The sequence below is a fragment of the Pseudomonas segetis genome (genome assembly GCF_900188155.1).
GTDB classification, from domain to species: domain Bacteria; phylum Pseudomonadota; class Gammaproteobacteria; order Pseudomonadales; family Pseudomonadaceae; genus Aquipseudomonas; species Aquipseudomonas segetis.
In genome coordinates this window covers 56777-113149 of record NZ_FZOG01000010.1, presented here as the reverse complement: position 1 = coordinate 113149, position 56373 = coordinate 56777, and the positions used below count along the sequence as shown (strand labels likewise).

The 56373-nt window shown below is 57.2% G+C and carries 54 protein-coding genes and 7 tRNA genes (2 of these 61 only partly in view); 18 read left to right on the top strand and 43 right to left on the bottom strand.

Translation table 11 applies throughout. From position 1 onward, the window contains the following. The 15 genes from CHB79_RS21690 to leuC all read right to left on the bottom strand — a co-directional run. Window positions 1-1054 carry the 5' portion of an O-succinylhomoserine sulfhydrylase gene (locus tag CHB79_RS21690; protein WP_089361415.1) on the bottom strand. Its footprint begins 158 nt before the window's first position, so 1054 of the gene's 1212 nt are visible here — the first part of the coding sequence; it begins with the start codon at window positions 1052-1054; the stop codon falls past the left edge of the window. A 51-nt stretch (window positions 1055-1105) separates the two neighbouring features. After that, complete coding sequence (gene purF, locus CHB79_RS21685; protein ID WP_010483022.1) at window positions 1106-2611, bottom strand: amidophosphoribosyltransferase; 1506 nt, start codon at window positions 2609-2611, stop codon at window positions 1106-1108. A gap of 58 nt (window positions 2612-2669) precedes the next feature. Beyond that, a complete protein-coding gene (locus CHB79_RS21680; protein WP_089361414.1) occupies window positions 2670-3215 on the bottom strand; it encodes a CvpA family protein in 546 nt (181 codons plus the stop codon). Between the two features lie 67 nt (window positions 3216-3282). Next, window positions 3283-3918: an SPOR domain-containing protein gene (locus CHB79_RS21675; protein ID WP_010483019.1), complete on the bottom strand. Its 636-nt coding sequence runs from the start codon at window positions 3916-3918 to the stop codon at window positions 3283-3285. Continuing rightward, window positions 3902-5209 (bottom strand): bifunctional tetrahydrofolate synthase/dihydrofolate synthase, encoded by a 1308-nt coding sequence (gene folC, locus CHB79_RS21670; protein WP_089361413.1) that lies wholly within the window; start codon window positions 5207-5209, stop codon window positions 3902-3904. The genes CHB79_RS21675 and folC overlap by 17 nt, the downstream gene beginning before the upstream one ends. Beyond that, the gene (accD, locus tag CHB79_RS21665; protein WP_089361412.1) at window positions 5206-6105 is read right to left on the bottom strand and encodes an acetyl-CoA carboxylase, carboxyltransferase subunit beta; all 900 of its coding nucleotides are present in this window, start codon (window positions 6103-6105) and stop codon (window positions 5206-5208) included. The genes folC and accD overlap by 4 nt, the downstream gene beginning before the upstream one ends. Before the next feature lie 165 nt (window positions 6106-6270). Next, window positions 6271-6894, bottom strand: a complete 624-nt coding sequence (locus CHB79_RS21660; protein ID WP_089361411.1) for a phosphoribosylanthranilate isomerase — start codon at window positions 6892-6894, stop codon at window positions 6271-6273. Window positions 6895-6986: 92 nt separating this feature from the next. Next, on the bottom strand, window positions 6987-7871 hold the full coding sequence (gene truA / locus CHB79_RS21655; RefSeq protein ID WP_010483012.1) for a tRNA pseudouridine(38-40) synthase TruA: 885 nt from the start codon (window positions 7869-7871) through the stop codon (window positions 6987-6989). 3 nt (window positions 7872-7874) lie between these two features. Further along, a complete protein-coding gene (locus tag CHB79_RS21650) occupies window positions 7875-10712 on the bottom strand; it encodes a motility hub landmark protein FimV (RefSeq protein ID WP_089361410.1) in 2838 nt (945 codons plus the stop codon). Window positions 10713-10866: 154 nt separating this feature from the next. Next, a complete protein-coding gene (locus tag CHB79_RS21645) occupies window positions 10867-11877 on the bottom strand; it encodes an aspartate-semialdehyde dehydrogenase (RefSeq protein WP_010483008.1) in 1011 nt (336 codons plus the stop codon). Window positions 11878-12182: 305 nt separating this feature from the next. Then, window positions 12183-13295, bottom strand: coding sequence for an aspartate-semialdehyde dehydrogenase (gene asd / locus CHB79_RS21640; protein ID WP_010483005.1), 1113 nt, complete (start codon window positions 13293-13295; stop codon window positions 12183-12185). Between the two features lie 52 nt (window positions 13296-13347). After that, the gene (leuB, locus tag CHB79_RS21635; protein ID WP_089361409.1) at window positions 13348-14430 is read right to left on the bottom strand and encodes a 3-isopropylmalate dehydrogenase; all 1083 of its coding nucleotides are present in this window, start codon (window positions 14428-14430) and stop codon (window positions 13348-13350) included. A gap of 54 nt (window positions 14431-14484) precedes the next feature. Continuing rightward, the gene (locus CHB79_RS21630) at window positions 14485-15243 is read right to left on the bottom strand and encodes a class I SAM-dependent methyltransferase (protein WP_089361408.1); all 759 of its coding nucleotides are present in this window, start codon (window positions 15241-15243) and stop codon (window positions 14485-14487) included. Window positions 15244-15289: 46 nt separating this feature from the next. Further along, window positions 15290-15937 carry a 3-isopropylmalate dehydratase small subunit gene (gene leuD, locus CHB79_RS21625; RefSeq protein WP_010482999.1) on the bottom strand — a complete coding sequence of 216 codons (648 nt, stop codon included), beginning with the start codon at window positions 15935-15937 and terminating at the stop codon, window positions 15290-15292. A 10-nt stretch (window positions 15938-15947) separates the two neighbouring features. Beyond that, window positions 15948-17375, bottom strand: coding sequence for a 3-isopropylmalate dehydratase large subunit (gene leuC / locus CHB79_RS21620; protein WP_010482998.1), 1428 nt, complete (start codon window positions 17373-17375; stop codon window positions 15948-15950). A gap of 132 nt (window positions 17376-17507) precedes the next feature. Here leuC and CHB79_RS21615 point away from each other — a divergent pair, with 132 nt between their 5' ends. The 3 genes from CHB79_RS21615 to CHB79_RS21605 all read left to right on the top strand — a co-directional run bounded on the left by CHB79_RS21615 (window position 17508) and on the right by CHB79_RS21605 (window position 23048). Next, entirely contained in the window at window positions 17508-18401 is an 894-nt protein-coding gene (locus CHB79_RS21615) for a LysR family transcriptional regulator (protein WP_089361407.1), read from the top strand. Between the two features lie 81 nt (window positions 18402-18482). Further along, window positions 18483-22154, top strand: coding sequence for a PAS domain S-box protein (locus CHB79_RS21610; protein ID WP_089361406.1), 3672 nt, complete (start codon window positions 18483-18485; stop codon window positions 22152-22154). A gap of 147 nt (window positions 22155-22301) precedes the next feature. Then, the gene (locus tag CHB79_RS21605; RefSeq protein ID WP_010482991.1) at window positions 22302-23048 is read left to right on the top strand and encodes an SDR family oxidoreductase; all 747 of its coding nucleotides are present in this window, start codon (window positions 22302-22304) and stop codon (window positions 23046-23048) included. Between the two features lie 114 nt (window positions 23049-23162). Here CHB79_RS21605 and CHB79_RS21600 read toward each other — a convergent pair whose 3' ends face one another. Next, window positions 23163-24134 carry a tRNA dihydrouridine synthase gene (locus CHB79_RS21600; RefSeq protein ID WP_089361405.1) on the bottom strand — a complete coding sequence of 324 codons (972 nt, stop codon included), beginning with the start codon at window positions 24132-24134 and terminating at the stop codon, window positions 23163-23165. 295 nt (window positions 24135-24429) lie between these two features. On the opposite strand from CHB79_RS21600, the gene CHB79_RS21595 reads away from it, so the two are divergent. Next, window positions 24430-24840 (top strand): hypothetical protein, encoded by a 411-nt coding sequence (locus CHB79_RS21595; protein ID WP_089361404.1) that lies wholly within the window; start codon window positions 24430-24432, stop codon window positions 24838-24840. Here the strand turns inward: CHB79_RS21595 and CHB79_RS21590 are convergent. The 8 genes from CHB79_RS21590 to CHB79_RS21555 form a co-directional block, all read right to left on the bottom strand. Continuing rightward, on the bottom strand, window positions 24837-25286 hold the full coding sequence (locus tag CHB79_RS21590; protein ID WP_010482986.1) for an acyl-CoA thioesterase: 450 nt from the start codon (window positions 25284-25286) through the stop codon (window positions 24837-24839). The two genes, CHB79_RS21595 and CHB79_RS21590, sit on opposite strands and share 4 nt — an antisense overlap. A 198-nt stretch (window positions 25287-25484) precedes the next feature. Continuing rightward, window positions 25485-26024: a TetR/AcrR family transcriptional regulator gene (locus CHB79_RS21585; RefSeq protein ID WP_089361403.1), complete on the bottom strand. Its 540-nt coding sequence runs from the start codon at window positions 26022-26024 to the stop codon at window positions 25485-25487. A gap of 161 nt (window positions 26025-26185) precedes the next feature. Further along, window positions 26186-26261: transfer RNA gene (locus CHB79_RS21580), tRNA-Glu, on the bottom strand. Window positions 26262-26336: 75 nt separating this feature from the next. Next, a tRNA-Ala gene (locus CHB79_RS21575) sits at window positions 26337-26412 on the bottom strand. Between the two features lie 52 nt (window positions 26413-26464). Further along, window positions 26465-26540: transfer RNA gene (locus CHB79_RS21570), tRNA-Glu, on the bottom strand. A 70-nt stretch (window positions 26541-26610) separates the two neighbouring features. After that, window positions 26611-26686, bottom strand: a tRNA-Ala gene (locus CHB79_RS21565). A gap of 144 nt (window positions 26687-26830) precedes the next feature. Continuing rightward, window positions 26831-28312 (bottom strand): glutamate--tRNA ligase, encoded by a 1482-nt coding sequence (gltX, locus tag CHB79_RS21560; RefSeq protein ID WP_089361402.1) that lies wholly within the window; start codon window positions 28310-28312, stop codon window positions 26831-26833. A 78-nt stretch (window positions 28313-28390) separates the two neighbouring features. Continuing rightward, window positions 28391-29311 (bottom strand): LysR family transcriptional regulator, encoded by a 921-nt coding sequence (locus tag CHB79_RS21555; RefSeq protein ID WP_089361401.1) that lies wholly within the window; start codon window positions 29309-29311, stop codon window positions 28391-28393. Window positions 29312-29418: 107 nt separating this feature from the next. On the opposite strand from CHB79_RS21555, the gene CHB79_RS21550 reads away from it, so the two are divergent. The 3 genes from CHB79_RS21550 (at window position 29419) to CHB79_RS21540 (ending at window position 33007) form a co-directional block, all read left to right on the top strand. Beyond that, window positions 29419-30468 (top strand): HlyD family secretion protein, encoded by a 1050-nt coding sequence (locus CHB79_RS21550; RefSeq protein WP_089361400.1) that lies wholly within the window; start codon window positions 29419-29421, stop codon window positions 30466-30468. Continuing rightward, window positions 30458-32014: an MDR family MFS transporter gene (locus tag CHB79_RS21545; RefSeq protein WP_089361399.1), complete on the top strand. Its 1557-nt coding sequence runs from the start codon at window positions 30458-30460 to the stop codon at window positions 32012-32014. Before CHB79_RS21550 ends, CHB79_RS21545 begins: the two co-directional genes overlap by 11 nt. A gap of 93 nt (window positions 32015-32107) precedes the next feature. Further along, window positions 32108-33007, top strand: coding sequence for an EamA family transporter (locus CHB79_RS21540; RefSeq protein ID WP_089361398.1), 900 nt, complete (start codon window positions 32108-32110; stop codon window positions 33005-33007). 118 nt (window positions 33008-33125) lie between these two features. Here the strand turns inward: CHB79_RS21540 and uvrB are convergent, their stop codons facing one another. Beyond that, a complete protein-coding gene (gene uvrB, locus CHB79_RS21535) occupies window positions 33126-35141 on the bottom strand; it encodes an excinuclease ABC subunit UvrB (protein ID WP_010482973.1) in 2016 nt (671 codons plus the stop codon). A 185-nt stretch (window positions 35142-35326) separates the two neighbouring features. Here uvrB and CHB79_RS21530 point away from each other — a divergent pair, with 185 nt between their 5' ends. The 4 genes from CHB79_RS21530 (at window position 35327) to CHB79_RS21515 (ending at window position 36829) form a co-directional block, all read left to right on the top strand. Further along, window positions 35327-36523 (top strand): amino acid aminotransferase, encoded by a 1197-nt coding sequence (locus CHB79_RS21530; RefSeq protein ID WP_089361397.1) that lies wholly within the window; start codon window positions 35327-35329, stop codon window positions 36521-36523. 66 nt (window positions 36524-36589) lie between these two features. Continuing rightward, a tRNA-Asn gene (locus CHB79_RS21525) sits at window positions 36590-36665 on the top strand. A gap of 5 nt (window positions 36666-36670) precedes the next feature. Next, window positions 36671-36747: transfer RNA gene (locus CHB79_RS21520), tRNA-Pro, on the top strand. 6 nt (window positions 36748-36753) lie between these two features. After that, window positions 36754-36829 (top strand) — tRNA-Lys (locus tag CHB79_RS21515). 120 nt (window positions 36830-36949) lie between these two features. Here the strand turns inward: CHB79_RS21515 and CHB79_RS21510 are convergent. After that, a complete protein-coding gene (locus tag CHB79_RS21510; RefSeq protein WP_089361396.1) occupies window positions 36950-37267 on the bottom strand; it encodes a ComEA family DNA-binding protein in 318 nt (105 codons plus the stop codon). A gap of 218 nt (window positions 37268-37485) precedes the next feature. Between CHB79_RS21510 and CHB79_RS21505 the strand changes: the two genes are divergently transcribed. Then, window positions 37486-39048 carry a glycoside hydrolase family 17 protein gene (locus tag CHB79_RS21505; protein WP_089361395.1) on the top strand — a complete coding sequence of 521 codons (1563 nt, stop codon included), beginning with the start codon at window positions 37486-37488 and terminating at the stop codon, window positions 39046-39048. 3 nt (window positions 39049-39051) lie between these two features. On the opposite strand, the gene CHB79_RS21500 is transcribed toward CHB79_RS21505, so the two are convergent. Then, window positions 39052-39441, bottom strand: a complete 390-nt coding sequence (locus CHB79_RS21500) for a hypothetical protein (RefSeq protein WP_089361394.1) — start codon at window positions 39439-39441, stop codon at window positions 39052-39054. A 119-nt stretch (window positions 39442-39560) separates the two neighbouring features. Here CHB79_RS21500 and CHB79_RS21495 point away from each other — a divergent pair, with 119 nt between their 5' ends. The 4 genes from CHB79_RS21495 (at window position 39561) to CHB79_RS21480 (ending at window position 43236) form a co-directional block, all read left to right on the top strand. Next, window positions 39561-40064 (top strand): GNAT family N-acetyltransferase, encoded by a 504-nt coding sequence (locus CHB79_RS21495; RefSeq protein WP_089361393.1) that lies wholly within the window; start codon window positions 39561-39563, stop codon window positions 40062-40064. Window positions 40065-40124: 60 nt separating this feature from the next. Continuing rightward, window positions 40125-41423: a serine/threonine protein kinase gene (locus CHB79_RS21490; protein WP_089361392.1), complete on the top strand. Its 1299-nt coding sequence runs from the start codon at window positions 40125-40127 to the stop codon at window positions 41421-41423. Next, complete coding sequence (locus tag CHB79_RS21485) at window positions 41416-42195, top strand: MlaA family lipoprotein (RefSeq protein ID WP_089361391.1); 780 nt, start codon at window positions 41416-41418, stop codon at window positions 42193-42195. The genes CHB79_RS21490 and CHB79_RS21485 overlap by 8 nt, the downstream gene beginning before the upstream one ends. 186 nt (window positions 42196-42381) lie before the next feature. Then, complete coding sequence (locus CHB79_RS21480) at window positions 42382-43236, top strand: pirin family protein (RefSeq protein ID WP_089361390.1); 855 nt, start codon at window positions 42382-42384, stop codon at window positions 43234-43236. 78 nt (window positions 43237-43314) lie between these two features. Here CHB79_RS21480 and CHB79_RS21475 read toward each other — a convergent pair whose 3' ends face one another. The 10 genes from CHB79_RS21475 to ccmA form a co-directional block, all read right to left on the bottom strand. Next, on the bottom strand, window positions 43315-43638 hold the full coding sequence (locus tag CHB79_RS21475; RefSeq protein ID WP_010482957.1) for a hypothetical protein: 324 nt from the start codon (window positions 43636-43638) through the stop codon (window positions 43315-43317). Beyond that, the gene (gene ccmI, locus CHB79_RS21470) at window positions 43635-44855 is read right to left on the bottom strand and encodes a c-type cytochrome biogenesis protein CcmI (RefSeq protein WP_089361389.1); all 1221 of its coding nucleotides are present in this window, start codon (window positions 44853-44855) and stop codon (window positions 43635-43637) included. The genes CHB79_RS21475 and ccmI overlap by 4 nt, the downstream gene beginning before the upstream one ends. Next, window positions 44855-45352 (bottom strand): cytochrome c-type biogenesis protein, encoded by a 498-nt coding sequence (locus tag CHB79_RS21465; protein WP_010482955.1) that lies wholly within the window; start codon window positions 45350-45352, stop codon window positions 44855-44857. The genes ccmI and CHB79_RS21465 overlap by 1 nt, the downstream gene beginning before the upstream one ends. Beyond that, window positions 45349-45885 (bottom strand): DsbE family thiol:disulfide interchange protein, encoded by a 537-nt coding sequence (locus CHB79_RS21460; protein WP_010482954.1) that lies wholly within the window; start codon window positions 45883-45885, stop codon window positions 45349-45351. The genes CHB79_RS21465 and CHB79_RS21460 overlap by 4 nt, the downstream gene beginning before the upstream one ends. Further along, the gene (locus CHB79_RS21455) at window positions 45882-47855 is read right to left on the bottom strand and encodes a heme lyase CcmF/NrfE family subunit (protein WP_010482952.1); all 1974 of its coding nucleotides are present in this window, start codon (window positions 47853-47855) and stop codon (window positions 45882-45884) included. The genes CHB79_RS21460 and CHB79_RS21455 overlap by 4 nt, the downstream gene beginning before the upstream one ends. 11 nt (window positions 47856-47866) lie before the next feature. Then, window positions 47867-48325: a cytochrome c maturation protein CcmE gene (gene ccmE / locus CHB79_RS21450; protein ID WP_010482950.1), complete on the bottom strand. Its 459-nt coding sequence runs from the start codon at window positions 48323-48325 to the stop codon at window positions 47867-47869. Next, window positions 48322-48498, bottom strand: a complete 177-nt coding sequence (ccmD, locus tag CHB79_RS21445) for a heme exporter protein CcmD (protein ID WP_010482948.1) — start codon at window positions 48496-48498, stop codon at window positions 48322-48324. The genes ccmE and ccmD overlap by 4 nt, the downstream gene beginning before the upstream one ends. Continuing rightward, the gene (locus tag CHB79_RS21440; protein WP_089361418.1) at window positions 48495-49253 is read right to left on the bottom strand and encodes a heme ABC transporter permease; all 759 of its coding nucleotides are present in this window, start codon (window positions 49251-49253) and stop codon (window positions 48495-48497) included. The genes ccmD and CHB79_RS21440 overlap by 4 nt, the downstream gene beginning before the upstream one ends. 72 nt (window positions 49254-49325) lie before the next feature. Next, a complete protein-coding gene (ccmB, locus tag CHB79_RS21435) occupies window positions 49326-49997 on the bottom strand; it encodes a heme exporter protein CcmB (RefSeq protein WP_010482946.1) in 672 nt (223 codons plus the stop codon). Next, window positions 49994-50626, bottom strand: a complete 633-nt coding sequence (ccmA, locus tag CHB79_RS21430) for a cytochrome c biogenesis heme-transporting ATPase CcmA (RefSeq protein WP_010482944.1) — start codon at window positions 50624-50626, stop codon at window positions 49994-49996. The genes ccmB and ccmA overlap by 4 nt, the downstream gene beginning before the upstream one ends. 330 nt (window positions 50627-50956) lie before the next feature. On the opposite strand from ccmA, the gene fliK reads away from it, so the two are divergent. Both fliK and CHB79_RS21420 read left to right on the top strand, forming a co-directional pair. Next, window positions 50957-52498: a flagellar hook-length control protein FliK gene (fliK, locus tag CHB79_RS21425; RefSeq protein ID WP_089361388.1), complete on the top strand. Its 1542-nt coding sequence runs from the start codon at window positions 50957-50959 to the stop codon at window positions 52496-52498. After that, window positions 52495-52803: an EscU/YscU/HrcU family type III secretion system export apparatus switch protein gene (locus CHB79_RS21420; protein WP_010482941.1), complete on the top strand. Its 309-nt coding sequence runs from the start codon at window positions 52495-52497 to the stop codon at window positions 52801-52803. The genes fliK and CHB79_RS21420 overlap by 4 nt, the downstream gene beginning before the upstream one ends. Here CHB79_RS21420 and CHB79_RS21415 read toward each other — a convergent pair. The 6 genes from CHB79_RS21415 to motD all read right to left on the bottom strand — a co-directional run. After that, window positions 52800-53261 (bottom strand): rhodanese-like domain-containing protein, encoded by a 462-nt coding sequence (locus CHB79_RS21415; RefSeq protein ID WP_029529291.1) that lies wholly within the window; start codon window positions 53259-53261, stop codon window positions 52800-52802. The genes CHB79_RS21420 and CHB79_RS21415 overlap by 4 nt on opposite strands. A gap of 194 nt (window positions 53262-53455) precedes the next feature. Then, the gene (locus CHB79_RS21410; protein WP_089361417.1) at window positions 53456-53860 is read right to left on the bottom strand and encodes a DUF2802 domain-containing protein; all 405 of its coding nucleotides are present in this window, start codon (window positions 53858-53860) and stop codon (window positions 53456-53458) included. A 3-nt stretch (window positions 53861-53863) separates the two neighbouring features. Further along, entirely contained in the window at window positions 53864-54343 is a 480-nt protein-coding gene (locus CHB79_RS21405; protein WP_010482934.1) for a chemotaxis protein CheW, read from the bottom strand. A 53-nt stretch (window positions 54344-54396) separates the two neighbouring features. Beyond that, window positions 54397-55239, bottom strand: a complete 843-nt coding sequence (locus CHB79_RS21400; protein ID WP_089361387.1) for a CheW domain-containing protein — start codon at window positions 55237-55239, stop codon at window positions 54397-54399. Window positions 55240-55326: 87 nt separating this feature from the next. After that, window positions 55327-56115 (bottom strand): ParA family protein, encoded by a 789-nt coding sequence (locus CHB79_RS21395; protein WP_010482930.1) that lies wholly within the window; start codon window positions 56113-56115, stop codon window positions 55327-55329. A gap of 54 nt (window positions 56116-56169) precedes the next feature. Next, window positions 56170-56373, bottom strand: partial view of a flagellar motor protein MotD gene (gene motD / locus CHB79_RS21390; protein WP_010482928.1) — the final stretch only. The gene runs 663 nt beyond the window's last position; only the last 204 of its 867 coding nucleotides appear in the window; its start codon lies off the right edge, out of view — the gene reads right to left on this strand; it ends in the stop codon at window positions 56170-56172.

Below are 56373 nucleotides of genomic sequence, written 5' to 3'. Positions count from 1 at the left end.
TTTTGGTATCACCCAGGTTCGTGGTGATCGATATAACCCGGGTGGCATCAATAAAACGCCATGCCGCTTCCTTTCCACCGGCGACTTCAAAGCTGACCACGGCACCGAAGGCACTTTGCTGACGCTTGGCCAGCTCATGTTGCGGATGGCTCGGCAAGCCCGCGTAATAAACACGTTCAACTCCCGGCTGCTGCTCAAGCCACTGGGCCAGTTGCTGAGCACGGGCACAGTGCGCCTGCATGCGCACACTGAGGGTTTCGAGGCCCTTGAGGAAAACCCACGCATTGAACGGGCTCAGGGTTGGCCCGGCCGTGCGCAGGAAGCCGACGATTTCTTTCATCAGCTCGCCACGGCCGGCAACCACACCGCCCATGCTGCGACCCTGGCCATCGATGTACTTGGTGGCGGAATGCATCACTATGTCGGCCCCGAGCTTCAGCGGCTGCTGCAGCGCCGGAGTACAGAAACAGTTGTCAACGGCCAGCAACGCGCCTTTGCTGTGGGCGATTTCAGCCAGTGCGGCGATATCAACCAGCTCAGCCAGGGGGTTGGACGGCGACTCGACGAACAATAATTTGGTATTGGGCTTGAATGCCGCAGACCATGCATCGAGATCAGACAGCGGCACATAGTCGACTTCAACACCGAAGCGCTTGAGGTACTTTTCAAACAAGCTGATGGTCGAACCGAATACGCTGCGTGAGACCAATACATGGTCGCCACCAGAACACAGGCTCATGACTATCGAAAGAATTGCCGACATCCCGGTTGAGGTGGCAACCGCCTGCTCGGCCCCTTCCATCGCCGCGATACGCTCTTCAAAAGCGCGCACGGTAGGGTTGGTATAGCGCGAATAGACATTGCCTGGCACTTCACCAGCAAAGCGCGCCGCTGCGTCGGCAGCGGTACGGAACACATAGCTAGAGGTCAGGTAAAGCGCCTCACTGTGCTCCGCCTCGGGCGAGCGATGCTGACCGGCGCGCACCGCCAGCGTTTCGAGACCAACACCTTCCAGGTCGCTGTCCAGACGTCCGGCATCCCACTCTTGAGACATCTTGTTCCCTCTCGAATAAAGCACTGGGGCCGCATAAGCGACCCCAGGGTATCAGTTGTTGTACAGATCGATAATCGCGCTGACCGCCTGCGATTTGATCTTGGTCGAATCATTGCGCGCTTGCTCGATCTTGTTCAGGTAGAACTCATCGACATCGCCGGTGACGTACTCGCCATTGAATACGGCGCAATCAAATTTCTCGATTTTGATCTTGCCGCCACCGACCGCATCGATCAAGTCCTCAAGATCCTGATAGATCAGCCAATCGGCGCCAATCAGCTCGGCAACCTGTTCAGTACTGCGGTTATGCGCAATAAGCTCATGGGCACTTGGCATGTCGATCCCGTACACGTTCGGATAACGCACCGCCGGCGCAGCGGAACAGAAGTAGACATTCTTCGCTCCCGCTTCACGGGCCATCTGGATGATCTGCTTGCAGGTAGTGCCACGCACGATCGAGTCATCGACCAGCATTACGTTCTTGCCACGGAACTCCAGCTCGATAGCGTTGAGCTTCTGGCGTACCGATTTTTTGCGAGCCGCCTGGCCCGGCATGATAAAGGTACGACCGATATAACGGTTCTTGACAAAGCCTTCGCGAAACTTGACGCCCAGGTGGTTGGCCAGCTCAAGCGCCGCGGTACGGCTGGTGTCCGGGATCGGGATTACGACATCGATATCGTGATCAGGGCGTTCGCGAGCGATTTTCTCGGCCAGCTTCTCACCCATGCGCAGGCGTGCCTTGTACACCGAGACACCATCCATGATCGAGTCGGGACGAGCCAGGTAAACGTGCTCGAAGATGCACGGCGCATATTGCGGGTTCTCAGCGCACTGGCGGGTGAACAGCTTGCCGTCTTCGGTGATGTAAACCGCTTCGCCCGGTGCCAGGTCGCGAATCAGGGTGAAACCGAGCACGTCCAGGGAAACACTTTCCGAGGCGATCATGTACTCAACGCCTTCATCGGTATGGCGCTGGCCAAAGACGATTGGGCGGATGCCATGGGGGTCGCGGAACCCGACGATGCCGTAACCGGTAATCATCGCAACCACTGCATAGCCACCCACACAACGCGAATGAACCTCGCTGACCGCGGCAAATACATCTTCCTCGGTAGGCTGCAACTTGCCACGCTGGGCCAACTCGTGCGCAAACACGTTGAGCAGCACCTCGGAATCTGAATTGGTGTTGACGTGGCGCAGATCGGATTCGTAAATCTCCTTGGCCAGTTGCTCAACATTGGTCAGGTTGCCGTTGTGGGCCAAGGTGATGCCATATGGCGAGTTGACGTAGAACGGCTGCGCTTCGGCCGAGCTGGAGCTGCCAGCCGTTGGGTAGCGTACATGGCCAATGCCCATGTGGCCCACCAGGCGCTGCATGTGGCGTTGTTGAAAGACATCGCGCACCAGACCATTGTCTTTGCGCAGAAACAGGCGACCATCATGACTGGTCACAATACCGGCAGCGTCCTGGCCGCGGTGCTGAAGAACGGTTAAACCGTCATACAGCGCCTGATTGACGTTCGATTTACCGACGATACCGACAATGCCGCACATGTGGCGCAACCCCTACGTTGAGAAACAAACTAAATCGCAATGCACTCATTACAGCCTGTCAAGGCGGTGTGAGAACCTGTTTAAACGGCAGCTCAGCCGGAGCACTGATGCCACTTGCCAGCCACTCACTGGACATTCCCAAGATAAGGTTCTTGGACCAGTCAGCGACCAATAAAAAATGCGGCACCAGCGTTGACTGCTGCCACCACGTATCTTCCTGCACCGGCGCCAGGCTCACCAGCCCGACCAACAGCACAACCAACAAACCGCCCCGCGCAGCGCCAAAGACCATACCCAGGAAACGATCGGTACCAGACAAGCCGGTCACCCGGATCAACTCGCCGAGCAAATAATTGACCAACGCACCGACCATCAATGTAGCAATGAACAGCAATGCACAGGCGGCGATGACTCGAGCCGACGGCGTTTGGATAAATCCTTCGAGGTGGTGCGAAAGTGCGCCGCCAAACATCCAGGCAACGGCGCCCGCAATAATCCAGGTGAGCAACGACAAGGCTTCCTTGACGAAGCCACGGCTCAGACTGATCAAACTTGATACGCCGATAACGGCGATAATGGCCCAATCGACCCAGGTAAATGCCACGATTAAGGCTACCGACAGAAATGGCGCTGTATTTTAACAGAGCAAGGCGCTACGAGTAAGCGGTCGATCAACTGCTTTCTGGTTTAAAACGAACAACAAATCCGTTTAATTTCTGCTTGCGGTTCAACTGATCACGCAGGCGATCCGCTTCGGCGCGCTCGACCAGCGGGCCAACAAAGACCCGATTCATGCCTTCAAAGGTGCGGATATAGGCGTTGTAGCCTTGCGCACGCAGGGTCTTTTGCAGGTTTTCCGCACCGCTGCGGCTGGACAGGCTGGCCAACTGAACCGACCAGCTCACCGGCAGGCTATTGGCATCCAGGCGCTCAGCAGGTTTGGGGGCTGGCTCCACAGGTTGCTCGGCACGGGCAGCGGCATCGGCCTTGGCCTGCTCGCGCACTTCTGGCGGCGGCGTGGCCGGTACCGGGTTGATTTCAGGCTCGTCAGTGATCGCGGTTATGGGTTCAGGGCCTTGATCTTGCTGCTCGGGCGCCTCGTCGATGATTTGCGGCTTGGGTACAGTGACCGGCTGCATTTCGATTTCAGGCATGGCCGGCGCTTGCGGCATGCTCGGCGCATCGACCACCACGCGCTGCATGTCATCCTGACGAGACAGCAACATGGGGATAAAAATAATCGCCAAGGCCAGCAGGACCAAAGCGCCAACAATACGTTGCAGCAAGTTTTTATCCAGCAAAGCCATCCTGACCTACTCCCGTGGCATGGCCCGCCAGCCATTCCAAGGCCTCGGCCACACAATAAAACGACCCGAACAGCAGAATTTCATCCCCTGCCGAGGCTTTAGCGCATTGTGCATCCAATGCAGAACACACATCATCAAATACCGCGACCTGCGCGGCACAATCTGTCAAATACCTGGCCAACTCTGCAGCCGGTCGCGTACGACTTGTCGGTAATGGTGCCACAGCCCAATGGGCAACATGTGGAATTAATGGCATCACCACACCCGCCAAGTCTTTATCTGCCAGTAAAGCAAATACGGCAGAACGCTTGCCAGTGACAGGTTTCATCGCCAAGCGTCGCGCCAGATACTCGGCTGCATGTGGATTATGCCCAACATCCAGCAACAGCGTCAGTGGCTTTCCTTGCCAAATCAACTGACGACGATCGAGGCGCCCGGTTACACGGGTGCGCAGCAAGGCCTGGCGAATTTTTTCTGGTTGCCACGCAAGGCCCGTCAGCGCGTAGGCTTGCAGTGCCAGCGCGGCATTTTCCATGGGTAGATCGAGTAAAGGCAAATCCACAAGTTCCAACGCCCCGCCCTGGGCATCGGTTCCGCGCCAGGTCCAGCCCAGCTCACCAGCAACCAGGTCGTAATCACGAGCACGCAAGTAAAACGGCGCGTCAAGCTCGGCCACAGCGTCCAGCAGTGGTTGCGGCGGGTCAAGATCACCACACAAGGCAGGTTTACCAGCACGGTAGATACCCGCCTTTTCGACGGACACGGACTCACGGCTGTCACCCAGCCATTCGACGTGATCCACACCAATGCTGGTGACCAGGGCGATATCCGGGTCGACCAGGTTAACCGCATCGAGACGCCCGCCCAGCCCGACTTCAAGCACAACGGCATCAAGCCGTTGTTGCTTGAACAGCCAGAACGCAGCCAGCGTACCCATCTCGAAATAGGTCAGGGAAATATCGCCACGCGCCGCCTCTACCGCTGCAAATGCGTCACAAAGCAACTCGTCACTGGCCAGTTCACCGGCAATTTGCACCCGCTCGTTGTAACGCAGCAGATGGGGCGAACTGTAAACCCCGACACTGAGCCCTTGTGCCTCAAGCAGTGAAGCGATAAAGGCGCAAGTAGATCCTTTGCCGTTGGTGCCAGTAACGGTCACGGTCAGCGGGGCCAACTTGTCCAGGTCCAATCGCTGCGCAACCTGACGAGAGCGCTCCAGGCCCATATCGATGGCACTGGGATGCAATTGCTCCAGGTATGCCAGCCAATCAGCCAGAGAGCGTTGACTCATGCAGAAGCCGTCTCGACTACAGAGTTGCTGACGCTAGGTGTTGGCAAGTGCTGCATTTGCGCAAGCAGACGCGCCAGACGTGGGCGCAGCTCACTGCGCGGGATGATCATGTCGATCGCACCGTGCTCGATCAGGAACTCGCTGCGCTGGAAACCTTCAGGCAGTTTCTCGCGCACGGTTTGCTCGATCACGCGCGGGCCGGCAAAACCAATCAACGCCTTGGGCTCGGCAACGATCACATCACCAAGCATGGCCAGGCTGGCAGACACGCCACCATAGACCGGGTCGGTGAGCACCGAGATAAACGGCAGGCCTTCTTCGCGCATGCGCGCCAGTACCGCCGAGGTCTTGGCCATCTGCATCAGGGAAATAAGGGCTTCCTGCATACGCGCGCCACCCGAGGCGGAAAAGCATACCAGTGGACAACGTTTTTCCAGGGCGACATTGGCTGCGAGAACGAAACGCTCGCCGACCACGGCCCCCATCGAGCCGCCCATGAAGGAGAATTCAAAGGCACAGGTGGCAATCGGCATACCCTCGAGCGTGCCGCTGATGGCGACCAATGCGTCTTTCTCGCCAGTCTGCTTCTGGGCACCGACGAGGCGGTCCTTGTACTTCTTGCTGTCGCGGAATTTCAGGCGATCGACAGGCTCCAGATCAGCCCCGATCTCTTCGCGACCTTCTTTATCAAGAAAGATATCCAGGCGCGTACGTGCGTCGATTCGCATGTGATGGTTGCATTTCATGCATACATCAAGCGTCTTCTCGAGCTCTGGCTTATACAGAACAGCATCGCAAGACGGGCATTTATGCCAGAGGCCTTCTGGTACTGAACTCTTAGCCGCCTCAGAACGCATGATCGACGGAATCAGCTTATCTACCAACCAGTTACTCATGCTCATCTCTCCCAAGCTGTGGTTCTGAATATGTCAGCAACACTGCATATCCAAACAAATGGCGCCTGCAGTGCCCGGCCTGGCCGGCGCCCGTGGCGCTCAACGCCAGGGGCATGCACTACAGCACATGCAATAGGTTTATGGACGGCCAAGCTCAATAAACCGTCACATCGCGCTGCGTACTGCGTGAACAAAGGCCTGCACCTTGCTCGAATCCTTGATGCCTTTACTCGCCTCGACCCCACCACTGACGTCTACTGCGTAGGGCCTGACCTGCCTGATCGCAGCCTCTACATTATCAGGCGTAAGACCGCCCGCCAGGATAATGGGCATTTCCAGCCCTTGCGGGACCAGTGACCAGTCAAATGCCTGCCCGGTTCCACCGGGTACGCCACTGACAAAGGTATCGAGCAGAACCCCGCTGGCCGAAGTATAGGCCGCGACCTGGCTGGCAATATCGTCACCCGGCTGGACGCGCAGCGCCTTGATATAGGGACGAGCGAAGCCTTCACATTGCGCTGGAGTTTCGTCGCCATGAAACTGCAACAGGTCCAAGGGTACCTGTTGCAGTAGCTGGCTTAACTGCTCACGCGGCATATCGACAAACAGGCCGACCGTGGTCACAAAGGGCGGCAACTGCGCAATTATGGCCTGGGCCTGCTCGATTGTGACGGCTCGTGGACTTTTCGCATAAAACACAAAGCCAATTGCATCCGCGCCTGCCGACACCGCAACACGCGCATCTTCAAGTCGGGTAATGCCGCAAATCTTGCTTCTAACGACTGACAACGACTGATTTCCTATTTGAGACAGGTACAAGGCACACAATTTGACAGCTTAACGTGCAGACAGAGGCATCTGCATCATAAATAGTGCTGAAACTAGCTATTGCCCCCACCCTCGCCCTCAGCCATGACATCTGGCAGGCCCGAGAGAAAATGCGGCCCGAGATAACGCTTGGGCAGATCAAATTCCGCCGGGTAATCCACCTGCACCAGGTACAGGCCATAAGGATGAGCCGTCACGCCTCCGGTACGCCGCACACCGGTCTCAAGCACTTCCTTGGCCCACTCGACCGGACGTTCGCCAGCTCCGATTGTCATCAGCACGCCAGCGATATTGCGCACCATATGATGCAAGAATGCATTGGCGCGGATATCCAGCACGATAAAACGCCCATGTTCCAGCAACTGCAGATGATGAACGGTCTTGATTGGTGACTTGGCCTGGCATTGGCGCGCCCGAAAGGCACTGAAGTCATGGGTACCAACGAAATACCGGGCCGCCGAACGCATGAGCTCGATATCCAGCGGACGATGATTCCAGGTCACTTCCTCGGCCATGTGCGCGGGCCGAATCTGGTCGTTGTAGATGACATAGCGATAGCGCCGGGCCTGGGCACAAAAACGTGCATCAAAGTGCTCGGGCATGCTCTTGGCCCAAGCTACGCTGATATCACCAGGCAGGTTCATATTGGTGCCCATGGTCCAGGCATGCATGCTGCGCTCGACCGTGGTGGTGAAGTGCACCACCTGCGCACTGGCATGGACCAGGGCATCGGTGCGTCCGGCGCAGCTCAGCGTTATGGGTGCGCCGCCGGCCACTTTCGAAATAGCTTTTTCAAGCGATTCCTGGACAGAAGGCACACCGGCCTTCTGGCGCTGGAAGCCACGATAGCGGGAGCCTTTGTATTCAACACCAAGGGCTATTTTGAAAACGCCAACGGCGGCCCTTTCGGCCGCCGTTGCAGGTAGAGCATCAGACATTTATCAAACCAGTTTATCGATCAACTCTTTGGCTTCTTTCTGTTGATCGTCATTACCTTCAGCAACTACTTCATCAAGGATGTCGCGTGCACCCTCGGAGTCGCCCATGTCGATGTAAGCCCGCGCCAGGTCCAACTTGGTCGCGGTTTCATCAGTGCCAGAGAGGAAGTCGAAATCATCTTCGTCATCAAAAGCGGCAACAGAGGACGCCTCGGTAAACTCGGGCACATCAAGCTCATCAGCCGCTTTCTGTTGCTCAAGGCTTTCACTCAGTTGATCGAGTTCAGCCGTGACCTCATCCAGCTGGGCGGCAAAGTTATCAGGTTTTTCCTCAGATGCAAGATCACCCAGATCATCGTTCAGCGACAGGTCGAAGCCATCATCGGTCTCTCCCTGCGGTGCCGCTTCAGCGACAGGGTCAGTGCTTGATGACAAATCGGCATCATCCAGGCTGAGCAGGAAGTCATCGTCTGCATCCGTATCTGCCGGCTGGTTGACAGCAGCGTCGCTGGCTGGAGCGCTGTCCAGATCAAAGTTGAAATCAGCCAGTTCGTCCGCAAGCCCGGTATTTTTTTCGACGTCCTCGTCCAGGCTCAGCTCGAAGCCCAGGTCATCGTCCTGGGTTGCAAGTGGAGCATTAGCCGCCTGACCAAGCTCGTCGTCCAGATCGAAACGCTCCAGATCATTACTGGCAGTGGACTGCAACTGACTGTCCAGCTCGGATTCCAGATCATCCAGACTCAGGTCAAAGGAGTCATCGGCATCTGCTGCCTGGGGCGGATTAGTCGTTGCGTCGACATCATCCATGGTCAAATCATCGAGGCTGAAACTGTCGAGGTCGTTGTCCACGCTACCCGCCACGGCCAAACCACCTGCCAGACCAGCCATTGCCGGGTACTTGGCATTGAGCTGGGCAACCTCTGGCGCTGCCGCACCCATTTCACGCAATTCTTCCTGCTGGCGAGCGTAACCCTCGCTGTCACCCATTTCTGCGTAGACTTCCATCAACTTGAGGTGCAGGTCACTGCGCTCTGGCTCGTCGTTGATAGCGTTTTGCAGCAGCTCGGCCGCTTGATTGAAACGCCCATAAGCAATGTAGATATCGGCTTCGCCCAGTACATCCGAGGTCTGCGGGGTGGTTGACTGCTCGGGTGCGACCTCAGCCTGCTCGTTGCCCAGGTCGAAATCATCATCCAGACCAGCAAAGTCATCGGCTGGCAAATCAGACCCGGCCGCAAAGCTATTGTCGGGCTCCAGGTTATCCTCGGCGGACTCGGACTCTTTCATCGCTTTGCGACGCGAGATAATCATCAGCACAACCAACAACGCCAGCAAGCCACCCGCAGCAACTATGCCGAGCAGCATTGGATTGGCTAAGAGGTCATCGATCATGGAAGCCGGAGCCGGAGCTGGCTGCGCCGCTGGAGCAGCTGGCTTGGCGGGCGCCGGGGTCTCGGCCGGAACTGGCTTGGGCTCGGGCGCAGGAGCCGCTACCGGTGCAGACGCTTCTGGCTGGGGTGCAGGCTCTTCGCTGTAGTTGAAGTCAGGCTCCTGGGCCGTCTCCGGCACCTGCGCGGCAGGTGCATCGGCTGCAGGTGCCACTGGCTCAGGTTGCTGGGCCTCGGCAGTTGTTGCAGGCGGGGTCTGCCCGGATGTCGCCGCATCAGGCGTGGCGGCTCCCGGCGTTACAGCTGCGCCACCCTGGCTGGCCAGATCAGCCTGCAACTTGGCCAGTTGATCATCTTTAAGCTTGATCAGACGCTGCAGCTTATCGACCTGGCTCTGCAGGTCAGCCATGCGGTCGGACAGCTCTTCATTGGCACGACGTGTCGAGTCCAGGCTTTCCTGGGTCACGGCGAGCTTGTTGCTGATCGCGTCGCTGTCAGCCTGGCCTTTATCGCTGCCGGCAGTTGCCTTGCCCGACTCGGCCGAGACCAGCTTCAGCTTGTCTTGCGCATCAGCATTCGCAGGCGCCGCACCTGCAACCTCACGCTTGGTAGCATCGAGTTGACGTGCACCGGCAGGCGCGCTGCGACCTTCACGCCAAGCGGCATTTTGCTGGTTAACCTGGGCCAGAGCCTCGGCTTGCGAGCGCTTATTGATATCAGCCTGGGTTGGCAGGCGCAGCACTTCGCCGCTTTTCATGCGGTTGATGTTGCCATCAATAAAGGCATCAGGATTCAGGTCCTGAATTGCCAGCATTGCCTGGTGAATGCTGCCGTTCTGACGCGAACGTTGGGCAACTTCCCACAAGCTGTCATTTTTCTGTGTGCGGTATTGATTGCTACCAACAGCACTTGGCGCGGCGACACTGGCTGCGCTATTGCTTGCTGGGCGGGGCGCTTGTGCCTGAGTAGCTGGGCGTGCAGCAGGACGCGGGGCCGGGCGCGCAACGGGTGCGGTGACTGCAGCACGGGGAGCAGCAGCGGCCTGCGGCGAATACAGTGGCGGATCAAGCAACACAGTGTATTCACGCAACAGTCGGCCATTTGGCCAAAGCACTTCAACCAGGAAGTTCAGGTACGGCTCACGCACCGACTTGGTTGAAGTAACGCGAATCACGCTTTTACCGTTCGGCTTGATCACCGGGGTAAATTTAAGGTCGGTCAGGAAGAACTGACGCTCAACCCCCGCCTTATTGAATTCTTCCGGGGACGCCAGGCTCGGCAAGACTTCATTGGGGGCCAGATCTCTGGCTTCAACCAACTCAATTTCTGCCTCCAATGGTTGATTCAGCGAGGACTTCAGGGTGACTTCACCCAGACCCAGCGCGTGCGCCATACCGGAGGACAGTGCCGAAGCAGCTGCCATTGCCAGCACCAGTTTGCGAACCCGAAGCATATTTTAATCCCTTGTTTTTTTCTTTTATCTCGGCGTACAAAACGGCCCAGAATGTGTCTGCCTACATTCGCGAAACGCGATTCCCCATTCAGATACATTCCGAAGCCGTAGTGCCAAGCTCGAAAAATTCTTTAAATCACCAGCTAAGTATCTTTTACAGATAGTGTTTTATCAATAACTCAGCTAACTGCACAGCATTTATGGCTGCGCCTTTCCTCACATTATCAGACGCAATCCACAAATTAAGTTCTGCGGGATCGTCGAGACCCGCCCGAACACGCCCAACGTAGATTACATCCTGGCCCACCGCATCACCGACTACAGTCGGATAATCCTCGAACTCTACACACTCCAGCGCCGGAGCACGCTGCAAGGCATCACAAACTTTAGCAAGATCAACAGCTTTAGTGGTTTGCAATGAAAGACTCAGGCTATCGCCAAAAAACACCGGCGCCTGGATACAGTTTATTGACATCCTTAACTTCGGCTCGACCAGCAATTCCTTTAGCTCGCCAGCCACACGCTTTTCAAGCAGGCCATGCCCCTGCAGGTCAGGTTGGTCAACCTGGGCCAGCATATTGAAAGCCATTTGCCGACCAAAAACCTGTGGCTCAAACGCGCGACCATTGAGCAACTCAGCCGTTTGCCGAGCCAGTTCACTGACCCCTTCTCGGCCGCGGCTCGAAACCGCCAGGCAGGCGGTCAGGTTGATTCGCTCCACATTAACGACCTGCCGCAGCGCTGCCAGCACGCAACCCAAGGCCACACTGACCGACGACGGACTGGTAACCACATAGGGCGCACCGAGATGCTCCAGCGCTTGAGGGTTCACTTCGGGAACCACACGCGGCGCCTGCTCCGGCGGTAAGCCACCAGACAGGTCAATAACCATGCAGCCTGCTGCGCGAGCCTTGTCGATGAACTGCGCAGTGACACTCTGCCCTGCGGCAAAGAACACCAGCTGCACAGTACTGAAATCAAATGCCTGCACATCGCGAACGCGCAAGTTTCGGCCTTTATAGCTGGCCGTTTGCCCAACAGAGTCAGCACCCGCCAGGGCATGCAAAGTGCCAACCGGCAATTTGCGCTCCTCCAAAACCTGCACCAAAGCCTCACCAACACTGCCGGTGGCGCCTACAACTGCTACATCCAAGCTATGGGTCATACTCAACTCTTGAGGTTACTGATCAACAGGGCGAGGTAAAAACATCACCCCTGCTCGCAAGGTATCAAAGTGCAAAGCTTAATCGCAGGGTGTGACAACGCGAAGCTTGTCCACCGAGGACCATTGATCTTGCCGAGTCTTTGCGAAGGATGATGGCGGACAAAAAAGCACTGTCCGTCCTGCACACGTTATGCGAAATGCAACTTATAAACGCATAAAGCGAGCTTAACAGGAATCGTTTATACGATAGCTGCTTAGCTCGCTTTATGCCGGGTCAATGCCTGTGTACGAAAAAACGCTGTTGATCAACGCTCCAGCAGGATCCGCAACATGCGGCGCAACGGCTCAGCCGCGCCCCACAACAGTTGATCGCCAACAGTGAATGCGCCCAGGTACTGCGACCCCATGTTGAGCTTACGCAGGCGCCCGACTGGCACACTCAAGGTGCCAGTAACCGCAGTCGGGCTCAGGTCGGTAATGCTTTGCTCGCGATGATTTGGCACCAGCTTGACCCAAGGGTTGTGCTGGCTGATCAGCGCCTCGACATCCGAGATCGGCACATCTTTGTTCAGCTTGATGGTCAGGGCCTGACTGTGGCAACGCATGGCGCCGATGCGCACGCAGATACCATCAACCGGGATTGCACTCTTGAAGCGACCGAGAATCTTGTTGGTCTCAGCCTGGGCCTTCCACTCTTCACGGCTCTGCCCGTTAGGCAGCTCCTTGTCGATGTATGGAATAAGGCTACCAGCCAGTGGCACGCCAAAGTTATCGACCGGGAAACCTTCACCGCGCATGCTTTCGGCAACACGACGATCAATATCCAGAATGGCGCTTGCCGGGTCAGCCAGCTGCTCCGCCACCGAACTGTTGATGGTGCCCATTTGCTTGATCAGCTCGCGCATGTTCTGCGCACCGGCGCCGCTTGCCGCCTGATAGGTCATGGCGCTAGCCCACTCAACCAGGCCCGCCTCGAACAGGCCGCCCAACCCCATCAGCATCAGGCTGACGGTGCAGTTGCCGCCGATGTAGTTCTTGGTGCCTGCATCAAGTTGCTGGTCGATTACCTTGCGGTTGACCGGGTCCAGCACGATGACGGCATCGTCGTTCATGCGCAGCGATGATGCGGCGTCAATCCAGTAGCCCTGCCAGCCTGCCTCACGCAACCTGGGGAAGACATCGTTGGTGTAGTCGCCGCCCTGGCAGGTCAGAATGACATCAAGGCTCTTGAGCTCATCAATGTTGTAGGCGTCCTTGAGTGGCGCAATATCCTTGCCCACAGCCGGCCCCTGGCCACCAACATTGGATGTGGTGAAGAATACCGGCTCGATCAAATCGAAATCCTGTTCTTCAAGCATGCGCTGCATCAACACGGAACCAACCATGCCACGCCAGCCGATAAGACCTACACGTTTCATAACAACTACACCTATATAAATCGCAGCCGAAGCTCTTGGGCCGCGCGAAGAATTACAAGCTACGCAGTGCCTCGACGACCGCGTCACCCATTGCGACAGTACCCACCTTGGTGGTACCCGCCGAATAGATGTCGCCAGTTCGCAAGCCCTGGTCAAGCACATTGCTTACCGCTTTCTCGATGGCACTGGCCGCCTCAGCCTGGTTGAAGCTGTAACGCAGCATCATCGACACCGACAAGATGGTCGCCAACGGGTTGGCAATGCCTTGGCCGGCGATATCAGGCGCAGAACCATGGCACGGCTCGTACATGCCCTTGTTGTTGGCATCCAGCGAGGCTGAGGGCAGCATACCGATAGAGCCGGTGAGCATCGAGGCCTCATCCGACAGAATGTCGCCGAACATGTTATCAGTGACCATCACGTCGAACTGCTTTGGCGCGCGCACCAACTGCATTGCCGCATTGTCTACATACATATGCGACAGCTCGATATCCGGGTAATCCTTGGCAACTTCCTCGACCACTTCACGCCACAGCTGGCTGGAGGCAAGCACGTTGGCTTTATCGACCGAGCAGAGTTTCTTGTCGCGAACCCGGGCCATGTCAAAACCAACACGGGCAATACGACGGATTTCACTTTCACTGTAAGGCAGGGTGTCATAAGCCTGACGCTCACCGTTATCCAACTCACGGGTGCCACGTGGCGCGCCAAAGTAGATGCCGCCAGTCAGCTCGCGAACGATAAGAATATCCAGGCCTGCCACCACTTCTGGCTTGAGCGACGAAGCATCAGCCAATTGCGGATACAGGATCGCCGGACGCAGGTTGGCAAACAGGCCCAGCTGCGAACGAATCTTCAACAAGCCGCGCTCCGGGCGGATATCGCGCTCGATCTTGTCCCATTTTGGACCGCCAACCGCGCCGAGCAATACCGCATCGGCCTTGCGTGCGCGCTCCAGGGTTTCATCGGCCAGGGGCACGCCGTGCTTGTCGATTGCAGCGCCACCGATCACGTCATGAGTCAGCTCAAGACCCAATTGGAACTTTTCAGTCGCCAGTTCCAGTACCTTGACAGCCTCGGCCATGATTTCCGGGCCAATGCCATCACCAGAAAGAACCAGAATCTGTTTACTCATGCTTTCCTCTCAAACGGCGCTAACGGCGCCAACACATATTTAAAGCGGATCTGTTTAGCGCTCGGCCCAGAGCAACAAAACATCGGTGCTGAATGAGCCATCTTGTGCAATCTCGAAATACTCGCGAACTTCTTCGCCTACCGCCTGTTGCACAGCCAGGATGGCTTGGCGAAACAGCTGCGGAGTGCGCATGCGCTCGACCCAACTGCTGAACTCCAGGCGCAAGCGTTGACGGCTGCAACGGGTCTGCACCAGGCCTGCCTCGCCTACCAGTCGCGACCATTGCGACGGCGAATAATCACGCACGTGGCTGGTATCGCGCAGCAACTCAACGGCCTGCAAATGGGTGTCGAGCAATGGCAACTCTGGGGCGGCAACATCAATGAATGCAGCCCCCCCGCCCGGCTTCAATACCCGGTGCACTTCACGCAAAGCCTGGCCGACATCGCGCCAGTGATGCGCCGAATAGCGGCTGAAGACAAAATCAAACTGTTCATCAGCAAAAGGCAAGCACTCAGCCCGCCCGCACTCGGTCCGGATATTGGCCAAATCACGCTCAGCGGCGGCAGACGCTACCACATCCAGCATCTGCTGAGACAAATCGTATGCAACCACTTCATCCGCCAATGGCGCGACCTGAAAGCTGACATGGCCCGCACCACAACCCAGGTCGAGCACCCGGGCACCAGGCCGTGCCGCAACACTTTCGCGCAGCAGGGCGAACTCGCTGCCTTGGGCGTGCACCGCACTGCTCAAATAGGCACTGGCCTGCTCGCCGAATTGACGCTCGACAACCTGATCGTGATCACTCATTGCCCTGCCTCCACCTGCAATCAAGCCTTGCTTGAGCAGGCCTGAATCACTTGATGGCGCCAAACAACCAGGGTTGCTGCTGACGATAACCTTCTTCAAAGGCGCGGATGGCATCGCTGTCCTGCAAGGTCAGGCCAATGTCGTCCAAACCATTGAGCAGGCAATGCTTGCGGAACGCATCGACTTCAAAGCTGTACTGCTTGCCGTCGGGACGGGTCACTGTCTGCGCTTCAAGATCAATCGTCAGTTGATAGCCTTCGATCGCCTCGGCTTGTTCAAACAGCTCATCCATCTCGCTTTCAGCCAGGATGATCGGCAACAGGCCGTTCTTGAAGCTGTTGTTGTAGAAGATGTCCGCGAAGCTTGAGGCCAAAATGGTCCGGAAACCGTACTCTTCCAGCGCCCAGGGCGCGTGTTCACGGCTTGAGCCACAGCCAAAGTTCTCACGAGCCAGCAATACGCTTGCGCCCTGGTAACGCGGGAAGTTAAGGACGAAATCCTTGTTCACCGGACGCTTGGCGTTGTCCTGGTTCGGTTGACCGACATCCAGGTAGCGCCACTCATCAAAGAGGTTCGGACCAAAGCCGGTACGCTTGATCGACTTCAAAAATTGCTTGGGGATGATCTGGTCGGTATCGACGTTGGCACGATCCAGCGGCGCGACAAGACCTGTGTGTTGGGTAAAGGCTTTCATGGCGGTCTCCTCAGGCCTGAATCAATTCACGAACATCAACAAAAGTGCCAGTAACCGCAGCAGCCGCGGCCATCGCCGGGCTTACCAGGTGAGTACGACCACCAGCGCCCTGGCGGCCTTCGAAGTTACGGTTGGAAGTCGATGCACAATGCTCGCCACTGCCAAGCTTGTCCGGGTTCATCGCCAGGCACATCGAGCAACCCGGCTCACGCCATTCAAAGCCAGCTTCGATAAAGATCTTGTCCAGGCCTTCTTTTTCAGCCTGCTGCTTGACCAGGCCAGAACCCGGTACAACCATGGCCTGCTTGATGGTTGCGGCAACTTTACGTCCCTTGGCCACTGCAGCCGCAGCGCGCAGGTCCTCTATCCGTGAGTTGGTGCACGAGCCGATGAATACACGATCAAGCTGGATGTCGGTGATCGCCTGGTTGGCGGTCAACCCCATGTATTTCAGCGCGCGAGTGATTGAATCACGCTTGACCAGGTCGGTCTCGGCTGCCGGGTCCGGCACATGCTGATCGACCGCCAAGACCATCTCTGGCGAAGTGCCCCAGCTGACTTGCGGCTTGATGTCTTCCGCACGCAACTCAACCACAGTATCAAAATGGGCGTCGGCATCGGAAACCAGGCCGCGCCATTGGGCAACAGCTTGCTCCCACTGCTCGCCCTTGGGCGAGAATGGACGGTTGGCAACGTACTCGATGGTCTTCTCATCGACAGCCACCATGCCCACACGGGCACCGGCCTCGATCGACATGTTGCAGATGGTCATGCGCCCTTCCAGCGACAAATCGCGGATCGCGCTACCGGCAAACTCCAACGCGTGGCCATTTCCGCCAGCGGTGCCTATCTTGCCGATGACCGCCAGCACGATGTCCTTGGCGGTGACACCAAACGGCAACTTGCCCTCGACGCGAACCTGCATGTTCTTCATTTTCTTGGCGACCAGGCACTGGGTAGCCAGCACATGCTCGACCTCGGACGTACCAATACCGTGCGCCAGGGCACCGAAGGCTCCGTGGGTCGAGGTGTGTGAATCGCCGCAAACCACGGTCATGCCGGGCAATGTTGCACCCTGCTCCGGCCCGACCACATGCACGATGCCTTGGCGGACATCGTTCATCTTGAACTCGAGGATGCCGAAGTCGTCGCAGTTTTCATCCAGGGTTTGCACCTGGATACGTGATACTTCATCGCTGATCGCTTCCAGGCCACCTTGGCGCTCGGCCTTGGTGGTCGGCACGTTGTGATCCGGAGTGGCGATATTGGCGTCGATGCGCCATGGCTTGCGCTGGGCCAGACGCAAACCCTCGAATGCCTGCGGCGAGGTCACTTCGTGAAGGATATGCCGGTCGATGTAGATCAGTGACGAACCATCGTCACGGCGCTTGACCTCGTGCATTTCCCAGAGTTTGTCGTAGAGCGTTTTGCCGGCCATCAGTGTTTTCCTCATCAGCATATTTCTGTGCTTCAGGAGTATCCCTTTAGCTTATGTGGCAATTTTATGGGCTTGCTATAAATTACTCAAATTCATATTTTTCATCTATTGGATAACTACTAGGAATACAAAATGGACCTGGCAACCCTCAATGCATTTATCGCGATTGCCGAGGTAGGCAGCTTCTCTGACGCCGCCGAACGCCTGCATCTGACCCAGCCGGCAGTCAGCAAACGGATCGCCAGCCTGGAACAGCAACTCAATGTACGCCTGTTCGACCGACTGGGTCGTGAAGTCAGCCTGACTGAAGCGGGTCGTGCCCTGCTGCCCCGGGCCTACCAGATTATCAATGTGCTCGATGACACACGCCGGGCCCTGACCAATCTGAGCGGTGAAATCAGTGGCAGATTGACGCTAGCGACCAGCCATCATATTGGCCTTCATCGTCTACCCGCACTGCTACGTGAGTTCACTCGCACCAATCCGCAGGTCGCGCTGGACATCCAGTTTCTCGATTCAGAAGTTGCCTACGAAGAAATACTACACGGGCGCGCCGAGCTGGCTGTAATCACCCTGGCGCCGGAAACCCGAGCCCCCGTGAGCGCAGTCTCCGTATGGGATGACCCGCTGGATTTTGTGGTCGCGCCGGAGCACCCTCTGGCCCAGCAACCGGATGTCAGCCTTGCAGATATAGCCAGGCAACCTGCTGTGTTTCCTGGTGGCAACACCTTTACCCACCACATCGTCCAGCGTCTGTTCGAAGCCCAGGGATTGAGCCCCAATATAGCCATGAGCACCAACTACCTGGAGACGATCAAGATGATGGTATCCATTGGCCTGGCCTGGAGCGTACTGCCGCGCACCATGCTTGATGAACAGGTTCATCGCCTGGCCCTGCCCGGCATCCAGCTAAGCCGGCAACTAGGCTACATTTCACATAGCGAGCGCACGCTTTCAAATGCCGCACGAGCCTTCATGCAATTGCTGGACGCTCAAGGTGACCATCTTGCACGGACGACTCGATAACGGCTAACGTGAAGCTATAACTATTAAATGCCAGTACAGAGCACCAGCCACTGGCTACTTCGCTTACTCATAGAGCCTCCAATGGCAAAAAATCATGAGCGCACGGTAATCCTGCCCCACATCCCCGCACTTGATCCTGCCGCGTTCGAACAGGCATGGGATGACACGCCACGTCTTCTTGCAGCACTCAACGGCGCCAAGCTGGGTGCTTGGCTGTGGGACATAGAAAGTGGGCAAATCAGTTGGTCCCGTGGCGCCCAGGCGCTTTATGGTCTTGATCCAAACCAGCCACTGAACCAGCGCGTCGAATACCTGGACCTGGTACCGCCAGAAGATCACCAGCATGTGCTGTCACTGTTCCGCAAGATTGTCGATGGCACCCCGGACCTGCGGCCCATGCGTCACCGGATTATCTGGCCAGATGGCAGCCTGCACTGGATTGAAGTCAACGGCAGCCTGAAATCCGATGACCAGAATCGGCCACACATGTATGGCGTGGTACGCGACTATACCCTCCAGAAACAGCGCTCCGACGCATTGATCAACTCGGAGCAGCGCTTTGCCAGCCTGTTTCAGCTAAACCCCGACATTGTGATGCTGGTTCGCTTGACCGATGACAGCCTGATCGAGGTCAATCAGCACTTTGAGCACAGCCTCGGCTGGAGCGCCGAAGAGGCGATCGGCTGCAGTTGCGATACACTCAATATCTGGGTGCACGACAGCGAGCAGCAATACCTCAAGCGAGCCATCGCCGAAGTGCGCGCCCCCATTGTGCAGCAGGTCCAGCTACGTACCCGCAGCGGCGACATCCTTGACGGCGTGCTCTCCAGCCAATACCTAGAGCTGGAAAACCAGCCGTTCATGCTCAGCTCCTTCACCGACACCAGCCAACAAAAGCGCGCCGAGGAAGCCCTGCGCATCAGTGAAGAAAAATTCTCCAAGGCCTTCCAATACAGCCCTGACGCGGTGGTCATCACCAACCTGGGCACAGGCCGCTTTGTGGAAGTGAACCCAAGCTTCGAGCGCCGATTCGGCTGGAGCAAGGCCGAAGCAGTGGGCCGCACCTCGATTGAACTGGGCATCTGGACGGACCTGGACAGTCGCCAACGCATGCTTGACGCCGTAAAGTGTAACGAACTCAACGAGCTTGAAGTGCGCCTGCACAGCCGCGACGGCAGCATCAGCACCAACCTGTTGTTTGGCGGGGAAATTATCCTCGACGGCCAGGCCTGCCTGATCCTCACCGTACGAGATATTTCCAAGCAACGGGCCCAGGACCAGGTACTGAATGAAAGCCAGGAGCGCCTGAACCTGGCGCTCGATTCGGCCGATCTTGGCACCTGGGACTGGCATATTCCCAGCAACCTGATTTACGGCTCGCAGCGCACCTCGACACTACATGGACTGGCAGCCGTGCCTTACCACGGCGACTTCGAGACACTGCTCAGCCATGTGCCACTGGAAGACCAGCGCATGATGCTCAAGGCCTACAAAGAGCTGCTGAGCGGTGCGCGCCAGTCCTACCAGGTGATCTATCGAGCACGCCATGCCAACGGTGTGACCTACTACATAGAGAGCACTGCCAAACTGTATCGCGATACCGACGGCTCCCCCCTGCGCATGACCGGCATATTGCTCGACATCACCGAGCGCGTTCAACGCGAACAGCGCCTGGCGGCCTCGGAAGAGAAATTTGCCACGCTGTTCCAGGCCAGCCCCGACCCTATCTGCGTCACCCGCGTCAGTGACGGCGTGTTTATCGACATAAACCCCAAGTTCAGCAAGACCTTTGGCTGGGAAGACAGCGACATCATCAACCGCAGTAGCCTGGATATCTGCTTCTGGAAAGACCACAGTGACCGTGAGCGCCTCTATCAAAAACTCAACCGCGAGCAAGCGCTGGATGAAGAGGTCGCCTGCTTTTACCATCGTTCAGGAGCCCTGTTGACCTGCGCCATCTCGACCCGGTTTATCCGGGTCGACCGTCGCCTGTGCATCACCACCACCTTCCGCGACATTACCGAGCGCGTATTGTCCGAAGCCGCACTGCGCGCCAGCCAGGAGAAGTTCGCCAAGGCTTTCCACTCAAGCCCGGACGCCATCACCATCACCGAGCGCGACAGCGGACGCTATATCGAAGTCAACGAAGGCTTTTGCAAGCTCACTGGCTACAGCGCCGAAGACGTCATCGGCAGGACGGCCTACGAGATCAACATCTGGGCCAACGCCGAAGAACGCCAGATGATGCTGACGCGTCTGGCGCACCACGGCCATGTCCACCACATGGAAATGCGTGGCAAACATCGTGATGGCAGCCAAGCAGTAGTTGAGGTCTCGGTCGAAAATATCGAGCTCAACGAAACGCCATGCCTGCTGCTGACAGCCCGCGACGTGAGTGAACTCAAGAGTGCCCAGGCTCAGGTCCAGCACATGGCCTATCACGACCCGCTGACCAACCTGCCCAACCGCAGCTTGCTGATGGATCGCCTGACCCAGCAGATCGCGCTGCTCAAACGCCACAATTTGCGCGGCGCACTGCTGTTTATCGACCTGGATCACTTCAAGCACATCAACGATTCCCTGGGCCATCCGGTTGGCGACAATGTACTGCGCCTTATCACTGCACGCCTGGAAGCCAGCGTGCGCCAGGAAGATACTGTTGCACGCCTGGGTGGTGATGAGTTCGTCATCTTGATCTCAAGGCTCGAGGGCGACACAGACGTGGTCACGCGCCAGGTCACTGAAATTTCCAACCAGTTCCGCACATTGCTGGCTGAACCCATGCTGCTTGATGGCCAGCGCCTGCAGGTCACACCCAGTATCGGTATCGCACTGATCCCTGATCACGGCGACACCCCGGCCGACCTGCTAAAACGCGCCGACATTGCCCTATATCGCGCCAAGGACTCCGGGCGCAACACCATCCAGCTGTTTCGCAACTCCATGCAAGAGGCCGCGAGCGAGCGGCTACGCCTTGAAAATGACCTGCGCATGGCCCACGTGCGCGGCGAATTCGAACTCTACTTCCAGCCCCAAGTCGATGCGCGCAGCAACCAGATAGTCGGCGCCGAGGCACTACTACGCTGGGATCACCCAAGCCTTGGCCCGCAATCACCCGGGCTGTTCATCCACATCCTCGAGGAAAGTGGCCTGATCCTCGAAGTTGGCAGCTGGGTGCTTGCAGAAGCCTGCCGGGTGTATGCACAACTATTGGCCGAGGGTTTATTCGAACGCGATAACTTCAGCCTCTGCGTCAACATCAGTCCGCGCCAGTTTCGCCAGGAAGAGTTTGTTACCCTGGTCAAGAGCTGCCTTGATCCCGAGAACATGCCGCAGCTCAAGCTCGAGGTGACCGAAAGCATTATCATCGAGAACATTGATGACACCATCCGGAAAATGAACCAATTGCGCGACATAGGCGTGAGCTTCGCCATGGACGACTTCGGTACCGGCTATAGCTCACTGACCTACCTCAAGCGCCTGCCGGTAGACGTGCTTAAGATTGATCAGTCTTTTATCCGCGATGCCACAACCGACCCTAACGATGCAGAAATCATCCGGGCCATCGTTGCCATGGCCAAGAGCCTTGGCCTGACAGTCATTGCCGAAGGTGTTGAGCAACAAGAACAACTTGAATTCCTGCACAGCCAGGGCTGCTTTCTCTATCAAGGCTACCTGTTCAGCAAACCGGTGCCGCTTAATGAATTCAAGGCATTGCTGCACCGCTTGCCTGACCAGCAAAAACGCAGCTAATCCAACCTCAAGCCTTCAGTCAGCGCGAAACAAGCTGACAGGCAACAGTCACAACAACCAGCGGGAACATCCCCGTTATCAAGTGCAGTAACTATTCAGCAATTGCCCGGCTGGAAATGCTGCACAGCTGGCACAGGAGACCTTTTTATGCGCAAAGTCATGCTTATAACCGGTGGCAGTCGCGGCATTGGTGCGGCCACAGCGCGCCTGGCAGTAGTCGAAGGCTACGCCGTATGCATCAACTATCACCAGCAAAGCGCCTCGGCCGAGGCACTGGTTGCCGAAATCAAGGCTGCAGGCGGCGAAGCCATTGCACTGCAAGCCAACATTGCCGTCGATGCCGAGGTTGAACAGCTATTCAAAGCCATAGACCGCTACTTTGGGCGCATCGACGTGTTGGTCAATAACGCGGGCATTCTCGAACCGCAGATGCGCCTTGAACAGATGGACAGCGCACGCCTGCAGCGGGTTTTCGCCACCAATGTGTTTGGCAGCTTTGCCTGCGCCCGTGAAGCGGTGAAGCGCATGTCCAGCGATAATGGTGGCCAAGGCGGCGTCATTATCAACCTGTCCTCGATTGCCGCCAAACTCGGCGCCCCAGCCGAATACATTGATTACGCAGCAGCCAAAGGCGCGATCGATAGCATGACCCTGGGCCTGGCCAAGGAAGTCGCCAGCCAGGGCATTCGCGTTAACGCCGTGCGTCCCGGCGTGATCGATACTGAAATTCACGCCAGCGGCGGCGAGCCAGACCGGGTTGCCAGGGTCAGCGCCAGCGTGCCCATGGGCCGTGGCGGTAGCGCCCAGGAAGTGGCTGAAGCGATCATCTGGCTAGCCAGTGACAAGGCTTCCTATGCCAGCGGCGCGCTGCTCGATATCAGCGGTGGGCGCTAGAAAGCGAACGGCACTCCGGATGGGTGGCTGAAAAAACCTCAGCCACCCTGCAAATAGCAGGCAAGCCTTAGGATGAGACAGCGCGAAGCTTGTCCACCTCCCTACAGCATCTGCCTAACTGACAAGTTCGGCGTTCAGAGGCAGTTCAACACCAAGCATGGCATCAATGCGCAGGCAATCATTCTCGCGCCGCAACTGATCGAACAGCAGCACCGCCTCAGGGTAATTTCGCGTCAGCAGCGCCAACCATTGCTTGAGGCGGCCCGGGGCAAAGCGTGGCGAAAGTTTCTTGCGCGCCTGTAGCCAAAAGTCATTGAGCAAGGGCTGAAACTCTTGCCAGGTCATTTCAACCACGGGTTCACCGGCCTTAACCATGGCGATTTGCCGCGCCAGGTCGGGACGACTCACCAGGCCTCGGCCAATCATGATGTCATCGACACCACTGACTTCACGGCAGCGTTGCCAGTCGGCAACCGTCCAGACATCACCATTGGCAAACACCGGAACATTCACGGCCTCTTTGATCAGTGCCACCCACTCCCAATGGGCCGGTGGCTTGTAGCCTTCGACCTTGGTCCTGGCGTGCACCACAATCTGCTCTGCACCGCCTTCAGCCAGCGCTTGCGCGCACTCGATGGCGCCCCCTTTATCATCAAACCCCAGGCGCATCTTGGCGGTTACCGGAATATCAGCTGCAACCGTGCGCCTGACCTCACGCAGGATTCGATGCAGCAACTCAGGCTCCTTGAGCAACACGGCTCCGCCACGTGATTTGTTCACGGTTTTCGCCGGGCAGCCAAAATTCAAATCAATGACCGGCGCGCCCAGCGTGCAGGCAAACGCGGCATTGTCGGCCAAACACTGCGGATCGGAGCCCAACAACTGCACGCGCAATTGGGTCCCGGCACGGGTTTGCGCAGCGGTAAAGAGTTCAGGGGCCAGCTTGCGATAGGCAGAAGCTGGCAGCACACGCTCGGTGACGCGAACAAACTCTGTCACGCACCAGTCAATGCCGCCAATGCGGGTCAGCACGTCGCGAAGAATATGATCGACCAACCCCTCCATGGGCGCCAAGGCGATTTGCATAGGGTTACTCTCGAAAAAAACGTTGCGCAGTGTACGCAGTTGGACGCTTAAGTTGAAATATTGCCGATCAAGAACACTTTGATAAGCCCCTCTGAAAAAGCTCGCACTCGACTTTAGCAACCTGAATGCGCATTTGATGCGCGCTGCTCACCCCTTGGGAACCGCAGCGATGGCTTGCCCCGTGATATCCAGCGCAGCTGGTTTTCAGAGGTAACCTAAAGACTTATCCGGGCTTTCCGTTACACTGGCTAAACGCCTGCAAAGGCAGCCTGAAGACGCAAGATCAAGGATCAAGATGCGAAGCAAACTCCTGCTATGCGCCGGCATACTTAGCAGCTGCCTGAGTCAGGCGGCGCAAGTAGAGCAGCCGGAGATTCATTTTGAAGCGGTTCCAGAGTACGCGGCGAAAGTCGTGATCAGCCGTGACCGCAACGCACCAACCGCCTGCGATGTCGAGATATTGATCAGCGGCCAGGCCCCCTTAGCCCTGGGACTTGGCGAGTCGATTGAGCTAAAAATCCCTGCAGGTAATTTCAATGCAGAGCTGGCTCTCTCCCCCGCCGGCTATTGCGGCTCCATCAACCTGCGCAGCCAGCAGTCTATGCTGATCAAGCCCGGTGAAACCCGTTACTTCCAGGTACTGGTCGACCGGGACAGCCTATTTCTTTCACCCAGCATTGCACCTGGGCAAGCACCAAACAGCTAGAGTTCCATCGGGAAAACAGGTTGCAACGCCTGGCCATAGCCATCAATAAACTCTGGCGGCATGCGCTTGGGTTTACCGCTGGACAGCTCGATACAGACAAAGGTTGTCTTGGCGCGCAGCAAGGTGACCCCGTCTTGTGGGCGAATCAATTGAAAGCGGCGATCCATCTTCAGGCGCTGATCAGACTCGACAATCCAGGTTGCCATCTGCAGCTCCTGGTCTTCATAGGCGCTGGCCAGGTAGTCGATTTCGTGACGGGTCACGGCCATCGCTCGATCCAGGCGCTGGTACTCAACCAGATCCAGGCCCAGAAATTGCGAGTGACGCCAGGCGCAACGCTCGAGCCAACTGACATAGACCGCATTATTGGCATGCCCAAGACCGTCGATATCATCTGCACCCACAATAATGTCGATCACAAATGGATTGGCCATATCCCAGTTCATCTACACAGCTCCACACTGCCCACAAGCAAGCATGAGCAGCCGATAAAAGTCACAGTCAGATAAAGCCAGCTCAGGCTGGCCTTATCTCTAAGCCTTGCACACTGCCAGAGCCAGGCGCTTGAAACAACCATCGACATTAATCGCTATCGCCAGACATAGCGCACCGGAATGTGTCGATCGATGTGCAACGCCTGGCTTTCAAACAATGGCCGACTTGGCCGCGCGCAACACCCGATCAGACATATCACCCGGCCCCAAGGCGCGCGCCAGCGACAGGCCACCGATCATCATCGCCAGATCGGCAAGCACGGCCGAAGACTGTTCCGGCGTCTGCGCAAGCTTGGCAACAATCAACTCCAAGTGCCTTGCCAGGGCCTCGCGAAAGCTTTCGGGCAAACGCGCTATCTCACTCAAGGAGGCTGGCAAGGGACAGCCCGAGTCCGCGCTGTCACGGTGCCTGCGCGACAAATAGAACGCAGCCATCAGGCTGCGCCGCTCACTTAATGACAAATCACTGTTCAGCTCGCTCAAGCCCGCACGCCGTTTGCTCAGCAGCCGCTCGAAAGCCTCAAGCATCAGCGATTCCTTGCTGTCAAAGTGGGCGTAGAAACCACCAACCGTCATTCCAGCGGCGGCCATTATCTCGCTAACGCTGGGCTCAACCGGTCCACGCAAGACCAGTATCGACTCAGCAGCACGCAAAATTCGTTCGCGGCTTTGCAATTTCTTGTCGCTCATCAGCCAGCACTCCAATCCAAACGCCATTAAATATTATAACTATCATATTTAACGGCACAGCTATTGGCCAGAGCGCAGCATATGGGGAGATTAAATCGCAGATAAACAAAAGGGCCATTCTTTGCAGAATGGCCCTTTTAAAACCCGACAGGCGGGTAAAATGGCGTCCCCTAGGGGACTCGAACCCCTGTTACCGCCGTGAAAGGGCGGTGTCCTAGGCCACTAGACGAAGGGGACGAATCCTTCGAAAAACAAAGCCAGCAAAAAGCTGGCCCGTGGCAGTTTCAAAACACAAACGTGCTACTGCAAAATTGGTGGAGATAAACGGGATCGAACCGTTGACCTCTTGCATGCCATGCAAGCGCTCTCCCAGCTGAGCTATACCCCCGGATTTATCGCCTCTCGGCTCACAGCACCTGACGGAACTGCTTTTTAAATAGTGGCGTCCCCTAGGGGACTCGAACCCCTGTTACCGCCGTGAAAGGGCGGTGTCCTAGGCCACTAGACGAAGGGGACGCAAAACCCTTCCAACAACTCGACCCGTTCAATGAACCGGCCGTGGCAAGCCTTTCGGCTTTAAAGAGATTGGTGGAGCTAGACGGGATCGAACCGTCGACCTCTTGCATGCCATGCAAGCGCTCTCCCAGCTGAGCTATAGCCCCATCTCAAGGACGGGGCGCATATTAAGTGCGGTCCCGCCCCCTGTCAACATAATTCTAACCATATAAGTATTCTTTATGCTGACAGAACAACCACTTACCCTTGCCCAGCGGGATATCACAAATCTCCGGAGGCTGGCCAAGTCATTACTTGATTGCGCCAAACAGTTTTTCCCACTCTTTGGTTTCTTTTTTCGATACACCGCCAAGCAACTCAATCGCCTGACGCAGACGAAAACGGGTCAGGTCCGGCCCGATGATTTCCATGGCATCAAGCACCGAAACTGAGCTGGCCTGGCCGGTAATTGCGGCAAACATCAGCGGCATGGCATCACGCAGCTTCAACTCCAGGTGCTCGACCACGGCCTGAATGCAGCCAGTGATATTGTCTTTTTGCCAGTGACGCAAGGCTTCGAGCTTCCACAGGATCAACTGCATCACCTGGCGAACCTGGTCGGACGAGAGTTTCTTGTGCTCGAACAGCGCAGCATCTGGATTGACTCCACCGGCGAAGAAAAAACCTGCCAATGGCGCAATCTGGCTGAACGTCTCGACACGGCCTTGTACATGAGGCGCAATCTGCTTGACGTAGTCGCTATTGAACGCCCACTGCTGCGCGCCTGCAATGAAGTCCTCGACACTCAACTCGCGCATCCACTGGCCGTTGAGCCAGGACAGTTTTTCCAGGTCGAAAATAGGCCCACCCAGGGAGACACGGTTGATATCGAAGTGCTCAACCATCTCCTCAAGGGTGAATTTCTCACGCTCGTCAGGCATCGACCAACCCATGCGCCCCAGATAATTGAGCATGGCCTGCGGCAAATAGCCCATGCGCTCGTAGAAGGTAATGGAGGTCGGGTTCTTGCGCTTCGACAGCTTGCTCTTGTCCGGGTTGCGCAGCAGCGGCATGTAGCACAGCTCGGGTTGCTCCCAGCCAAAATACTCGTAGAGCAAAATCAGCTTGGGCGCCGACGGCAGCCACTCTTCGCCGCGCAATACGTGGGTAATCCCCATCAAGTGATCGTCAACCACATTGGCCAGGAAGTAGGTTGGCAGGCCATCGGTCTTCATCAGCACCTGCATGTCCATGCGATCCCACGGGATCTCGACATCACCACGCAGCATGTCCGGCACCACGCAAACGCCTTCGGTCGGCACCTTCATGCGCACAACATTTGGCTCGCCGGTTGCCAGGCGCTGCTTGACCTCATCTGCCGGCAGATTCATGCACAGGCCGTCGTAACGGGGCGTCTGCTTGGCCTCCATTTGTTCGGCGCGCAGCTTGTCCAGGCGCTCAGAAGTACAGAAGCAATGGAAGGCATGGCCCTTATCGACCAGTTGCTGGGTGTGTTCCTTATAAATGTCGCCACGCTCGCTCTGCCGGTACGGGCCGTGCGGGCCGCCAACATCGGGGCCTTCGCTCCACTCGATACCCAACCAGCGCAACGCATCGAAAATTTGCTGTTCGGATTCACGCGTAGAACGCAGCTGGTCGGTGTCTTCAATACGCAGAATGAATTCACCACCGTGCTGGCGTGCAAAACACATGTTGAACAAAGCGATATAAGCGGTGCCTACGTGCGGGTCACCGGTAGGCGACGGCGCAATACGGGTACGAACAGTTTTCATGGTTGCTCTCTTGCAAGCGGTGCGAGGCGCAATGGAACCCAGCAACCGCATCAGGCTGCAGGATTCTTCAAGCGAGGATCAGGTTGCCAATATTAGCAGGCCTGCCATGGCAGGCTCCAGTTCACGTGCTTGTTGTTCGGCCAGGCTCTTCATCAGGAAATCGAGAAAGGTCTTAACTTTCATCGCCTGGAAGCGCCGTGATGGGTAGATCGCATAGACCTCAACCGTTGGCAAGGCGGCCTCGGGCAGCAACTCGATCAAGCGCCCTTCGCGAATCGCCAGCTCACAGATCATGTTCGGCAACGCGGCAATACCCGCCCCAGCCAATACCGCTTCGCGTGCGAATGTAATGTTGTTGCACAGCAGCACCCGCTCACAGGCAATGGTGTCGTCCAGCAAGGGCCAATACCGGGAGGCGTCCCGCTGCAGGAGAATAGCCCGATGCTGGGCCAAATCCTCACTGCAAGTGGGTGTCCCATGGGCAGCCAAGTAGGCTGGGCTGGCACACAACCTACACCGGGCTTCAAACAACTTGCGTGCAACCAGTGTCGAGTCTTGCGGCTGACCGACAAGAATCACGATATCAACCCCCTCCTCGACAGGGTCAACGTTGCGTGAAGTCAACTCCACTTCAGCCGTGATACTCGGGTATTGCCGCATGAACTCGCCCAGCACGCGACCAAGAAACTGCTGGCCAAACTCGACCGCCGCAGTAATGCGCAGCAAGCCCGAGGGTTCCTGCTGCAGTTGCATGACCGCCTGCTCGGCTTCGGCGAAGTCGAGCATGATCTGCCGGCAGCGCTCGTAATAAGCAGCACCGACCTCGGTCAATCGCAACTTGCGCGTAGTCCGGTTCAGCAGACGCACCCCCAGGCGCTCTTCGAGTAAGACAATGCGTCGACTCACCGTTGATTTCTGCATATTCAGGCTGTTAGCCGCCTGGGTAAAGCTGTGATGCTCAACCACCCTGGTGAAAATCAGCGCATCATCTAACCCCATGATTGTTCCCTATAAGCAACAAAGTTTATGAAGTCTAACGGCTAGAGGCCGAAAAGGAACACTGTTAGATTTGCAAGAATTATTGTCTACGCTTTGAGTCAGCCACCATGCCCGCCCAATTAAAACGCCGTTTGTTTGTCTTTTTGGCCATCCTTGCGGTCATTGCGGCTGCATTTCTTGCACATTGGTGGCTGATCGGTCGTTTCCATGAAGAGACCGACAACGCATATGTCCAGGGCGAAATTACCCGTGTATCAAGCCAGCTCAGTGCCCGCGTGGAAAAGGTACTGGTGCAGGACAACCAGCATGTCGAACAGGGTCAACTGCTGGTCGAGCTGGAAAACAGCGATTTCAAACTGGCATTGCAACGCGCCGAGGCCACCCTGGCCACGCGTGAAGCACAACTGGCACAAACGCAAAGCACCCTCAGCCAGCAGAACAGCATGATCGCGGCCAGCAAGGCTGATGTCAGCGCAAGCCAAGCGACACTGAGCCGCGCCAAGATAGATATGCAGCGTGCAATCACATTGCGCCAGTCCGGCTATATCTCGGAAGAACGCGTCACCACCCTTGATGCCGACAGCAGCGTTGCCCGCTCCCAAGTGGCCAAGGCCGAAGCTGATCTGCAGGCGCAAAAACAGCAGATCGACACCCTGCAAGCTGAAATCAAGAGCCTCAACGCACAAATTGCCAGTGCCCGCGCCGACATTGAACAAGCCAAGCTCAATATCAGCCGAACTGAAATCCGTGCGCCTATCAGCGGCTTCGTCGGCCAGCGTGCCGCTCGTAATGGCCAGTATGTGCAAACCGGCGCTTACCTGATGTCGCTGGTACCGGACCAGGACATCTGGGTCCAGGCCAACTTCAAGGAAACCCAAATTGGCCACATGCGTGCAGGTCAAAGCGCCGAGCTGACCTTCGACAGCTTTCCCGACACGCCGATCAAGGGCAAGGTCGACAGCCTGTTCGCCGCATCAGGCGCGCAGTTCAGCCTGTTGCCACCAGACAATGCCACTGGCAACTTTACCAAGGTGGTGCAGCGTATCCCGGTCAAGTTGATGTTCGACAAGGACAACCCGCTGCATGGCCTGATTCGCCCCGGCATGTCGGTTGAAGTAGTCGTAGACATCAGCGACGACCAAAGCCATGGCGGGTGATCAACTCGTCCGACCGACTGGCGAACCCAGCAGGCGCGACTGGATTGCAGTAATGAGTGTGATGCTGGGCGCCTTCATGGCGGTGCTCGACATCCAGATCACCAATTCATCACTCAAGGACATCCAAGGCGCGCTTTCAGCCACGCTTGAAGAAGGTTCGTGGATTTCCACGTCCTACCTGGTCGCTGAAATCATCATGATTCCACTCACCGCCTGGCTGGTGCAGCTACTGTCTGCACGGCGCCTGGCGATCTGGGTCTCGATCGGCTTTCTGGTTTCATCCCTGCTCTGCTCGATGGCCTGGAGCCTCGACAGCATGATCGTGTTCCGCGCCATGCAAGGCTTTACCGGCGGCGCACTGATTCCCCTGGCATTCACCCTGACCCTGATCAAGTTGCCGGAACATCACCGCGCCAAAGGCATGGCACTGTTTGCCATGACCGCCACTTTCGCCCCCTCAATAGGCCCAACGCTGGGCGGCTGGCTGACAGAACAATTTGGCTGGGAATACATTTTCTACATCAATATCCCACCCGGCCTGCTGATGATCGCAGGCCTGCTCTACGGCCTGGAAAAGAAAGCCCCTCACTGGGAACTGCTGAAAAGCACTGACTACGCCGGTATTGTCACCCTCGGCATCGGGCTTGGCTGCCTGCAAGTGTTCCTTGAGGAAGGCCATCGCAAGGACTGGCTGGAATCCAACCTGATTGCCGGGCTTGGCAGTATTGCCAGCATCAGCCTGATCCTGTTTGTGATCTTGCAGTTTTCCCGCAGCAAGCCACTGATCAATTTACGAATCCTGGGCGAGCGCAACTTCGGTCTTTCCAGCATTTCCAGTGTCGGCCTGGGCATGGGCCTGTATGGCTCGATTTATGTGCTGCCGCTCTACCTGGCCCAGATCCAAGGCTACAACTCCCTGCAGATCGGCCAGGTCATCATGTGGATGGGCATTCCCCAGCTGTTCTTGATTCCGCTGGTACCACTGTTGATGAAGGTGATTTCCCCAAAATGGCTGTGCGCGCTGGGTTTTGCCCTGTTTGGCGCGGCGAGTATTTTGTCCGGCGTGCTCAACCCGGATTTCGCCGGGGAACAGTTCAACCACATCCAGATTATCCGGGCGCTGGGCCAGCCGATGGTGATGGTCACCGTATCGCTGATCGCAACCTCCTACATCATGCCGCAGGACGCGGGCTCCGCATCCAGCCTGTTCAATATCCTGCGTAACCTTGGGGGCGCCATCGGCATCGCTTTGCTGGCCACCCTGCTCGACAGCAGGGCCAAGGTTTACTTCGATTATTTACGTGAGTCACTGGTACCGAGCAACCCACAAGTCGCGGAACGCATGGCCATGCTTACGGACAAGCTCGGCAGCGAGCAAGCGGCATTGGCAAGAATCAGCCAAATCACCCATGAGCAAGCGATGATCATGGCTTACAATGACGCCTTCCACTGGATTGGCATTGCCTTGTGCATCAGCATGACCGCAGTTTTACTCACCAAGAAACTGCCCGCGAATGCGAGTACAGCCGGCGCTGGCGCTCATTGACAGCCACCGCACCGGCTTTGCGGGCTGGGCAAGCAATCCGTTTCACATCGACCTGCACCGCTGACCCGGCGGTGTGCATCTACCAGGCTGAATATGCCCACAACTGACTCCCGCGCCCGCACATTGATGCTGATTGGCGCCTTCAGCGTTATCTACATTGGCTGGGGCACCACCTATCTGGCCAATCACTTCCTGCTTCGCGAGCTGCCGCCTTTCGTTCTCGGCAGCCTGCGTTTCACCCTGGCAGGCGCCCTGGCGCTGACCTGGGTGCTTGCCAGTGGGCAACTCAGGTTTAAACGCAGCGATATCGGCGGCGTTTTCATTGGCGGTTTGTCGCTGATCGCCATTGGCCAGGGCGCCCTGATCTACGCCAACCAATACCTGCCGACAGGCATGGTGGCAATGCTCTACACCACGCTGCCGTTGTGGAGCGTGGCGCTGGAATGGTTGCTCGGCGAGCGCCCGCCCCTCTGGGTACTGTGTGGCCTGGCAATTGCCTGTACCGGCATTGTCCTGTTGATGAGCAACGGCCTCGGCAACAGCGCTTCATCAGCCCAGTGGTTTGCCGGCGCGACAGTGGTTATCGCCACGCTGATCTGGGCCACCGGGGCCTGGTTGCTGCGTCAGCGCCCGGCATTCAGTTCAAGCTGGTTTGGGCTCAGCTTGCAAATGTTGATTGGCGCGCTGCTGCTGGCAATCTTCGGCGCCTTGCATGGTGACTGGCAAAAACTCGACCTCGGTTCGCTGAGCAGCCAGTCATGGTTGTGGATGGCCTACCTGGTGCTACCGGTTAGCCTGGGCGTGTATCCCGCTTACTTCTGGTTACTGCGCGAGGTGCGGCCAAGCCTGGTTTCGACCTTCGCCTTTATCAATCCGGTTGTAGCGCTACTGCTTGGCTACCTGCTGCTCGATGAACAGCTAAGCACCTTGGCGATGCTGGCCTGCGTCATTACGCTTGGCGGTGTGATGTTGATTATCTTCGGTAGACGCTAATGCCCTGGCGAACAAAAAACAGCCTCAAGGGGCGACAACGCAAAGTTTCTTAGCGTCTACTTAAGCATCGACAGCCGTTGCGGTGGGTGAAGACATCGCCCACCAACACATTTCCGGGCTAGACCTTAAGCAGGCGCTCGCGCAACTTCTGCACTTCGTCACGCATTTGCGCTGCGGCCTCGAACTCCAGATCCCGCGCCAACTGGTACATTTTTTCCTCAAGCTGACGAATGCGCTTGCTGATTTCGCTTGGCGAGCGCAGCTCATTTTCATAGCGAGCCTGCTCCTCGGCGGCCTTGGCCATGCCCTTGCGCTTGTTGCTGCGCGCCCCCGGAACCACGGCGCCCTCAAGAATATCCTGAACATCCTTGAACACCCCCTTGGGCACGATACCGTTGGCCTCGTTATAGGCAATCTGCTTATTACGTCGCCGTTCGGTCTCGCCAATCGCCCGCTCCATCGAGCCGGTCATGCGATCGGCATAAAGAATGGCCCGGCCATTGAGGTTACGAGCCGCCCGGCCAATGGTCTGGATCAGCGAGCGCTCGGAACGCAGGAAACCTTCCTTGTCGGCATCGAGGATCGCCACCAGCGAAACCTCGGGCATATCCAGCCCTTCGCGCAGCAGGTTGATGCCGACCAACACATCAAAGGCGCCGATACGCAGGTCGCGGATAATCTCGACGCGCTCAACAGTGTCGATATCCGAATGCAGGTAGCGCACCCGAACACCGTGATCCGCCAGGTAATCGGTCAGGTCCTCAGCCATGCGCTTGGTCAGCGTGGTGACCAGGACACGCTCTTCAATGGCCACGCGCTTCTGGATTTCAGACAGCAAGTCATCCACCTGGGTCAGCGCCGGCCGCACTTCAATTTGCGGGTCAACCAGGCCGGTCGGGCGCACCACCTGCTCAATGACGCGCCCGGCATGCTCGGCTTCATAGGGACCGGGGGTTGCCGAGACGAATATGGTCTGCGGGCTGGCGTTTTCCCACTCCTCAAAGCGCATTGGCCGGTTATCCAGCGCCGATGGCAAGCGAAAACCATACTCGACCAGGGTCTCCTTGCGTGAACGGTCGCCCTTATACATGGCCCCGACCTGAGGCACGCTGACGTGCGATTCGTCGATCACCAGCAAGGCCTGGTCAGGCAGGTAGTCGTACAGGGTCGGCGGCGCTTCGCCGGAATCACGCCCCGACAGATAGCGCGAGTAGTTCTCGATGCCGTTGCAGTAACCCAGCTCGATAATCATTTCCAGATCAAAACGAGTGCGCTGCTCAAGACGCTGCGCTTCGACCAGTTTGTTCGCGCCACGCAGGTATTCAAGGCGCTCGGCCAGTTCGACCTTGATCTTCTCCACCGCCTCAAGCAGGGTTTCACGCGGCGTCACGTAGTGACTCTTTGGATAGAAGGTAAAACGCGGCAGCTTGCGGATGACTTCGCCGGTCAGCGGGTCGAAGGCGGAAATGCTTTCAACCTCATCGTCGAACAACTCGATACGAATCGCTTCAAGGTCGGATTCAGCCGGGAAGATATCAATCACATCACCACGAACGCGAAAGGTCGCGCGGGCAAAATCCATGTCATTGCGGGTGTATTGCAGATCAGCCAGGCGGCGCAACAAGGCCCGCTGATCCATCTTGTCGCCCCGATCGACGTGCAGCACCATCTTCAGGTACAGCTCGGGACTGCCCAAGCCATAGATACATGACACCGTGGTGACGATGATAGCGTCAGGCCGCTCCAGCAGCGCCTTGGTCGCTGAAAGGCGCATTTGCTCGATATGGTCGTTTATCGAGGCGTCTTTTTCGATAAAGGTATCAGACGAAGGTACATAGGCCTCAGGCTGATAATAGTCGTAGTAGGAAACAAAGTACTCGACCGCATTATTGGGAAAGAATGCCTTGAACTCGCCATAGAGCTGGGCGGCCAGGGTCTTATTGGGTGCCAGCACCAGCGTTGGCCGATTGATCTGGGCAATCACATTGGCAATGCTGAATGTCTTGCCCGACCCCGTTACCCCAAGCAAAGTCTGGTGCGAAAGCCCAGCTTCGAGCCCTTCAACCATCTGCCGGATTGCCTCTGGCTGATCACCAGCAGGCTGAAAACGGGTAACCAGTTCAAAATCGGACATAACTAACCTCAACAAACGATGTGACGCGACCCGATAGAGTACGTCATACCTTGCGAAAAGCATGCATACGCAGTCGCAGCACGCTATCTAGCCCGCTATACTAACGGGCCACTGACGCATTCCCTAATGTCAGACATCCGGGAATGCCTGCCCCCCACTTCTCTCAAAACAGAGCTGCCACACTCATGAGTCTGTTCACCGCCGTCGAAATGGCTCCGCGCGATCCGATCCTGGGCCTCAACGAAGCATTCAACGCTGATACCCGTGCCCATAAGGTTAACCTTGGCGTTGGCGTATACACCAACGAAGAAGGCCGCATCCCTCTTCTACGCGCTGTGGCCGAGGCGGAAAAAGCACGTATTGAAGCCCATGCCCCACGCGGCTACCTGCCAATTGAAGGCATTGCCGCCTACGATCATGCAGTTCAGACCCTGCTGTTTGGCAGCAATTCCCGCCTGGTCAGTGAAGGCCGGGTCATTACCACTCAAGCGCTGGGCGGCACCGGCGCTCTCAAGGTCGGCGCCGACTTCATCAAGCGCCTGCTGCCCGATGCCTGCGTTGCAATCAGCGATCCAAGCTGGGAAAACCATCGCGCCCTGTTTGAAGCTGCGGGCTTCCCGGTTCGCAACTACCGTTACTACGATGCCTTCAGTAACGGTGTAAACCGTGGCGGCATGCTCGAAGACTTGAAAAACCTGCCGACCCGCTCGGTTGTTGTGCTGCATGCCTGCTGCCACAACCCAACTGGCGTCGACCTGAACATCGAAGACTGGCAAGCAATCCTGGAGATTATCCGTGAACGCGAACACGTGCCATTCCTCGATATCGCCTACCAGGGTTTTGGCGATGGTATCGAAGAAGACGCCGCAGCCGTTCGCCTCTTTGCACAGTCGGGGCTGACCTTCTTTGTTTCAAGTTCATTCTCGAAGTCTTTCTCGCTGTATGGCGAGCGAGTTGGCGCATTGTCCATCGTGACCAGTTCAACGGATGAAAGCAGCCGTGTGCTGTCGCAGGTTAAACGTGTCATCCGCACCAACTACTCCAACCCGCCAACCCATGGCGCAAGCGTTGTCGCCACCGTACTCAACACACCTGAGTTGCGTGCAATGTGGGAAGCCGAGCTGGGTGAGATGCGTGACCGCATTCGCAACATGCGCCTGTCCATGGTCGAGCAATTGGCGGCATTGGGTGCCAAACGCGACTTTAGCTTCGTGGCCCAGCAACGCGGCATGTTCTCCTACTCCGGCCTGACCACCGAGCAGGTCGAACGCCTGAAGACCGAGTTCGGTATCTATGCCGTGGGCACAGGCCGCATTTGCGTGGCAGCCCTTAACGTGCGAAATCTGCCGGCCGTGACCGAAGCCATCGCCAAAGTCCTTTAAATATTAAAAAAGGGGTCGTCAGAGGCTTGACTTCCCCTTAATAATCAGTAGGATACGCGTCGTTGTTCCGCGATAGCTCAGTTGGTAGAGCAAATGACTGTTAATCATTGGGTCCCTGGTTCGAGTCCAGGTCGTGGAGCCACTTGTCGGGGTATAGCGCAGTCCGGTAGCGCGCCTGCTTTGGGAGCAGGATGTCGGGAGTTCGAATCCCCCTACCCCGACCATTATTTGGGTCGTTAGCTCAGTTGGTAGAGCAGTTGGCTTTTAACCAATTGGTCGTAGGTTCGAATCCCACACGACCCACCATTTTCGCTCTTGCTGTTGATAAGAGTTGAATCTTAGGAACAGAGTCATTCACTCTGTTCCAATAAAAAAGCGCCGCCAAGGCGCTTTTTTATTGCCTGTAATACAAGGCACAGGCTAACGCTACTTGACCCTGAGCTTGCTGCGATTCTGCTCAAGGATCACCGCCCCGATCCCCTTGACCTCAAGCAACTCATCGACCGAGGCAAATGCCCCGACGCTATCTCGGTAGGCAACGATGGCCTTGGCCTTCATCTCACCAACACCGGTCAGCCCTTGCTGCAAGGTGGCTGCATCTGCGGTGTTCAAATTGATGGTCGTTTGCGCTTCAGCCCGCTCAGCAACAGCTTGTTGTTTTGCCGCGGGCTCCGCAGCGCTAAGGGTGAATGGGACAACTGTGCAAGCCAAAGCCAGCAGCGCTGGCAAGATATAAATGCGCATATTGAAATATCCTATTCAGGTTACCGGGCTCCCTGCCCGAACTGCACCCATGTGCAATAACCCGACCCTAGCGTTCCGATTCCCACATTCGAACCAAACCAAAGAACAAACGTCATATTAACGCTGCCAAGCACTGATCTTGTGTAGTTGCATTTGCTTGTGCCGTCGCCATCCAGTATCCGTTACCATTGCCAGCGTCCTCCTCCGTGCGCCCTACTATGCCTGCTATCCAACGCTTTTCATTGCTTGCTTACCTACTTAGCACCCTGTTGGGATTAATCCTCTTAACCGGGCTTTGGTATGGACTTGGCAAACCCGTGAAGCTACCCGATGTCGCCAGCGCCTCGCACAAGATGCAGTGCGCTTCGTACACCCCCTTTGGCAAAGACCAGTCCCCCTTCCAGAAACCCTTGCGCATCAGCAATGAGCGCATGGATATCGATCTCGGGATTCTCGCCGAACGCTTTGACTGCCTGCGCACCTACTCCGTGACCGGCCTTGAAGCGCTGCCAGACTTGGCCAGGAAGCATGGCCTGACCCTGATGATCGGCGCCTGGGTCAGCCGCAGCCCGGTTGAAACTCAAATCGAGATCAAAGGCGCGATCAAGGCCGCCAACGCCAATCCTGATATTGTCAAGGCGGTGATAGTCGGCAACGAAACCCTGCTGCGCAAGGAAGTGACCTCCAAACAGCTGGTCAAACTGATCAACCAGGTCAAGTCCCAGATCAAGCAGCCAGTGACCTATGCCGATGTCTGGGAGTTTTGGTTGAAACACCCTGAAATCGCGCCCGCAGTGGATTTTCTGACAATTCACCTGCTGCCTTACTGGGAAGATGATCCGGCGGGCATCGACACGGCACTGGCCCAGGTCGCCAAGGTTCGCAACCTGTTTGCCAAGAAATTCGCACCCAAGGATATCCTGATCGGCGAGACCGGCTGGCCAAGCGAAGGTCGCCAGCGTGAAACGGCCCTGCCGAGCCGGGTCAACCAGGCCAGGTTCATGCGCGGTTTCGTCACCATGGCGGAAGAAAATGGCTGGCGCTACAACTTGATCGAGGCCTTTGACCAGCCCTGGAAGCGCACTAGCGAAGGAGCCGTCGGTGGCTACTGGGGCTTGTACGACGCCGACCGCAACGACAAGTCAGTGCTCGCGGGCAGCGTCTCGAACCTGCCGGGCTGGCCGATCTGGCTGGGAGTCAGCGCTTTGCTCTATGGCGCAATACTGCTTTTTGCATGGCGCCCGCAACCCATGCGCCATAACCTGCTTCAGCCACTGCTGGCCGCTGTCGGGGTTGGCTGCATGGGCCTATGGGCAGAGCAGAGCCTGATCACCAGCCGTTATATTGGCGAGTGGCTGTGGGCTGGCGCACTGCTGGCCCTGAACATGATTGTCCTGATGCACATCAGCCTCGCCATGAGCGACTGCAACACTTGGCGCAAGGCACTGTTCGACTGGCTAGATAGGCGGCGCCATTGGTGGTTGATTGCCAGCGGCTTTGCAGGTGCAGTGATGATGCTTGCGCTGGTCACCGATGCGCGCTATCGCAGCTTCCCAAGCCCTGCATTGCTGCTGCCAGCCTTGGTTTATCTGTGGCGCCCGGTTGCCAGCTTTCGCCGTGAGACCCTGGTGCTGCTGTTACTGATAGCAGCTGGAATCCCGCTGCAACTCTTTGAAGAAACCCTGGGCAATGTTCAGGCAATCGGCTGGGCCATGGTCAGCGCACTGCTTGCTGCAGCGCTGTGGCGCAGCCTGCAACAACGCCCAGCCTCGCCGAGCTAGGCTTCAGGCGTTGGGCGCCGTAACCCTTGATGACTGCGGCGCCCGCACCAACCGCAACAACGCCAGAACCACGGCAAAAACTGAAATACTTGCGCTGTACAGTACCAAACCTGCCAGCCCCAGCAGCAACCCGGGCGCAGCCAACCACCAACCCAGTCGCCCGGGCAGCAAAAAGCCGAGACCGGCCAGTACAATGGCGGCCCAGGCAATGACTCGCAGGTGAATCATCCAGCCCAGTGTTGAGCGCAGGCTGCAGGCAAATAGTTCAGGAGTATCGGCGCAGGCGCCCACCCATTCATCGCCTTCCATCAGGCCATAACGCAAGCCATAACAGGCAGCCAGGCTCAGTAATACCAAAGCTACAAAAATGGCCAGAAACCAGGGGCGAGGCATGGGTAACTCCAATCTAATAGGCGGTGCCCAGAATAATCGCACGGTCAATGGATGCAAGTAATGTTGATCATCGCCATCCATACCGGCATGCTGGGCAGGTTGAGTAAAAAGGAAATTTTATGAGTCGTATTAATGTTCGCCCAGCCACGCGTGCAGACATGCCTTTGATTTTGACCCTTGTCGCCGAGCTGGCTGAGTACGAGAAGCTTGGGGATCAGATCACCTCCGACCCTGAAGAGTTCGCCAACCACCTTTTTGGCCCACGCCCGTATGCGGAAGTACTGATTGGCGAACTCGACGGCCAGGCCAATGGCTTTGCCTTGTTCTTCCATAACTTCTCGACATTCCTGGGTAAGCCAGGCATCTACCTTGAGGATCTGTACGTGCGCAGCGAAACGCGCGGTTCAGGGCTCGGCAAGGCGTTGTTGAGCACACTGGCTAAACTTGCGGTTGATCGCGGCTGTAGACGTCTGGAATGGTCTGTACTTGACTGGAATGAGCCGGCAATTGGTTTCTATAAACAACTCGGCGCCCATCCCCTGGAAGATTGGACACAATTTCGCCTGACTGGCGGCGCGCTCAGGGACTTGGCAAAAGTTACAGACGGACTTGCACTTGCTTAACTTTCAATTGTCATAAATCAATACTTCAATATTACGTCATCTTCTAAAGGGACTTTACCCATGTCGCTTACCCGCCGCCTTGCTGCGCTTGTCTGCGGCCTAACCCTCAGTGCACCACTGTGGGCGGCTGATGTAGACATCGAAAGCTATGGCTACCCGATTACCAACCCGTTTGAGGCGACCATCGCCACAACACCGCCAGACCTGCGCCCGAGCTTGCCGGACGACAGCGATATCGACCAGAGCGACTACAAGATATTGCTGCACCCGGAGCGTGAGTACGAGTTGCCGGATAACCTCTGGGCGGTCACCAAGATGAAGTACCGCCTGGCCGAGCAAGACGGCGAAGCGCCACTGATCTTCATTATCGCGGGTACCGGCGCCCAATACTCAAGCAGCACGCCTGAATACCTGAAGAAGCTGTTCTATGGCGCGGGCTACCATGTGATCCAACTCTCGTCACCAACCAGCTATGACTTCATGGCATCAGCCTCGCGCCATGCAACGCCTGGGCTATCGGAAGACGATGCGGATGACCTGTACCGCGCCATGCAGGCAGTTCGCGCCCAGCATCCAGACTTGAAAGTCAGCGACTACTACCTGACCGGCTACAGCCTCGGCGCGCTAAATGCTGCCTTCGTCAGCAAGCTCGACGAGCAACGGCGCAGCTTTAATTTCAAGCGCGTATTGCTGCTCAACCCGCCGGTAAACCTCTACACCTCGATCAGCAACCTCAACAAACTGGTGCAGACCAAAGTCGAGGGGATCAATACCAACAGTAACTTCTTCGACCTTATCCTCGGCAAGCTGTCGCGCTATTTCGAGCAGAAAGGCTACATCGACATGAACGAGGCCATGCTCTATGAATTCCAAATGTCCAAGGAGCATTTGACCGACGAACAGATGGCCATGCTCATTGGTACGGTGTTCCGTTTTTCTTCATCGGATATCGCCTATACCTCCGACCTGCTTAACCGCCGCGGCTTGATCACACCACCTGGCACGGTCATCAAATCCAATACCGACATGACGCCTTATCTGCGCCGTGCATTGCAGTGCGACTTCGACTGCTACATGCGTGAGCAGCTGATTCCCATGTGGCGTGCCCGCTACGACGGTGGCAGCCTCGATCAACTGGTGAACAAGGTCAGCCTCTACGCCTTGGAGGACTACTTGAAGAACAGCCCGAAGATCGCGGTCATGCATAACGCCGACGACATCATTCTTGGCCCGGGCGACCTGGGTTTCTTGCGCCGTACCATGGGCGACCGCCTGACCGTATACCCGCTTGGCGGACACTGCGGCAACCTAAACTACCGCGTCAACAGCGACGCCATGCTGGAGTTCTTCCGTGGTTAAGAAAATTCTCCTGCTCGCCCTGTTGCTCAGCGCAGAATCCGCGTGGGCCGAAACGACGCCACCAATCGGTGAAGATGGCTTCAAGAACCCTCTGGAACGACTCGAGTTCAACCCAGGACTTGATCAGCATGTGTTCGAACAGTCGAGCTTCCAGGCCCTGGATGTCTACGACCCCTGGGAGTCAATCAACCGGCGCATCTACCATTTCAACTACCGCTTCGACGAATGGGTATTTATTCCGGTAGTCGATGGCTATCGCTGGATCACACCTGACTTTGTTGAAAGCGGGGTCAGCAACTTCTTTGCCAATATCGGTGATATCAGCAACCTGGCCAACAGCCTGCTGCAACTCAAAGGCAAGCGCTCGATGGATATCACCGCGCGCTTGCTGCTCAACACCACTATTGGCGTGCTTGGTGTATGGGACCCCGCGACCAAAATGGGGATCCCCAAGCAACGTGAGGACTTCGGCCAGACACTGGGTTACTACGGCGTACCTGCCGGCCCTTATTTGATGCTGCCTATCCTGGGGCCCTCAACGCTGCGCGATGGCACTGGGCTGGTTGCCGACTTCGAAGGCCTGGCAACCCTCGACTTCCTCGACTTCTTTGCATTCAGCTTTGACTCCCCGCAACTTGAAGTCAGCACACTCTGGGCGATCGACACACGCTCTACCGTCAACTTCCGCTACGGCCAGCTCAACTCGCCGTTCGAGTACGAGAAGATCCGCTACTTCTACACCGAAGCTCGCAAACTGCAGATCAACGAATAGCGTTAATCCTGCAAAAATAAAACGCCCAGCTCGAACTGGGCGTTTTTTATGCCTCGGAAACCTGTCTTGTTGAACATATAACCAATCGAATTAATCGATTGGTTACTCAAGAATTTAGCACCCATCTATCTAATAAGATCCAATACCATAGCGCCATTAACATCATGTCAGCTATGGAGGTGCCTGATGAAAAGCATGCGCAAAATTCTCTCCGTGCAACCGGGCCAAGCCGCATCCGACGGCGCCGGGGTCAAACTGAACCGGGTAATTGGCGGTGCAGGTCTGGAGCGCTTTGATCCGTTCCTGATGCTTGATGAGTTCGCCACGGAAAATCCAGACGACTACATTGCCGGCTTCCCGCCCCACCCTCATCGCGGCTTTGAAACCATCACCTATATGATTGAAGGACGCATGCGCCACGAAGATCACATGGGCAATGTCGGCCTGCTCGAAAGCGGCAGCGTGCAATGGATGACCGCAGCCCGCGGTGTGATCCACAGCGAAATGCCAGAACAGCAGGATGGTGCCATGCGCGGCTTCCAGTTGTGGCTCAACCTGCCGGGCAAAAGCAAGCTCAATGACCCGGACTACCGCGATATAGCCGCCAGCGAAATCCCTCGCCTGAGCACTGAGCAAGGCGTCGAGGTGGTGGTGATTGCCGGCCAGTTCAGCGATGGCCAACTGACTCAGGATGGCGCCGTGCAGCGTCCGGACACCGAGCCTCAGCTATTCGACCTGCATCTGGCGCCAGGCAGCCAGGTCCAGCCCAGGTTACCCGAGGGCCACCGCGTGATGCTCTATGTCTACGAAGGCAGCCTGCAGTTACCCGAAGCCAGCCCTGACAGCGTCCATGGCGGACGCCTGATACGACTGTCGGATCAGGGCGAGTTGCACCTGGCCAGTGCCACGGGCGCCAAGGTCCTGTTGATCGCGGGCAAACCCATTGGCGAGCCCATCGTCCAATACGGTCCCTTCGTGATGAACAGCCGCGAGGAAATCGAGCAAGCATTGCGCGACTTCCGTGACGGGGTATTGGCCTGACGGCAACCAGCTTGCCGGGATTGACAGAGCTAACGCAGCCAATAGCCAACTGCGGCGGATAGGAAGCTCTTATCCGCCCTACTTGGCGTAGTAATGATACAAGGCCGGCGGCACTTCACTGCTGTCGGCGTCTTGCCAGGGCCCATTGGCACTGAGTCCCCAGCTCCAGCCATTACTCCAGCGATAGTAGGTACGCTCGCGGTAGTAAAGATCACGGGCACCTTCAACCGAATACACACCCAATGCCGGGACCCAGTGGCTTTGAGCCCCCGGAGGTGGCGCATAGCGGGGGTGCGACGGTTTGACTGGCAAATCCGTGACTTGGGTGCCCGGGCCATGGGTGGAGCAACCTGAGAGCAGCAACAGCGCGGCCAACCCCGCGTAGCCCAGCCAGGTTCTCATTGGACGGAAGCCTCGGCACTGTCAATCGTCAGTTGCTGCAGCTCATCGCTATTGGTGGCGACAGCCTTTGGTTTTGCGACCCATTCACCTTGGGTTGCATTGCCGCTACGGGATATCCGGGCAACCAATTGAACCTGATCAAAGCCGGAAATCTTCAATTGCGGCATCATTGCATCGGCGTCAGACAGGCTGACCTCAACCGGCAAGTCCGCAACGGTCAAGCGCTTGACTGCCAAGGGCATTGGCGGGCCAGAAACAGCGCGAGCAAAGATAAACACGCTGTCGCTCGGCTGCACTTTATCTTTCAACGCAGTGGCCAGCTCAACCTTGACCTTGAGCTTATGCCCGGTATTGGCCGTCGCGCCTGGAGCTGGCGCTGCAGTACTGGTTGCGACATCGGGGTCAAGCTCGCCACGCGCACGCTCGATACCGCCCTGGATAGCCTGGCGCGATGGATCGTTCTCAGGCAATACGGCGACCAGTTTTTCCCATGAATCGACCGCATCCTGGAAGCGGCCTTGTTCGAATGCCGCAATCCCCAGCAAACCCAGGCTGGTGACTTCTTCAGGATCAGCCTTCAGCGCCTCATCGGTAAGGCTTTGCAATTGTGGCGACCATTGCTTGTCGCCAGCAAAGTAGATCGCCTGTGCCCACTGACCAAGCAAGGCTGGATCACGCCCGGCCAGGCCAACGGCCTTCTCGAACGCCTTCGCTGCTTCTGCCGCGCGCTCCTGGGCCATATAGGTCCGACCCAGGAAATACCAGGCTTCAGCCGAGTCGGGATTTTCCTTGACAGCGGTTTCAAGGCGCGCGGTCATGGCTTCAATGGTTTGCGGCTGGTCGGCAAAGGCGAGGGTTTGCTCGACCTGATCAATGGCGCCCCAGTGCATGTACAAGCCGTAGCCGAGCAGCGGCATCAGCAGCGCTACAATCAACGGCACCTTGCGCCCCAGAACGCCAGCCTTGGCGGTGAGCCCCTCGGTATCCGACAACAGCTCACGAGATGCCTCGTCGCGCCCCACTTGCATCTGCTCGGCGGTCAATACACCGGCGGCAAGCTGGGCCTCAAGTTCCTTGATTCGCTCCTGATAGAGCGTCACGTTTAACGCGGTACGATCTTCTTCAGCCTGAAACTTACGGGCACGCACAACAGGAATCAGCAGAAACCCCAAGGCGGCCAGGATTAACAGACCCGCACATAGCCAAAATTCAATCATCAGTCTTTCTTATCCAAAGGCGCTTGATTTAGTACCGCAGCCAGACGTTGCTGCTCATCCGTTGACAGACCTTCATATCGCTCGGCCTTGCGCCGACGCTTACCCAGCACGATCACGGCCAACAGCACGAAACCACCGATCAACAAGGCTGCCGGGCCATACCACAGCACCAGGGTACGTGCTGTCACCGGCGGCTTGTACAGTACGAAGTTGCCGTAACGGGCGACCAGGTAATCAATGATTTGCTGGTCACTCTCGCCGCCTTCGATCTTCTTGTAGATCTCGGCGCGCAAATCCAGGGCAATGGGTGCATTGGAGTCGGCGATGTTCTGGTTCTGGCATTTGGGGCAGCGTAACTCTTCAGTCAGGTGACGGTAGCGCTCGCGCTCGGCCTCGGTCTTGAATTCATAGGTATCGATGGCCGCATGCGCCGTGCTTACCAAGGCCAACCCCAATAGCAGCGCTGCGCAGACTCGGCGCCAGGTCAAGTGCTTCATGGCTTGGCCTCATCGATCATGGCCTGATACAACGGCGCCAGTTGGTCCCGCCAGACGTTGTCATCGATCACTCCGACGAACTTGTGGCGAATGATGCCGTCCTTGTCGATCAGGAAGGTTTCCGGCGCGCCATAGACCCCAAGGTCAACCCCCAGCGAGCCCTTGGCGTCACTGATATTAAGTTGATAAGGGTTGTGGAATTCCTTCAGCCACTTTTGTGCCTCGGCATTGTCATCCTTGTAATTGACGCCGTAGATATTCACGCCCAGCTTGGCGATCTTGTTCAGCACCGGATGTTCGACCCGGCACGAAATGCACCAGGTCGCCCAGACGTTGACCAGCGCTGGCTTGCCCTTGATATCGGCCAGGGTGATGGTTTTACCATCCTGCACCGAAGGCAGCGAAAACGCCGGGAACGGCTTATCGATCAGCGCCGAAGGCAGCTCGGACGGATCGAGAAACATGCCGCGATAAAGCACCACCGCGATGGCCAGAAACAGCGCCAGCGGCAACAGCAGGATCAACCGTTTCATGCAGCAGCCCCCGTCATGCTCAATGCCTCGCGCACGCGCGTGCGCACCTTGACCCGGTAGCGCTTATCCAACGCCGCCAGCAAACCGCCAAAGCCCATCAACAAGGCACCCAGCCAGATCCAGCGCACGAATGGCTTGATGTGCACCCGCACAGCCCAGGCGCCGTCTTCCAATGGTTCGCCCAAGGCCACAAACAGGTCACGGGTGAAGCCTGCATCAATCGCAGCCTCGGTCATCATTGACTGCTGCACCTTGTAGAAGCGCTTTTCCGGGTGCAACACGGCGATTTGCTGACCATCTTCGAGCACTCGCATGGTGCCGCGGTCGGCGCTGAAGTTTGGCCCTTCACGGTGCTTCGAGCCTTCAAAGACAAACTGGTAGGCGCCCACTTGAACCTGGTCGCCCGGCGCCATGCGCATGTCACGCTCCAGGTTGCCGACGCTGGTCAGGACCACGCCCAAGGCACAGACGGCCATGCCAAAGTGCGCCAGTTGCATGCCCCAATAGCTGCGGGTCAGCTCGCGCATGCCTTTGAACAAGCCCTTGTTGCGGGTCTTGTCGAAAATGTCGCGTACGCCAGCCAGCACGACCCACGCAGCCAACATGCACACCGCCATGACACCCCAGTTGAAATCACCGAAGGCAAACGCCGCGATTGCCCCAACCGCAACACTCCCCAGCAACACGGGCATAAGCATGCTCACCAGCCATTTGACCGGCGTGCTTTTCCAGCGCACCAGCACACCGACGGCAATGACCAGCATCAGCAGCCCCATCAGCGGAACAAACAGCGCATTGAAGTAAGGCGGGCCCACCGAAAGCTTGGCTCCGGTCAGTGCATCAAGCACCAATGGATACAGGGTTCCAAGCAGGATCATCGAGGCGGCCACTACCAGCACCAGGTTATTGACCAATAGCAGTGTTTCGCGTGACCACAGGGCAAAGCCGACCTGGCTCTTAACCACCGGCGCCCGTACCGCAAACAATGCCAGCGAACCGCCGACCACCAGCAACAAGAACGCCAGGATAAACACACCACGCTCGGGGTCACTGGCAAAAGCATGCACCGATGTCAGTACACCGGAACGAACCAGGAAGGTGCCAAGTAGGCTCAATGAGAATGCAGCAATCGCCAGTAGCACGGTCCAGCTCTTGAATACACCGCGTTTTTCAGTAACCGCCAGCGAGTGAATCAGGGCAGTGCCCACCAGCCACGGCATGAACGAAGCATTTTCCACCGGGTCCCAGAACCACCAGCCGCCCCAGCCAAGCTCGTAATAGGCCCACCAAGAGCCCAGGGCGATACCAATGCCGAGGAATGCCCAGGCAACTATGGTCCAGGGCCGCGACCAACGCGCCCAGGCAGCGTCCAGCTTGCCACCAAGCAGTGCAGCAATGGCAAAGGAGAAGGCTACGGAAAAGCCGACATAGCCCATGTAGAGCATTGGCGGATGGATAATCAGACCGAAGTCTTGCAGCAAGGGGTTAAGGTCACGGCCATCTGCTGGCATGTTTGGCAGCAGGCGGGCAAAGGGATTGGACGTAATGATCAGGAACAGCAAGAAGCCAACGCTGATAATGCCCATTACGGCAAGCACACGGGCCAACATTTCTTCAGGCAACTGGCGCGAGAAAATCGAAACCGCAAAGGTCCAACCGCCCAGAATCAATGCCCAAAGCAGCAGCGATCCTTCGTGGGCGCCCCATACGGCGCTGAACTTGTAGTACCAAGGCAAGGCACTGTTGGAGTTACTGGCGACGTAACGCACCGAAAAATCGTCGACCATGAAGGCATAGGTCAGGCAGGCAAAGGAAAACAGCAGGAACGCAAACTGCCCCCAAGCTGCCGGCTGCGCCAGGCTCATCCACTGGCGATCGCCACGCCAGGCGCCGATCATTGGCAAAGTGGCCTGCACAAGGGCCATACACAACGCCAGGATCATCGCCAAATGGCCGAGTTCTGGAACCATCAACATGGCACTCATGCGCCACCCTCCTTCGCATCAGGCTTAAGCTTGCCGCTTTCTTTAAGCGCCTTGGTGACCTCAGGCGGCATGTAATTCTCGTCGTGCTTGGCCAGGACCTGGTCGGCGATCAGCACGCCATCTGCATTGAGCTTGCCAAGGGCGACTATGCCCTGCCCTTCACGGAACAGATCAGGGAGGATGCCGCGATAGCGAATGGGAACGCTATTGGCAAAGTCAGTGACGAGGAACTCGACTTCCAGTGAATCCGCCGAACGCTTGACCGAGCCTTCGGTGACCATGCCGCCCGCGCGAATTCGCGCGTCTTGCGGCGCCTCGCCATTGGCAATTTGCGTCGGGGTATAGAACAGGTTGATATTCTCTTGCAGGGCAGACAATGCAAGGCCCACAGCGATAGCCACACCGGCGACCAGGGCAAGAATGATATACAGGCGTTTTTTACGAACCGCGTTCACGAATTGCTCTCCCGGCGCAAACGGCGCGCCTCGTCTTGCAGATAGCGCCGTTTGGCGAGAATTGGCATGGCAATGTTCAAACCGAGCACCCCAAGGGTGATGCCATAGGCCGACCAGACATAGACGCCGTGGCCGCCCATGGCAATAAAGTCACTCAATGATGCGAAACTCATGGACGCGCTCCCACCAGCTTGCCGACTTCCGCTTTTGCCCAGGCACTGCGTGATTCACGCTTAAGCACCTCAAGTCGCATGCGCATCAGCACCAGCACGATAAACAAACAATAGAACCCCAGCACCGAGAGCAGCAGCGGCAGCCACATTTCGGCGCTCATGCTGGCTTTGCCAGTGATCTTGAAGGTCGCTGGCTGGTGCAGGGTACTCCACCACTCGACCGACTTCTGGATGATCGGGATATTCACGGCGCCGACCAGTGAAAGCACCGCACAGGCCTTGGCTGCACTGTCACGGTTGCTGATTGCCTGCCCCAGTGCGATCACACCGAAGTACAGGAACAGCAAGATCAGCATCGACGTCAGGCGTGCATCCCATACCCAATAGGTTCCCCAGGTCGGCTTGCCCCAGATCGCACCGGTCACCAGCGCGATAAAACACAACCAGGCCCCCACCGGCGCGGCTTGTTGCAGGGCAACATCGGCGATCTTCATTTTCCAGATCAAGCCAACCGCGCCCGCAAGCGCCATGGTCAGGTAGCAAGCCTGAGCGAGGAATGCCGCCGGTACATGGATGTAGATAATTCGATAGCTATCGCCTTGATAACGTTCAGGTGGAGCAAAAACCAGGCCCCAGACCAATCCCGACACCATCAACAGCGCTGCGGCGGCAATCAGCCACGGCAGCCAACGACCACTGATCTCATAAAACCACTTGGGCGAACCCAGCTTGTGAAACCATGTCCAGTTCATCAGGTTACTCATCAGTTCTACAGTCGACCACGGCATGCCGAGCACGGTGGCCACTTATCTTTATAGTTACAACGCCTACTCAGCGACGCTTATCCGAAGGCCTGCGGCGATGGCAAAAGGACTGAATGTCACCGCCAAGGCTGTCAAGCATGCCATCCAGAGCAAGTGCCCCACCGCTGGCAAACCCTGCAAACTCGCCTGCAAGGCACCACTGCCCAGAATCAGCACCGGGATATACAGCGGCAAAATCAACAATGCCAGGAGCAAACCACCGCGCTTGAGGCCAACAGTCAATGCCGCGCCAACCGCGCCCAACAAGCTCAAGACCGGCGTCCCAAGCAACAACGAAATCAGTAAAACAGGTAAACAATGGGTCGGCAGCCCCAGCATAAGCGCCAGCACTGGCGACAGGATGACCAGCGCCAAGCCTGAAAAAGCCCAGTGTGCCAGCACCTTGGCTAAAACCAGAAGAGCCAGGGGGTGCGACGAAAGGACCCACTGTTCAAGCGAGCCATCTTCAAAATCACTGCGGAAAAGCCCGTCCAGCGAGAGCAGCACTGCCAAAAGAGCCGCCACCCAGACCAGCCCCGGTGAAAGGGTTTGCAACAATTGAGCTTCGGGACCCACCGCCAAGGGGAACAAGGCGATGACAATGGCGAAGAAAACCAAGGGGTTGGCCAGTTCAGCCGGACGCCGGAACAGCAAGCGTGCTTCGCGTGCCACCAACAGGGTGAATAGGTTACTCATAGTTGGCGCAATCCCAGGTCAAGCACACGATAGCCCTGCGGCTTGACCGATAGGCTGTGGTGGGTCGTCATCACGACCAGCCCCCCTTTCTCGCAATGCGCAGCCAGGTGCGCCTCGAGCTGGGCGACGGCAGCAATATCAAGCGCGGTGAACGGCTCATCGAGAATCCACAGCTCTGGCCCCGGCAAGTACAAGCGGGCCAGACCTACTCGGCGTTGCTGGCCAGCTGACAGCGAATGACAAGGCACATCCTCGTAACCCCGCAGACCGACAGCAGCAAGCGCCTGCCAGATCTGTTCGCGCGGCGCCGGTTGTTGCAGGGCGCAAAGCCAGGTGAGGTTTTCCTCTGGGGTGAGCAACCCCTTTATCCCGGCCGCATGGCCAATCCAGATCAACTTGCCAGGTTCGGCGCGCTGTTTATCCAATGCACAGCCATAGAGCCGGACTTCGCCAGCGGTGGGCTGCATCAACCCTGCTAAAAGGCGTAGCAAACTGGTTTTACCACTGCCGTTAGGGCCTGCAACCTGAAGCATTTCGCCGGGAACCAGAGACAGTTCAAGATGCTCGAAAAGCATGCGCCAATCACGCTCACAGGCGAGCGACCTGGCTTCGAGAATTGGGCTGATCACAGCATTCTTACCTAATAAATGATTCAAGATGACGGCATTCCAGCCGCTATATAGTCAAGCAGGCGCCTCCGGGGAACCCTTGTATAACTGCGCGTTGGGGTTATGCGACGTAAAAGGTGCGAAAAGCAACTAGGATCATGTTCAACATAAGAGTTGTATATGAGCATTCGCCTCGCCCGGCCCAATCCTTGAAAATCGAGGATTGTGAGCCGTGTTTTACCAAGCAATAACTAACGCAGTACTTTTGCAGGGGTTCCAATCCAGCGGCGGCATTATACATGCCTGACCCACCTCCCCGCAGTTGGCTTTTCGACAGGGTGTAACGCGTCCATGAGTGAAATAAGCAGCAGTCGGCCATTACCCCCCACGCCCGCGAGTAACCGCCCAAGCTCGGTGGCCAGCGACCTGGCCGTAAAGCTGCTGCAACCACTTGAAGGACTGTTGGCCAAGGGGGAAAGCGCCACCGCCGAAGTAATTAGCCTCAAACAGGTCGCACAGAGTTTTCAGCTAATGCTCAGGCTGACCCTGGACAGCGGCCGTCAGACCACCCTTGAAGCCAGCAGTAGTCGCCCCATTGCCCAGGGCTCTGCCCTGGCCATTACCGCACTCACTGACAGCAAACTGCTTGTGGCCCTGCAGCCAGGCGGCGACAAACCACTCGACAGCCTGGACCTCAAGCAGTTTCCGGTCGGCACGCTGATTCAAGGCAAGGTACTGAGCAGCGAACAACTCGTGCAGGGCAAGGCCCAGGTCATCTACAAAGTCTTGGTCAGTCTGCTCAACACCTCATTGGCCGGCAGCAAACTGTCAATCGAGACGCCCTTGTCGCTACAACCGGGAAGCCTGCTTAGCGCCCAGGTGCAGGGCAACCAGGCGCTCAACCTACTGCCATTGAGTGGCCGCCTGGATCAACTCGCCCTGACGCAACAACTGCAGAGCCAACACAGCAACCAAGGCTCGTTGCAAGGGTTATTCAAATCCTTGCAGGGCCTGAGCGAGCGCAGCGATATTCCGAGCAGCGTACGCAATAGCATCGACAAATTGATAGGCGCACTGCCCGATGGCCAGCAACTGAGTGACGCCAAAGGCTTGAGCAAGGCGGTGGAAAGCAGCGGCGCATTTCTTGAAAGCAAACTGCTAGGCCCGCAGGCCAGTGCCTTGCCGACGGACCTGAAGGCCAACCTGCTCAAGCTGATCAGCCAGCTACAACTCAATCTACCGGCACAGGGCACACTACCGGGGGCCGCCGCCAGCGCCGTCATGGCCCAGTCCTTACCAGCCCTGGCCCGCAACCTGCTGGGTAGCATCAATCAAAACAGCAGCAAACAGCAGGCGCTGAGCTTCCCGCTGCCCTCAAGGCTTCTGCAGGCCCTTGGCGAAGAGGGGGACCTTGAAGCCCTGCTCAAGCTGGCAGCTGCCGCGGTATCGCGCTTGCAGACCCACCAACTGTCCAGCCTGGCGCAAACCCAGGTAGGGCCAGACGGCAATATCCTCACGACCTGGCAACTGGAACTGCCAATGCGCAACCAGCAAGAGTTGGTGCCGGTGCAGTTAAAAATCCAGCGTGACGAACCACAAAAACCAAGCGCCCAGGAGCAAAAGGAAATGCTGTGGCGCATCGACCTGGCCTTTGACCTGGAACCACTTGGACCGGTGCAAGTACAAACCCAACTGGCCCGTGGCTGCCTCTCGAGCACGCTCTGGGCCGAGCAGCCAAGCACCGCCAGGCTGATCGACAGCGAACTGGTCAATCTGCGCCAGCGCCTGATTGATGCCGGGCTACAGGTCAGCGCCCTGTCCTGCGCCCAGGGCACGCCACCGCAGGGCCCAAAAACAGCGTTGCAACAGCGTTGGGTGGACGAAACCGCATGAGCAAGCACAACAAGCCCCGCCAAGCGATCGCCCTGAACTACGACGGCCAGCAGGCCCCCACGCTCAGCGCCAAGGGCGACGATGAGCTGGCCGAAGCGATCCTGGCGATAGCCCGCGAGTACGAAGTGCCCATTTACGAAAATGCCGAGCTGGTGCGCCTGCTTGCTCGCCTGGAACTTGGCGACAGCATTCCTGAAGAACTCTACCGCTGCATCGCCGAGATCATTGCCTTTGCCTGGCATCTCAAGGGGAAATGCCCGGCAGGCTTCAATTCAGGCCCACCGGATAGCCCCTTGGATAGTTAGTCGGTCAAGCGCTTGAACCCGTATGACATGGCATACAACTGCGAATCATTACTCTCGCCCTTATCCAGCGGGAAATCGAGCAACTGCCAGGCAAAATAGCCACTGCGAAAGAAATACACCTGGCTGTAACCCCAGCTGACGGCCTTGCGTACGGCCTCGGCGCTGCGCTGACTGAAATCGTTGTCGCAATAGACGACCAAGGGCGTGTCGCGCGCAATGTCAGCGGTCGCCAGGTGCGCAAAGCGGGTATCGATGTCCAGGTGCGCAGCGCCCTGCACATGGCCCCAGGACCACTCGCGCAAGGGACGTACATCGACAAACATTGCGCCTTGCTCGTAGAGGATTCGAGCCTGCAGGACATTAATGGTGCTCGCTCCCGCTATGGTTTCCGGCACTTGCTGGGCCATCACCGGAAACCCCATGCTCAACATCATCAATACCGCCAGTAACCTAGTCATAAAGCCCCCTGTTACTACTCGCTTACTAACAGCTTAGGTAACCGGGGTCGAATGCTAGGAACGTTTTAACTAGCAATGCATCGCGCTAAGAACCAGCGAAACTAAACAAAAGAAGGGGAATTTAACTGTAAAGGTGGCGTTGTTATTGCTTTATCAGGCTTGAAAACAGGGCAACCACTGAGTCAGACAAGGGTTTATAACTGGCCCGACTTGGCCTGATGCAGCTTGCTAACCAGTTCAGCTTCAGCCTTGCTCAGGCCGCAAGACTGGGTCAGATCATCGACACTGGCACCCAGCCCTACCAGGCGAGCCGCCTGGGTGAAGGATAAATTAGCCGGATCGCGCTGTTCCATCTGGCTGACCTTGTCAGGCAGCGGCGCCACAGTCTGGCGCAACTCATGCAACTCCTCGCCCATGCGAATACTGCCTGTGAGATAAGTGTCCAGGCGCTTGCTTAGATCCTTGATCCGCTGGTCTCGTGCGGCATCGCGCTCCTGTTGAAGTGCAGCACTGCTCTTGAGCTGGGAATACAGCCACACGCAAGCACCGATCAATGCAACGCTGATCAGGGCCATTACCACCAGTGCGGCTTCAAGCATCATTCAAATTGACTCCAGCTCCGACCACTCTTCTTCAGTCATCATCTTGTCCAACTCGACCAGGATCAGCAACTCGCCATTTTTGTTGCATACGCCCTGGATGAACTTGGCGGACTCGTCATTGCCCACATTGGGCGCCGTCTCGACCTCAGACTGTCGCAGATAAACAACTTCGGCAACACTGTCGACCAGAATGCCCACAACCTGCTTGTCGGCTTCGATAATCACCACGCGGGTGTTATCGGTAATGTCCGCAGGCGCCAGGCCGAAACGCTGGCGGGTGTCGATCACCGTCACCACGTTACCACGCAGGTTGATAATGCCCAGGACATAGGAAGGCGCACCCGGGACAGGTGCAATCTCCGAATAGCGCAGCACTTCCTGCACCTGCATGACATTGATGCCGTAACTTTCGTTATCCAGGCGGAATGTTACCCATTGCAGGATTGGATCCTCAGCACCTTGAGCAGAGCTTTTATTCATATTCCTAGCCTCTTGGAATGATCGGTTTCGAGCCATTGCCCGATTGAAAATGATTAATGTACCTGGCCATTGACCAACCGCTTGGCTGCGCCGCTGGTGATCAACTCAGCCAAGGCCGAGACATCAAGCAACGCGCACATGTGTTCTATTACCGTACCCGCCAGCCAGGGTCGCTGCGAACGCTGGCTACGCCATTTGATTTCGTTGGGATCAAGGCGAATCGAGCGGCTGACCTGATGCACCGCCAGCCCCCACTCGTAACCCTGGACCGAAATTACAAATTGCAGGCCCTGGCGAAAATCGTCGCGATAACGGTCAGGCATTACCCAGCGCGCAGTGTCCAGCACCTTAAGGTTGCCCGCCTGGCAGGGCAGAATGCCGAGAAACCAGTCCGGCTGGCCGAACAATGGCGTCAGGTCATGGCCTTCAAGTGGATAAATCGAACCGAGGCATACCAGCGGTACAGCCAGCGTCAAACCGGCCACATCGAACAACAGGCACTCAAAGGGTTCCTGCGCCCACTGCGGCCGTCCATCTTCCGCCAGGGCCGGCTCAAAGGTGGCAGCGGACGACGGCTTGTACAGATCAACGATAGGCTCGACGATGGGGGCTGGCGGCGCGGGCTCCAAGGCTTCGGGCAGTTCGAGCAAGGCCATTGGCGCCACCGCCTCGGGCAGCTCATTGGCTGACTCGACCTCGGGCGGCATCTCTGGCGCCAGTGTCAGCAGCGGTTGTGGCGCAGTGCTGGCGTCACGCGCCTGCTCTTCGCGCACGGCGGCTTCGAATTCATCCAGGCTTACGCTCGCCGCCAATTCCAACGACGCGTCCTGAAGCAAGCTGTCCAGATAGGACTGCAGCGCCAGTTGTGGAACTGTGGTGGTGGCAGGCGCGCTCATAGTGAATATCCGCAAAAAGAATCTGTAGCCTTTATCGGCAGCGAGCCTGGCAGACTTGAGCAGCCGTTTGCAAAAAATAGCGGCATATCACGCCACCTGCGCAGACAACTGGTGTGCCAGCAAATGCTTGAGCAAGGCTCGGTAAGCCAGGGTGCCGCGACTCTTGGCATCAAACTGCGAAGGTGTCTGCCCTGCCCGGCTGGCATCACGCAGGCGGGTATCGACAGGAATATAGGCCTGCCACAAATTATCCGGGTAAGTGTTTCGCAACAGGCGCAAGGTCGACATCGAAGCCTGCGTACGACGGTCAAACAAGGTTGGCACAATGGTGTAAGGCAGTGCCTGCTTGCGTGAACGGTTGATCATCGCCAGGGTGCTGACCATACGCTCAAGGCCTTTGACGGCAAGAAACTCTGTCTGCACCGGGATCACCAATTGCTGACTGGCGGCCAGGGCATTGACCATCAAGACGCCGAGCAACGGCGGACTGTCGATAATGGCGTAGTCAAATTCACCCCACAGCTGGGCCAGCGCCTTGGAGACAACCAGGCCCAACCCATTCTGGCCGGGCGACTGTCGCTCAAGCGTGGCCAATGCGGTACTGGAAGGCAGCAAGGCGATCTGCTCATGGCTGGTGGGCAGGAGCAACTGTTTAGGCAGCCCTTCGGGCACCACGCCCTGATGCAGGAACAAATCAAATGCACTGTGCGCCAAGCTGTCCGGATCGTGCCCAAAATAGCTTGTCATTGAGCCATGAGGATCGAGATCGACCACAATCACACGCTTGCCGGCATCGGCCAAAAGACCTGCCAGCGCAATGGATGAAGTGGTCTTACCGACACCACCTTTTTGATTGGCTACTGCCCAAACTCTCATTCTGCTCTTCCGCCCACCACAGGGATTGCCTGCGCAGGACCTAGTGTCGCCCGATCAATTCGGCGACGATGATTTGACGGCACCGCCCTGCGACGCCTGAACCATCGGTGATGGTGCAGGTTGCGTGCCAGCGTTGCGTAACGCATTGTCAGGTTGTGCCCGGGAACTGCCAACGCCACTGATACCACGGCGCACATCGAGGTTACGCGAGATTACCAAAACCACCCGGCGGTTTCGCGCCCGCCCTTCACTGGTCGC

What these genes read in the sequence shown, in the direction of transcription:
- purF (WP_010483022.1), bottom strand. Translation starts at nt 2,611, where the DNA reads ATGTGCGGCATTGTCGGTATCGTCGGTAAATCGAACGTCAATCAGGCG.
- CHB79_RS21675 (WP_010483019.1), bottom strand. Translation starts at nt 3,918, where the DNA reads ATGGCTTTGCTGGATAAAAACTTGCTGCAACGTATTGTTGGCGCTTTG.
- folC (WP_089361413.1), bottom strand. Translation starts at nt 5,209, where the DNA reads ATGAGTCAACGCTCTCTGGCTGATTGGCTGGCATACCTGGAGCAATTG.
- accD (WP_089361412.1), bottom strand. Translation starts at nt 6,105, where the DNA reads ATGAGTAACTGGTTGGTAGATAAGCTGATTCCGTCGATCATGCGTTCT.
- truA (WP_010483012.1), bottom strand. Translation starts at nt 7,871, where the DNA reads ATGTCTGATGCTCTACCTGCAACGGCGGCCGAAAGGGCCGCCGTTGGC.
- CHB79_RS21650 (WP_089361410.1), bottom strand. Translation starts at nt 10,712, where the DNA reads ATGCTTCGGGTTCGCAAACTGGTGCTGGCAATGGCAGCTGCTTCGGCA.
- CHB79_RS21645 (WP_010483008.1), bottom strand. Translation starts at nt 11,877, where the DNA reads ATGACCCATAGCTTGGATGTAGCAGTTGTAGGCGCCACCGGCAGTGTT.
- asd (WP_010483005.1), bottom strand. Translation starts at nt 13,295, where the DNA reads ATGAAACGTGTAGGTCTTATCGGCTGGCGTGGCATGGTTGGTTCCGTG.
- leuB (WP_089361409.1), bottom strand. Translation starts at nt 14,430, where the DNA reads ATGAGTAAACAGATTCTGGTTCTTTCTGGTGATGGCATTGGCCCGGAA.
- CHB79_RS21630 (WP_089361408.1), bottom strand. Translation starts at nt 15,243, where the DNA reads ATGAGTGATCACGATCAGGTTGTCGAGCGTCAATTCGGCGAGCAGGCC.
- leuD (WP_010482999.1), bottom strand. Translation starts at nt 15,937, where the DNA reads ATGAAAGCCTTTACCCAACACACAGGTCTTGTCGCGCCGCTGGATCGT.
- leuC (WP_010482998.1), bottom strand. Translation starts at nt 17,375, where the DNA reads ATGGCCGGCAAAACGCTCTACGACAAACTCTGGGAAATGCACGAGGTC.
- CHB79_RS21615 (WP_089361407.1), top strand. Translation starts at nt 17,508, where the DNA reads ATGGACCTGGCAACCCTCAATGCATTTATCGCGATTGCCGAGGTAGGC.
- CHB79_RS21610 (WP_089361406.1), top strand. Translation starts at nt 18,483, where the DNA reads ATGGCAAAAAATCATGAGCGCACGGTAATCCTGCCCCACATCCCCGCA.
- CHB79_RS21605 (WP_010482991.1), top strand. Translation starts at nt 22,302, where the DNA reads ATGCGCAAAGTCATGCTTATAACCGGTGGCAGTCGCGGCATTGGTGCG.
- CHB79_RS21600 (WP_089361405.1), bottom strand. Translation starts at nt 24,134, where the DNA reads ATGCAAATCGCCTTGGCGCCCATGGAGGGGTTGGTCGATCATATTCTT.
- CHB79_RS21595 (WP_089361404.1), top strand. Translation starts at nt 24,430, where the DNA reads ATGCGAAGCAAACTCCTGCTATGCGCCGGCATACTTAGCAGCTGCCTG.
- CHB79_RS21590 (WP_010482986.1), bottom strand. Translation starts at nt 25,286, where the DNA reads ATGAACTGGGATATGGCCAATCCATTTGTGATCGACATTATTGTGGGT.
- CHB79_RS21585 (WP_089361403.1), bottom strand. Translation starts at nt 26,024, where the DNA reads ATGAGCGACAAGAAATTGCAAAGCCGCGAACGAATTTTGCGTGCTGCT.
- gltX (WP_089361402.1), bottom strand. Translation starts at nt 28,312, where the DNA reads ATGAAAACTGTTCGTACCCGTATTGCGCCGTCGCCTACCGGTGACCCG.
- CHB79_RS21555 (WP_089361401.1), bottom strand. Translation starts at nt 29,311, where the DNA reads ATGGGGTTAGATGATGCGCTGATTTTCACCAGGGTGGTTGAGCATCAC.
- CHB79_RS21550 (WP_089361400.1), top strand. Translation starts at nt 29,419, where the DNA reads ATGCCCGCCCAATTAAAACGCCGTTTGTTTGTCTTTTTGGCCATCCTT.
- CHB79_RS21545 (WP_089361399.1), top strand. Translation starts at nt 30,458, where the DNA reads ATGGCGGGTGATCAACTCGTCCGACCGACTGGCGAACCCAGCAGGCGC.
- CHB79_RS21540 (WP_089361398.1), top strand. Translation starts at nt 32,108, where the DNA reads ATGCCCACAACTGACTCCCGCGCCCGCACATTGATGCTGATTGGCGCC.
- uvrB (WP_010482973.1), bottom strand. Translation starts at nt 35,141, where the DNA reads ATGTCCGATTTTGAACTGGTTACCCGTTTTCAGCCTGCTGGTGATCAG.
- CHB79_RS21530 (WP_089361397.1), top strand. Translation starts at nt 35,327, where the DNA reads ATGAGTCTGTTCACCGCCGTCGAAATGGCTCCGCGCGATCCGATCCTG.
- CHB79_RS21510 (WP_089361396.1), bottom strand. Translation starts at nt 37,267, where the DNA reads ATGCGCATTTATATCTTGCCAGCGCTGCTGGCTTTGGCTTGCACAGTT.
- CHB79_RS21505 (WP_089361395.1), top strand. Translation starts at nt 37,486, where the DNA reads ATGCCTGCTATCCAACGCTTTTCATTGCTTGCTTACCTACTTAGCACC.
- CHB79_RS21500 (WP_089361394.1), bottom strand. Translation starts at nt 39,441, where the DNA reads ATGCCTCGCCCCTGGTTTCTGGCCATTTTTGTAGCTTTGGTATTACTG.
- CHB79_RS21495 (WP_089361393.1), top strand. Translation starts at nt 39,561, where the DNA reads ATGAGTCGTATTAATGTTCGCCCAGCCACGCGTGCAGACATGCCTTTG.
- CHB79_RS21490 (WP_089361392.1), top strand. Translation starts at nt 40,125, where the DNA reads ATGTCGCTTACCCGCCGCCTTGCTGCGCTTGTCTGCGGCCTAACCCTC.
- CHB79_RS21480 (WP_089361390.1), top strand. Translation starts at nt 42,382, where the DNA reads ATGAAAAGCATGCGCAAAATTCTCTCCGTGCAACCGGGCCAAGCCGCA.
- CHB79_RS21475 (WP_010482957.1), bottom strand. Translation starts at nt 43,638, where the DNA reads ATGAGAACCTGGCTGGGCTACGCGGGGTTGGCCGCGCTGTTGCTGCTC.
- ccmI (WP_089361389.1), bottom strand. Translation starts at nt 44,855, where the DNA reads ATGATTGAATTTTGGCTATGTGCGGGTCTGTTAATCCTGGCCGCCTTG.
- CHB79_RS21465 (WP_010482955.1), bottom strand. Translation starts at nt 45,352, where the DNA reads ATGAAGCACTTGACCTGGCGCCGAGTCTGCGCAGCGCTGCTATTGGGG.
- CHB79_RS21460 (WP_010482954.1), bottom strand. Translation starts at nt 45,885, where the DNA reads ATGAAACGGTTGATCCTGCTGTTGCCGCTGGCGCTGTTTCTGGCCATC.
- CHB79_RS21455 (WP_010482952.1), bottom strand. Translation starts at nt 47,855, where the DNA reads ATGGTTCCAGAACTCGGCCATTTGGCGATGATCCTGGCGTTGTGTATG.
- ccmD (WP_010482948.1), bottom strand. Translation starts at nt 48,498, where the DNA reads ATGAGTTTCGCATCATTGAGTGACTTTATTGCCATGGGCGGCCACGGC.
- ccmB (WP_010482946.1), bottom strand. Translation starts at nt 49,997, where the DNA reads ATGAGTAACCTATTCACCCTGTTGGTGGCACGCGAAGCACGCTTGCTG.
- fliK (WP_089361388.1), top strand. Translation starts at nt 50,957, where the DNA reads ATGAGTGAAATAAGCAGCAGTCGGCCATTACCCCCCACGCCCGCGAGT.
- CHB79_RS21420 (WP_010482941.1), top strand. Translation starts at nt 52,495, where the DNA reads ATGAGCAAGCACAACAAGCCCCGCCAAGCGATCGCCCTGAACTACGAC.
- CHB79_RS21415 (WP_029529291.1), bottom strand. Translation starts at nt 53,261, where the DNA reads ATGACTAGGTTACTGGCGGTATTGATGATGTTGAGCATGGGGTTTCCG.
- CHB79_RS21410 (WP_089361417.1), bottom strand. Translation starts at nt 53,860, where the DNA reads ATGCTTGAAGCCGCACTGGTGGTAATGGCCCTGATCAGCGTTGCATTG.
- CHB79_RS21405 (WP_010482934.1), bottom strand. Translation starts at nt 54,343, where the DNA reads ATGAATAAAAGCTCTGCTCAAGGTGCTGAGGATCCAATCCTGCAATGG.
- CHB79_RS21400 (WP_089361387.1), bottom strand. Translation starts at nt 55,239, where the DNA reads ATGAGCGCGCCTGCCACCACCACAGTTCCACAACTGGCGCTGCAGTCC.
- CHB79_RS21395 (WP_010482930.1), bottom strand. Translation starts at nt 56,115, where the DNA reads ATGAGAGTTTGGGCAGTAGCCAATCAAAAAGGTGGTGTCGGTAAGACC.